Annotated in this window: 53 protein-coding genes and 1 riboswitch (2 of these 54 cut by a window edge); of the genes, 36 read left to right on the top strand and 17 right to left on the bottom strand. The window is 67.8% G+C overall.

Translation table 11 applies throughout. The features are described 5' to 3' along the window. From BLW48_RS14890 to BLW48_RS14875, 4 genes are all read right to left on the bottom strand, one after another. A protein-coding gene (locus BLW48_RS14890; RefSeq protein WP_093056488.1) for a universal stress protein crosses the window boundary here: on the bottom strand, positions 1 to 355 show its 5' portion. The gene continues 71 nt to the left of window position 1, outside the view; only the first 355 of its 426 coding nucleotides appear in the window; its start codon is at positions 353 to 355; the stop codon falls past the left edge of the window. 75 nt (positions 356 to 430) lie between these two features. Next, complete coding sequence (locus BLW48_RS14885) at positions 431 to 1252, bottom strand: sulfite exporter TauE/SafE family protein (protein ID WP_093056586.1); 822 nt, start codon at positions 1250 to 1252, stop codon at positions 431 to 433. A 305-nt stretch (positions 1253 to 1557) separates the two neighbouring features. Continuing rightward, positions 1558 to 1890: a cell division protein ZapA gene (locus BLW48_RS14880; protein WP_093073796.1), complete on the bottom strand. Its 333-nt coding sequence runs from the start codon at positions 1888 to 1890 to the stop codon at positions 1558 to 1560. Next, complete coding sequence (locus BLW48_RS14875; protein WP_019652365.1) at positions 1887 to 2111, bottom strand: hypothetical protein; 225 nt, start codon at positions 2109 to 2111, stop codon at positions 1887 to 1889. Before BLW48_RS14875 ends, BLW48_RS14880 begins: the two co-directional genes overlap by 4 nt. 105 nt (positions 2112 to 2216) lie before the next feature. Here BLW48_RS14875 and BLW48_RS14870 point away from each other — a divergent pair, with 105 nt between their 5' ends. The 3 genes from BLW48_RS14870 (at position 2217) to BLW48_RS14860 (ending at position 4848) form a co-directional block, all read left to right on the top strand. After that, positions 2217 to 3812 (top strand): flavin monoamine oxidase family protein, encoded by a 1596-nt coding sequence (locus tag BLW48_RS14870; RefSeq protein WP_218137506.1) that lies wholly within the window; start codon positions 2217 to 2219, stop codon positions 3810 to 3812. Positions 3813 to 3837: 25 nt separating this feature from the next. Beyond that, positions 3838 to 4260: a c-type cytochrome gene (locus tag BLW48_RS14865; protein ID WP_256216624.1), complete on the top strand. Its 423-nt coding sequence runs from the start codon at positions 3838 to 3840 to the stop codon at positions 4258 to 4260. Between the two features lie 66 nt (positions 4261 to 4326). Next, a complete protein-coding gene (locus BLW48_RS14860; protein WP_177142339.1) occupies positions 4327 to 4848 on the top strand; it encodes a RidA family protein in 522 nt (173 codons plus the stop codon). A gap of 15 nt (positions 4849 to 4863) precedes the next feature. Here the strand turns inward: BLW48_RS14860 and BLW48_RS14855 are convergent, their stop codons facing one another. Further along, a complete protein-coding gene (locus BLW48_RS14855; protein ID WP_093175808.1) occupies positions 4864 to 6582 on the bottom strand; it encodes a ClcB-like voltage-gated chloride channel protein in 1719 nt (572 codons plus the stop codon). A 141-nt stretch (positions 6583 to 6723) separates the two neighbouring features. Next, positions 6724 to 6985, top strand: a riboswitch (cobalamin riboswitch). Between the two features lie 86 nt (positions 6986 to 7071). Between BLW48_RS14855 and BLW48_RS14850 the strand changes: the two genes are divergently transcribed. The 17 genes from BLW48_RS14850 to BLW48_RS14770 all read left to right on the top strand — a co-directional run bounded on the left by BLW48_RS14850 (position 7072) and on the right by BLW48_RS14770 (position 24214). Further along, the gene (locus tag BLW48_RS14850) at positions 7072 to 8988 is read left to right on the top strand and encodes a TonB-dependent receptor domain-containing protein (RefSeq protein ID WP_093175806.1); all 1917 of its coding nucleotides are present in this window, start codon (positions 7072 to 7074) and stop codon (positions 8986 to 8988) included. Next, entirely contained in the window at positions 8973 to 10388 is a 1416-nt protein-coding gene (locus BLW48_RS14845; RefSeq protein WP_093175803.1) for a cobyrinic acid a,c-diamide synthase CobB, read from the top strand. Before BLW48_RS14850 ends, BLW48_RS14845 begins: the two co-directional genes overlap by 16 nt. Next, positions 10372 to 10971, top strand: coding sequence for a bifunctional adenosylcobinamide kinase/adenosylcobinamide-phosphate guanylyltransferase (locus BLW48_RS14840; protein ID WP_093056494.1), 600 nt, complete (start codon positions 10372 to 10374; stop codon positions 10969 to 10971). The genes BLW48_RS14845 and BLW48_RS14840 overlap by 17 nt, the downstream gene beginning before the upstream one ends. After that, complete coding sequence (locus tag BLW48_RS14835) at positions 10968 to 11846, top strand: ABC transporter substrate-binding protein (RefSeq protein WP_093175801.1); 879 nt, start codon at positions 10968 to 10970, stop codon at positions 11844 to 11846. Before BLW48_RS14840 ends, BLW48_RS14835 begins: the two co-directional genes overlap by 4 nt. Then, on the top strand, positions 11843 to 12868 hold the full coding sequence (locus tag BLW48_RS14830; RefSeq protein ID WP_093056496.1) for a FecCD family ABC transporter permease: 1026 nt from the start codon (positions 11843 to 11845) through the stop codon (positions 12866 to 12868). The genes BLW48_RS14835 and BLW48_RS14830 overlap by 4 nt, the downstream gene beginning before the upstream one ends. Further along, the gene (locus tag BLW48_RS14825) at positions 12865 to 13653 is read left to right on the top strand and encodes an ABC transporter ATP-binding protein (RefSeq protein ID WP_093175798.1); all 789 of its coding nucleotides are present in this window, start codon (positions 12865 to 12867) and stop codon (positions 13651 to 13653) included. The genes BLW48_RS14830 and BLW48_RS14825 overlap by 4 nt, the downstream gene beginning before the upstream one ends. Positions 13654 to 13969: 316 nt before the next feature. Further along, on the top strand, positions 13970 to 14539 hold the full coding sequence (gene cobO / locus BLW48_RS14820; protein WP_093056498.1) for a cob(I)yrinic acid a,c-diamide adenosyltransferase: 570 nt from the start codon (positions 13970 to 13972) through the stop codon (positions 14537 to 14539). Between the two features lie 5 nt (positions 14540 to 14544). After that, positions 14545 to 15228: a 5,6-dimethylbenzimidazole synthase gene (gene bluB / locus BLW48_RS14815; RefSeq protein ID WP_093073813.1), complete on the top strand. Its 684-nt coding sequence runs from the start codon at positions 14545 to 14547 to the stop codon at positions 15226 to 15228. Then, complete coding sequence (locus tag BLW48_RS14810) at positions 15228 to 15701, top strand: MotA/TolQ/ExbB proton channel family protein (protein WP_093073815.1); 474 nt, start codon at positions 15228 to 15230, stop codon at positions 15699 to 15701. Before bluB ends, BLW48_RS14810 begins: the two co-directional genes overlap by 1 nt. Continuing rightward, positions 15698 to 16051 (top strand): DUF2149 domain-containing protein, encoded by a 354-nt coding sequence (locus BLW48_RS14805; RefSeq protein WP_093073817.1) that lies wholly within the window; start codon positions 15698 to 15700, stop codon positions 16049 to 16051. The genes BLW48_RS14810 and BLW48_RS14805 overlap by 4 nt, the downstream gene beginning before the upstream one ends. Next, positions 16048 to 20052: a cobaltochelatase subunit CobN gene (gene cobN, locus BLW48_RS14800; RefSeq protein ID WP_093175795.1), complete on the top strand. Its 4005-nt coding sequence runs from the start codon at positions 16048 to 16050 to the stop codon at positions 20050 to 20052. The genes BLW48_RS14805 and cobN overlap by 4 nt, the downstream gene beginning before the upstream one ends. Positions 20053 to 20073: 21 nt before the next feature. Then, positions 20074 to 21045 carry an adenosylcobinamide-phosphate synthase CbiB gene (cbiB, locus tag BLW48_RS14795; protein WP_093175793.1) on the top strand — a complete coding sequence of 324 codons (972 nt, stop codon included), beginning with the start codon at positions 20074 to 20076 and terminating at the stop codon, positions 21043 to 21045. Further along, positions 21042 to 22046 (top strand): aminotransferase class I/II-fold pyridoxal phosphate-dependent enzyme, encoded by a 1005-nt coding sequence (locus tag BLW48_RS14790; RefSeq protein WP_093175790.1) that lies wholly within the window; start codon positions 21042 to 21044, stop codon positions 22044 to 22046. Before cbiB ends, BLW48_RS14790 begins: the two co-directional genes overlap by 4 nt. A gap of 27 nt (positions 22047 to 22073) precedes the next feature. Continuing rightward, entirely contained in the window at positions 22074 to 22427 is a 354-nt protein-coding gene (locus BLW48_RS14785; protein WP_093056505.1) for a CidA/LrgA family protein, read from the top strand. Continuing rightward, positions 22424 to 23152: an LrgB family protein gene (locus tag BLW48_RS14780; RefSeq protein WP_093175787.1), complete on the top strand. Its 729-nt coding sequence runs from the start codon at positions 22424 to 22426 to the stop codon at positions 23150 to 23152. The genes BLW48_RS14785 and BLW48_RS14780 overlap by 4 nt, the downstream gene beginning before the upstream one ends. Further along, a complete protein-coding gene (locus BLW48_RS14775; RefSeq protein WP_256330777.1) occupies positions 23149 to 23736 on the top strand; it encodes a GNAT family N-acetyltransferase in 588 nt (195 codons plus the stop codon). Before BLW48_RS14780 ends, BLW48_RS14775 begins: the two co-directional genes overlap by 4 nt. A 13-nt stretch (positions 23737 to 23749) precedes the next feature. Next, positions 23750 to 24214, top strand: a complete 465-nt coding sequence (locus BLW48_RS14770; protein WP_093056508.1) for an OsmC family protein — start codon at positions 23750 to 23752, stop codon at positions 24212 to 24214. Positions 24215 to 24249: 35 nt separating this feature from the next. Here BLW48_RS14770 and BLW48_RS14765 read toward each other — a convergent pair whose 3' ends face one another. Further along, on the bottom strand, positions 24250 to 25164 hold the full coding sequence (locus tag BLW48_RS14765) for a LysR family transcriptional regulator (RefSeq protein WP_093056509.1): 915 nt from the start codon (positions 25162 to 25164) through the stop codon (positions 24250 to 24252). 182 nt (positions 25165 to 25346) lie between these two features. Here BLW48_RS14765 and BLW48_RS14760 point away from each other — a divergent pair, with 182 nt between their 5' ends. The 4 genes from BLW48_RS14760 (at position 25347) to BLW48_RS14745 (ending at position 32469) form a co-directional block, all read left to right on the top strand. Continuing rightward, a complete protein-coding gene (locus BLW48_RS14760) occupies positions 25347 to 26246 on the top strand; it encodes an alpha/beta hydrolase (protein WP_093056510.1) in 900 nt (299 codons plus the stop codon). Positions 26247 to 26393: 147 nt separating this feature from the next. Then, positions 26394 to 27644 (top strand): efflux RND transporter periplasmic adaptor subunit, encoded by a 1251-nt coding sequence (locus tag BLW48_RS14755; protein WP_093056511.1) that lies wholly within the window; start codon positions 26394 to 26396, stop codon positions 27642 to 27644. 40 nt (positions 27645 to 27684) lie between these two features. After that, positions 27685 to 30954, top strand: coding sequence for an efflux RND transporter permease subunit (locus BLW48_RS14750; RefSeq protein WP_093056512.1), 3270 nt, complete (start codon positions 27685 to 27687; stop codon positions 30952 to 30954). A gap of 24 nt (positions 30955 to 30978) precedes the next feature. Next, on the top strand, positions 30979 to 32469 hold the full coding sequence (locus BLW48_RS14745; RefSeq protein ID WP_093175785.1) for an efflux transporter outer membrane subunit: 1491 nt from the start codon (positions 30979 to 30981) through the stop codon (positions 32467 to 32469). 77 nt (positions 32470 to 32546) lie between these two features. Here the strand turns inward: BLW48_RS14745 and BLW48_RS14740 are convergent, their stop codons facing one another. Beyond that, positions 32547 to 32777, bottom strand: coding sequence for a hypothetical protein (locus BLW48_RS14740; protein WP_093073835.1), 231 nt, complete (start codon positions 32775 to 32777; stop codon positions 32547 to 32549). 175 nt (positions 32778 to 32952) lie between these two features. Here BLW48_RS14740 and BLW48_RS14735 point away from each other — a divergent pair, with 175 nt between their 5' ends. Genes BLW48_RS14735 through BLW48_RS14720 form a run of 4 tightly spaced genes read left to right on the top strand, consistent with a single transcriptional unit; the run spans position 32953 to position 36819 of the window. Beyond that, a complete protein-coding gene (locus BLW48_RS14735) occupies positions 32953 to 34413 on the top strand; it encodes a cobyric acid synthase (protein ID WP_093176356.1) in 1461 nt (486 codons plus the stop codon). Beyond that, on the top strand, positions 34410 to 35450 hold the full coding sequence (cobT, locus tag BLW48_RS14730; RefSeq protein WP_093175782.1) for a nicotinate-nucleotide--dimethylbenzimidazole phosphoribosyltransferase: 1041 nt from the start codon (positions 34410 to 34412) through the stop codon (positions 35448 to 35450). Before BLW48_RS14735 ends, cobT begins: the two co-directional genes overlap by 4 nt. A gap of 5 nt (positions 35451 to 35455) precedes the next feature. Next, positions 35456 to 36250 (top strand): adenosylcobinamide-GDP ribazoletransferase, encoded by a 795-nt coding sequence (locus BLW48_RS14725; protein ID WP_093175779.1) that lies wholly within the window; start codon positions 35456 to 35458, stop codon positions 36248 to 36250. Next, on the top strand, positions 36247 to 36819 hold the full coding sequence (locus BLW48_RS14720) for a histidine phosphatase family protein (protein WP_093175777.1): 573 nt from the start codon (positions 36247 to 36249) through the stop codon (positions 36817 to 36819). The genes BLW48_RS14725 and BLW48_RS14720 overlap by 4 nt, the downstream gene beginning before the upstream one ends. A 21-nt stretch (positions 36820 to 36840) precedes the next feature. Here BLW48_RS14720 and BLW48_RS14715 read toward each other — a convergent pair whose 3' ends face one another. Beyond that, positions 36841 to 37683: an Ivy family c-type lysozyme inhibitor gene (locus tag BLW48_RS14715; RefSeq protein WP_093175774.1), complete on the bottom strand. Its 843-nt coding sequence runs from the start codon at positions 37681 to 37683 to the stop codon at positions 36841 to 36843. Positions 37684 to 37686: 3 nt separating this feature from the next. After that, positions 37687 to 38334: an endonuclease III gene (gene nth, locus BLW48_RS14710; protein ID WP_093175771.1), complete on the bottom strand. Its 648-nt coding sequence runs from the start codon at positions 38332 to 38334 to the stop codon at positions 37687 to 37689. A gap of 109 nt (positions 38335 to 38443) precedes the next feature. On the opposite strand from nth, the gene BLW48_RS14705 reads away from it, so the two are divergent. Continuing rightward, positions 38444 to 39631: an aminotransferase-like domain-containing protein gene (locus BLW48_RS14705; protein WP_093073843.1), complete on the top strand. Its 1188-nt coding sequence runs from the start codon at positions 38444 to 38446 to the stop codon at positions 39629 to 39631. A gap of 13 nt (positions 39632 to 39644) precedes the next feature. On the opposite strand, the gene BLW48_RS14700 is transcribed toward BLW48_RS14705, so the two are convergent. Further along, positions 39645 to 39872: a hypothetical protein gene (locus BLW48_RS14700; RefSeq protein WP_081267286.1), complete on the bottom strand. Its 228-nt coding sequence runs from the start codon at positions 39870 to 39872 to the stop codon at positions 39645 to 39647. Positions 39873 to 39938: 66 nt separating this feature from the next. Next, the gene (locus BLW48_RS14695) at positions 39939 to 40961 is read right to left on the bottom strand and encodes a histone deacetylase family protein (protein WP_093175769.1); all 1023 of its coding nucleotides are present in this window, start codon (positions 40959 to 40961) and stop codon (positions 39939 to 39941) included. A gap of 123 nt (positions 40962 to 41084) precedes the next feature. Between BLW48_RS14695 and BLW48_RS14690 the strand changes: the two genes are divergently transcribed. Continuing rightward, positions 41085 to 41408, top strand: a complete 324-nt coding sequence (locus BLW48_RS14690; RefSeq protein ID WP_093056523.1) for a DUF6172 family protein — start codon at positions 41085 to 41087, stop codon at positions 41406 to 41408. A 7-nt stretch (positions 41409 to 41415) separates the two neighbouring features. Here BLW48_RS14690 and BLW48_RS14685 read toward each other — a convergent pair whose 3' ends face one another. The 3 genes from BLW48_RS14685 to mfd are packed head-to-tail and all read right to left on the bottom strand — an operon-like array spanning position 41416 to position 46666. Continuing rightward, positions 41416 to 42480 (bottom strand): Ldh family oxidoreductase, encoded by a 1065-nt coding sequence (locus BLW48_RS14685; RefSeq protein WP_093175766.1) that lies wholly within the window; start codon positions 42478 to 42480, stop codon positions 41416 to 41418. Beyond that, the gene (gene serB / locus BLW48_RS14680; RefSeq protein ID WP_093175764.1) at positions 42477 to 43187 is read right to left on the bottom strand and encodes a phosphoserine phosphatase SerB; all 711 of its coding nucleotides are present in this window, start codon (positions 43185 to 43187) and stop codon (positions 42477 to 42479) included. Before serB ends, BLW48_RS14685 begins: the two co-directional genes overlap by 4 nt. After that, the gene (mfd, locus tag BLW48_RS14675; protein ID WP_093175761.1) at positions 43184 to 46666 is read right to left on the bottom strand and encodes a transcription-repair coupling factor; all 3483 of its coding nucleotides are present in this window, start codon (positions 46664 to 46666) and stop codon (positions 43184 to 43186) included. The genes serB and mfd overlap by 4 nt, the downstream gene beginning before the upstream one ends. 123 nt (positions 46667 to 46789) lie before the next feature. On the opposite strand from mfd, the gene ispD reads away from it, so the two are divergent. Then, positions 46790 to 47512, top strand: a complete 723-nt coding sequence (gene ispD / locus BLW48_RS14670; protein WP_093176353.1) for a 2-C-methyl-D-erythritol 4-phosphate cytidylyltransferase — start codon at positions 46790 to 46792, stop codon at positions 47510 to 47512. Next, positions 47509 to 47997 carry a 2-C-methyl-D-erythritol 2,4-cyclodiphosphate synthase gene (ispF, locus tag BLW48_RS14665; RefSeq protein WP_093175759.1) on the top strand — a complete coding sequence of 163 codons (489 nt, stop codon included), beginning with the start codon at positions 47509 to 47511 and terminating at the stop codon, positions 47995 to 47997. The genes ispD and ispF overlap by 4 nt, the downstream gene beginning before the upstream one ends. Before the next feature lie 12 nt (positions 47998 to 48009). On the opposite strand, the gene BLW48_RS14660 is transcribed toward ispF, so the two are convergent. Next, positions 48010 to 49434 (bottom strand): sensor histidine kinase, encoded by a 1425-nt coding sequence (locus BLW48_RS14660; protein ID WP_093056528.1) that lies wholly within the window; start codon positions 49432 to 49434, stop codon positions 48010 to 48012. A gap of 74 nt (positions 49435 to 49508) precedes the next feature. Then, entirely contained in the window at positions 49509 to 50240 is a 732-nt protein-coding gene (gene ompR, locus BLW48_RS14655; RefSeq protein ID WP_007837017.1) for an osmolarity response regulator transcription factor OmpR, read from the bottom strand. 172 nt (positions 50241 to 50412) lie between these two features. Here ompR and BLW48_RS14650 point away from each other — a divergent pair, with 172 nt between their 5' ends. Both BLW48_RS14650 and BLW48_RS14645 read left to right on the top strand, forming a co-directional pair. Continuing rightward, positions 50413 to 50772 (top strand): hypothetical protein, encoded by a 360-nt coding sequence (locus tag BLW48_RS14650; protein ID WP_093175756.1) that lies wholly within the window; start codon positions 50413 to 50415, stop codon positions 50770 to 50772. 65 nt (positions 50773 to 50837) lie between these two features. After that, positions 50838 to 51545, top strand: a complete 708-nt coding sequence (locus tag BLW48_RS14645; RefSeq protein ID WP_093073855.1) for an SIMPL domain-containing protein — start codon at positions 50838 to 50840, stop codon at positions 51543 to 51545. A gap of 27 nt (positions 51546 to 51572) precedes the next feature. Here the strand turns inward: BLW48_RS14645 and BLW48_RS14640 are convergent, their stop codons facing one another. After that, the gene (locus BLW48_RS14640) at positions 51573 to 52343 is read right to left on the bottom strand and encodes a 3-hydroxybutyrate dehydrogenase (RefSeq protein ID WP_093075152.1); all 771 of its coding nucleotides are present in this window, start codon (positions 52341 to 52343) and stop codon (positions 51573 to 51575) included. A 26-nt stretch (positions 52344 to 52369) separates the two neighbouring features. On the opposite strand from BLW48_RS14640, the gene BLW48_RS14635 reads away from it, so the two are divergent. Both BLW48_RS14635 and BLW48_RS14630 read left to right on the top strand, forming a co-directional pair. Further along, on the top strand, positions 52370 to 53362 hold the full coding sequence (locus BLW48_RS14635; RefSeq protein WP_093056531.1) for an alpha/beta fold hydrolase: 993 nt from the start codon (positions 52370 to 52372) through the stop codon (positions 53360 to 53362). Between the two features lie 55 nt (positions 53363 to 53417). Next, on the top strand, positions 53418 to 55113 hold the 5' portion of the coding sequence (locus tag BLW48_RS14630; protein ID WP_371127378.1) for a RelA/SpoT family protein. 509 nt of this gene lie beyond the right edge of the window; 1696 of the gene's 2205 nt are visible here — the first part of the coding sequence; the start codon lies at positions 53418 to 53420; its stop codon lies beyond the right edge, outside the window.

The following is a 55113-nucleotide window of genomic DNA, read 5'->3' as shown; positions in this document are numbered from 1 at the left end:
GGCCGAAGATGCCGTGGCCATGGGTGCCGAGCACGATCAGCCCGGCTTGTGCCGCCGCGGCCGACTTGAGGATTTCCTCGGCCACATGGCCGTGGCGCGAGTCGATCGTGTAGTTGCTCACGCCGCTCTCGGCGAACAGCGCCTTCACCGGGTCGAGCACCTTGGCGTTTTCCTCGGCGTAGTAGTCCGTCACCAATTCTTTGCTCAGGTGGCGCGCGACATGGCCCGAGATGCCGGTGCACACGTGCACCACCACCAGTTGGTGCCCGTCCACGAACATTGCGCGATTGGCAAGCAGGTAGTCGAGCGCCTTGCGGGTGTAGGCGCTGCCATCGACGGCGATGAGGATTTTCATGAAACCCTTATACGGCGCGGCTTCGCGCACCGCAACGGGGCGTACCTCAGGCCCGAAGGGCTTTGTCCGGCCAGATCAGCCGTGCAGGCCCTTCCAGAGCATGTAGGCCGCGAGCAGGTACAGGATGCTCGCGAACACGCGCTTGAGCTTCTTCACCGGCAGGCTGTGCGCCGCCTTCGCGCCCAGCGGTGCGGTGAACACGCTGCACAGCGCGATCACGGCCAGCGCGGGCAGCCAGATGTAGCCGAAGGAGCCGGCCGGCAGGCCTTGCACCGACTGGCCGCTGACCGCATAGCCGAGCACGTTCGCCACCGCAATCGGAAAGCCCAGCGCCGCGCTGGTGGCCACCGCGTTGTGGATGGACACGTTGCACCACGTCATGAACGGCACGCTGATGAAGCCACCGCCCGCGCCCACGAGGCCCGAGATGAAGCCGATCGCGCCGCCTGCCGCGAGCTGGCCGCCCGTGCCCGGCATCTGCCGTGTGGGCGCGGGCTTCTTGTCGAGGAACATCTGCGTGGCCGAGAAGCCCACGAACAGCGCGAAGAAGATGGCCAGCGCCGTGCCCTTGAGCAGCGAGAACACGCCCAGGCTGCCAGCAAGGCTGCCGATGACGATGCCGGGTGCGAGCCGCCGCACGATGTCCCAGCGCACAGCGCCGCGCCGGTGGTGCGCGCGCACGCTGGACACCGAGGTGAAGATGATCGTCGCCATCGAGGTGGCGATTGCCATCTTCACCGCGAGGTCGGCCGGCACGCCGCGATGGCCCATGATGATCGTGATGAACGGCACCATCAGCATGCCGCCGCCGATGCCCAGCAGGCCCGCGAGAAAACCGGTGCCGAGGCCGAGAGCGGCGAGTTCGGCGATCAGGAGGGGGTCGAGCAGGGCAGCGATATTCACGGGAAAGTCACGCAAGAGAAGTGAGGGGTTGGAAAAAGCAACGGCCCCGAGCAGTGGATGCAGGGGGCCGTGGCAGGAAAAGGTGTCTGCAGGTGATGTGCCGGACCCGCATCCTGAACCAGGGTTCAGGTGGGCGAGGGCAGCAGGACTTCGGGTTCATCTGACGCGAGATGATCACGCCCGTCGAGCGATGTACCAAGCCCGGCTCCGGAGAGCATTGGAACAAGGAAATATTAAGCCCGACACAGTCTGCAGACGGACTGGATTTTACGCCTCGTCCGTCTTCGTGCCAGCCTTATTCAGAGTAAATGTCCATCGCCAGCCAGGGCCTGATCGAGTTTCTGGATGAGCTGCGTGGCCTTCGCGTCGGTTTCGACGCTGTCTGCAGCCGAAGTGGCAACTGGTGCCGCGGGCGCTGCGACAACGGCGGCCTGCTGCGCGGCGAGGTCGAACGCCAGGTTCAGCGAAGCCAGCACCGCGATGCGGTCACGGGCCTTGACTTTTCCGGCATCGCGGATCTTGCACATGGCTGCGTCCACGCGTTCGACGGCTTCGCGCAGTTGCGCCTCGCCACCATCGGGACAGCCGAGCAGATAGCTCTGGCCCATGATCTGTACTTCAATCTGCTTCATGCGGGGGAATCTTCGGAGGGTGGTTCAGCCGGCAACCGTTCGAGCAGGGCATCGAGGCGCGTGCGTGCCGCAACGAGCCGCGACTTCAGGGCGTCGCGTTCGCGCGTGAGCGCATCGACCTGCTCCTGCAGCAGCGCATTGGTGCGTTGCACCTCTTCGTGACGCACAAGCAGTCGTTCAACACGCTCGGCGATCTGATCGATAGGGCTGGAGGCGGGCATGGTTGGCGATTGTAGTTTCCCAAGGAAGCGGCCCCCAGGCGGTGCCTGGGCGTGGCATGGATTCTGCTGCCTTCCAGTTGCCTTTCAAACTCCAATAGCCAGTCAATGACCACGAAGAACAACACTTTATTCAGTCGGCGCGACCTGCTTACGCTCATCGGCAAGACCGCAGGGGGCGGCGCGATGTACCAGGCGATGACCTCGCTGGGCTTTGCCGCCGAATCCAACTACAGCGGACCACCGAAGCTCGATGGCGCAAAGAAGGGTGCGTCGGTGCTGGTTCTTGGCGCAGGCCTGGCCGGCATGGCCGCCGCGCTCGAACTGCGCAACGCAGGCTACTCGGTCAAGGTCCTCGAGTTCAGCAATCGCGCGGGCGGCCGGTGCTGGACGCTGCGCGGCGGCGACACCTTCACCGAGCTGGGTGGCGCCGTGCAGCAATGCGGCTTCGCCAAGGGCGAGTACTTCAATCCGGGGCCGTGGCGCATTCCCTATCACCACCATGCAGTGCTGGGCTACTGCAAGCGGCTGGGCGTGGCGCTGGAGCCCTTCGTCCAGGTCAACTACAACGCGCTGGTGCATTCGAGCAAGGCCTACGGCGGCAAGCCGCAGCGCTACCGCCATGTGCAGGCCGACTACCAGGGCTACGTCGCCGAGCTGCTCGGCAAGGCCACGACGCAGGGCAACCTCGACGCGGCGCTGACGAAGGAAGACAAGGAGAAACTGCTCGAAGGCCTGCGCCGCTGGGGTGCGCTCGACACGCAGTTCCGCTATCTCGAAGGCACCGTCAGCAGCGACCGCCGCGGCTATGACGTCGATGCGGGCGGCGGCCTCATGCCGTTGGCCAAACCGTCGAAGCCGCTCGACATGAGCGAGCTGCTGCAATCGAATCTTTGGCGTTACATCGCCAGCGGGCAAGACTACGAATTCCAGAGCGCGATCTTCCAGCCCGTGGGCGGCATGGACATGATCGCCAAGGCCTTCCAGAAAGAAGTGGGCAGTCTGATCCGCTACGGCGCCAAGGTCACGAAGATCGAGCAGAACGACCGCGGCGTAACGGTCACCTACACCGATGCATCAAAGGGCGGCGCGGTCACGCAGGCCAAGGCCGACTGGTGCCTGTGCACCATTCCGCTGTCGGTGCTCAGCCAGATCGACATCCAGGTGGGCTCGGCAATGCAGGAGGCCATCAACGCCGTGCCTTATGGCGCATCAGTAAAGGTGGGCCTGCAGTTCAAGCGCCGCTTCTGGGAAGAAGACGAGCACATCTACGGCGGCATCAGCTACACAGACCTGCCGATCTCGCGCATTTCGTATCCCTCGACGCGCTATGGCGCCAAGGGCAAGTCGGTGGTGCTGGGCGCCTACGTGTTCGACGGCCCGAACTCCTACGAATTCACCGCCATGGCGCCCGAGGAGCGCGTGCGCCGCGCGGTCGAGTTCGGCACGCAGCTGCATCCGCAGTACGCGAGCGAATTCGACAACGGCATCTCCGTGGGCTGGCACCGCGTGCCCGGCACGCACGGCTGCTACGGCATGTGGACCGACGAGACGCGCCAGAAGCACTACAAGAACCTGTGCCAGGTCGACGGCCGCATCGCGCTGGCTGGCGAGCACGCTTCCTACATTCCTGCCTGGCAGGAGGGCGCACTGCTCTCGTCGCTCGACGCCATCCAGCGGCTGCATGCCCGCGCCGTTGCGTGAAAGCCGAGTGAAGGACACACCCACCATGAACAACAACATCACGACCTTCAAGCGCGCGTTGCTCGGCCTTTCGCTGGGCGCGCTGGCCTCGGTGGCCGGCCAGGCTGCTTTCGCGCAGTCGCCGGAGCCCGTCTTTTCCGTCGGCCCCCGATTCCAGGAGAGCTCGGGCGAGGCGATCTACCGCGCGACCTGCCAGGGCTGCCACATGGCGCAGGGGCAAGGGGCGAAGGGCGCAGGCGCCTATCCGGCGCTCGCCTCGAACCCGCGGCTCGCAAGCGCGGAGTACCCGCTCTACGTGGTGATCAATGGGCAGAAAGGCATGCCCGCCTTTGGCAAGATGCTGAGCGACGAGCAGATCGCTTCCGTGGTCGGCTACGCGCGTACCCATTTCGGCAACCAGTATCCTGACGCCATTGCGGCGGAGAGCGTCAAGAAGCTGCGGCCTTGATCGGCCTTCTTCTTTCGATACCTGGCAGATCCTTTCTTCATCCAACCCTGCAGAGAGACAACACGCATGACCATGACCTCCATCACGAAGAAGCTGGCGCTCGCCGCCGCACTGCTCGCAGCCGGCACCGGCGCCGCCCATGCGGCCGATGAAATCATTCGCCACCGCATTCCGAACTCCACCTTCCCGATCTCGGCAGCGGTGGAGGTGCCGTCTTCGTTCACCAACGTCTACCTCTCGGGCCAGGTGCCGCCGCTGCAGGACGCGACCGCGCCCAAGAACAGCGCGGCGGCCTATGGCGGCGACACCAAGGGCCAGACCGTCGGCGTGCTCAAGGCCATCGAGAAGAGCCTCACAGGCCTGGGCCTGACGATGGGCGACGTGGTGAAGATGCAGGTGTTTCTCGTCGGCGATCCGGCCAAGGACAACAAGATGGATTTCGCCGGCTTCATGGAGGGCTACACCCAGTTCTTCGGCACCACCGCCCAGCCCCGGCTGCCGGTGCGCTCGGCGATGCAGGTAGCGGCGCTCGCCAACCCGGCCTACCTGGTCGAGATCGAGGTGATGGCGGTGCGTCCCGCCAAGTGAAAAAGCAGTGCTGCGCTACTCGCTCAGCCGCACGTAGGTGGCGAGCAGCGCGCTCTTGGCGGCCACGCCCAGCAGCACCGGGTTGCCGGTGCTTTCGATCACCGGCAGTCGCTCGCCCAGGTGATCGAGAAAGCGCTGCAGCGCCTCGCCCAGCCCGGTGTCGGCGGTGAGCGGCTGGATGGCCTGCGAGAGCAGGGCGCCCGCGGTCGTTTCCGCTGGCGCCGTGCCGAGCGACGAAAGCGGCACCACGCCGAGGTAGTGGTTGCCTGCATCCACCACGTACAGGTACTTCACCGGGTGCTGCAGGAAGAGCTTGCTCATGGCCTCGCGGTCCGCCTCCGGGCCCACCACCGTTTCGGCCGGCTGCACCAGGTCGCGCATGTGCAGCCCGCGCAGGCGCATCTGCGTGTCGCGCTGCTCGTTGCGGTGCAGGGTGATCTCGTACATCGAGCCGGCATTGGCCGAGCGCGCGACGAAATACGCGATGACGCTCGCCGCCATCAGCGGCAGCATGACCTGGTAGCTGAGCGTCATCTCGAAGATCATCAGGATGGCCATCAGCGGCGCCTGCGTGGCGCCCGCCAGGAATGCGCCCATGCCGACGATGGCATAGGCGAACGGCGCCGAGGTGGCCGCTGGCCACAGCGCCTGCGCGCCAAGGCCGAACAGCGCACCGACCATGCAGCCGAAGAACAGCGCCGGCGTGAACACACCGCCCACCGCGCCCGAGCCGGCCGTGGCCATCGTGGCGGCCGCCTTGGCGACCAGCACCATCGCGATCAGCGTCCACGGCCAGGGCGTGTGCAGCACCGAATTGACCACGCTGTAGCCGTTGCCCCAGACCTCGGGCATGGGCACCGACACCGCACCCATCACCAGCCCGCCCAACGCCAGCCGCCACGGCAACGCAACCGGCAAGCGCGAGAACAGCGCACGGCTGCCCTGCAGCGCGCGCAGGAAGCCGACCGCCGCAAAGCCCAGCAGCACGCCGAGCACGCAGAACAGCACGGCCTCGGTGCCGTGGATTTCCGGGAACGCCGGCATCTTGTAAGGAGGCTGGTAGCCGGGCAGGGCACGCATCGCGACGTTGGCGACCACCGAGGCAATGATGATCGGCCCCACGCTTTCCATCGCGATAGAGCCCAGCACGATCTCGGCGACGAAGAAGGCGCCGGCAATGGGTGCGTTGTAGGCGGCGGTCAGGCCGGCCGCCGCGCCGCAGGCCACCAGCAACCGCAGCCGCTCGACCGGAAAGCGGAACACCCGCCCCAGCAGAGACGACGCCAGCGCCGCCAGCTGCACCATCGAGCCCTCGCGCCCGATGGAACCACCGGTGCCGATGCTCACCAGCGACGAGGCGCTGCGCACCAGCGTCTGCGCCACCGGAATGCGCCCATTGCCGAGCACGATGGCTTCCATGTAGTCGGAGGCAGCGCTGCGCAAGGCGACGCGTTTCGCCAGCACCAGCAGGCTGCCGGCCACCAGTCCACCCAGCGTGGGGCAGGCGATGCGCGCCCACCAGGGCAGGTGCTTCGCCATTGCCACCAGCCCTTCGCCCGGACCGAGCACCAGGTGCTCGAAGTGATAGAGCGCCGCGCGAAAAAGTTCGGTCGCCAGCGTGCCGAGCAAACCGGCCACGATGGCCCACAGCAGCATCGACTGCCAGCCCGAGACACCGAAGACACGCTGCAGCGCCGAACGAAGATTGAGAACTACCGAGGCGGGCCGCATCATGGGCTGGGATGTTAGCTGCGAGCGCCGCCCAGGCGGGAACACCGAGGAACCGGCTTTGCCGGGCCTCAGGTGTTGCCCCCGGTAGGGGGAAGGAGAAGCGACACGAAGTGCGCGCAGCCTGGGGGCGAGCCAAGTCACTGGCATAAAATCCCGCCCGTTGGTGCTCGCGGCGTGGTTCGCACGGCGCAGTTCAACGGGAAGCAGGAGTGGAAGCCCCCGACCTCATCAGGACGGAACAAGGCCGAAGCCGCCTGCGCTGCCCCCGCAACGGTCAAGCAGACGGCGCCGCAAGGCGCCAACCCCTTTCCATCGAAGCCACTGGGTGCCCTGAAACAGGCGCCTGGGAAGGCGGTGAGGGGCCGTTCTGCCAGCCCGGATACCGGCCAACAAGGCGGCTGCCGCATGCGTGATCTGTGCATGTGGCGGCCATGGCGCCCAGGCGCCGGCGGGGAGGCCGGCGAGGGGTATTGACGTTCGTTCGGCTCATTCATGATTTCCCACGTTTGCTTTTCTCGCGGCCGCGCTCCTGCGCGCCGTCTCCGCCATGCCTGCCTGCCGCTGGCGCTGGCTTCCGCCTTCGGTGGCCTGGCCCATGCACAAGACGCCCCCACGCTGGGCGAAACGGTGGTCACTGCCAACCGCACGCCGCAGGCGCTGTCGGACCTGGTGGGCGACGTGTCCATCATCGACCGCAAGACCATCGAGCGCAGCGGCGCGACCGGCGTGGCCGACGTGCTGGCGCGCCTGCCCGGCATCGAGATCTCGCGCAGCGGCGGCGTGGGCAACACCACCAGCCTGTTCATCCGCGGCGCTGAAACGCGCTTCACGGCCGTGTACCTCGACGGCGTGCGCATCGACTCGCAATCGACCGGCGGCGCCGGCTGGGAAGGCATTCCGCTCTCGCAGATCGACCGCATCGAAGTGCTGCGCGGCCCGGCCGCCGCGGTGTACGGCTCCGACGCCGTGGGCGGCGTGATCCAGCTCTTCACCAAGCGCGGCGATGAGGGCGTGTCGCCTTACGCGGGCATCGGCTTCGGCAGCAAGGGCCTGCGCAAGATCGAAGGCGGCGTGAGCGGCAAGTCGGGCCTGTTCGACTATTCGTTCGGCGTGGCGCACGAGGAAAGCAAGGGCTACAACGTGCAGCCCGCAAGCAAGCGCAACGTGGTGAAAGACGGCTACACCAGCCCCGACCGCGACGGCTACAACAGCACTTCGGGCAACGTGAAGCTGGGCTTCCAGATCACGCCCGACCAGCGCCTGGAGGCCACGCTGCTCACCAGCGACATCAAGGCCGGCTACGACACCACCGTCTCCTACAGGACCAAGCCGCCGATCCTGTTCCGCGACGACGTGTCGAACAACACGCTGCGTACCGCCGGCCTGACCTGGTCGGCCAAGTGGAACGACATCTACAGCACCCGCGTGCAGGTGACCGATTCGCAGTCGGTCTATAAGACGCAGCCTTCGTTCTACCGGACCGAAACCAACCTGCGCGGCTACCTGTTCCAGAACGAATTCCGCTTCGGCCCGCACCTGGTGACGGCCACCCTCGAGCGCCGCGAAGACGCGCTCGAAAACGCGCCCACCACCTCGTCGAAGCTGCTGTCGCGCGACCGCTCGCAGGATGCGATTTCGCTCGGCTACGGCTTCGTGCAGGGCCCGCATTCGCTGCAGCTGCATGTACGCCACGACAGGGACAGCGAGTTCGGCGGCAAGACGACTGGCAGCGCGGCTTATGGCTACGCCATCACCCCGTCGCTGCGCTTCACGGCCTCGGCCGGCACCGCCTTCCGCGTGCCCACGCTGTACCAGCGCTTCAGCGAATACGGCGTGTCCACGCTGCGGCCCGAAAGCAGCCAGAACGTCGAGCTGGGCATGAACTACGCCCAGGACGGCACCACCGCCGGCATCGTGGTGTATCGCAACCGCGTGCGCAACCTGATCAACTTCGTCGGCACCGCCACGGGCTGTGCCTCGACGTTCGGCTGCTACACCAACGTGAACCGTGCCACCCTGCAGGGCGCCACGCTGTCGGCCAGCCAGCGCCTGGGCGACGTCACGCTGCGCGCCTCGCTCGACGTGCAGGACCCGAAGGACGCCGACACCGGCAACCTGCTCGCACGCCGCTCCAAGCGCCATGGCACCCTGGGCGCCGACTGGCGCGTCGCCGGCTGGACGCTGGGCGCCGAGGTGCAGTCCTCGAGCAAGCGCTACGACGACGCGGCCAACACCATCAAGCTCGGTGGCTACACCGTGCTGAACCTGTCGGCCAGCACGCAGATCACGCGAGACCTCAACCTCGTGGCCCGCGTCGACAATGTGGGCAACAAGGACTACCAGTTCGCGCGGCTGTACGCCAATGCCGGCCGCACCGCGTACGTCGGTCTCAAGTGGACGCCTCACTAAGCCAAGCTACCCAACCAGGCGACACCGCCGGTGCCGCGGCAGTCTCGTGCGCCGCGGTGCTGGTGGCTGCCCCGGCTTCGGGGCAGGGCAAGACCACCGTCGCCGCGGCGCTCGCGCGGCTGCATGCGCGCCAGGGGCGGCGCGTGCGCGCCTTCAAGTGCGGGCCCGACTTTCTCGACCCGCACTGGCTGGCGCTGGCCACCGGCGCGCCGGTGCATTCGCTCGACCTCTGGATGACCGGCGAGGCCGATTGCCGCTCGCGCCTGCGCGCCGCGGCGGCCGAGTGCGACCTTGTGATTGTCGAAGGCGTGATGGGCCTGTTCGACGGCACGCCCAGCGCGGCCGACCTGGCTGAGCGCTTCGGCCTGCCGGTGCTGGCGGTGATCGATGCGCACGCCATGGCGGGCACCTTCGGCGCGCTGGCCTACGGGCTGCAGAACTTCCGGCCTGGGTTGCCATGGGCCGGCGTGCTGGCGAACCGCGTGGCCAGCGAGAGGCACGCGGGCATGTTGAAAGACGCGCTGCGCGAACCCTCGCAGTGGCTTGGCGCCTTGCCGCGCGACGCGGGGTTCACGCTGCCCGAGCGGCACCTGGGCCTCGTGGCCGCTACCGAACTCGGCGATGCGATGGCGCGTCTCGACGCGGCGGCCGATGTGCTGGGCGCCACGCCGCTCGGGCAGATGCAGACCAGTCAACTGCCGCAGGTGCGTTTCGAGGCACCCGCTTCCGGCGAGGCAGAAGCCGTGCCGCCGCTGCTGGCTGGCCGCGCCATCGCCATTGCGCGCGATGCGGCCTTTTCATTCATCTACCCCGCGAACCTCGACGTGCTCACGGCGCTGGGGGCGCGGCTGTCCTTTTTCTCGCCGCTCGCAGGCGATGCCTTGCCAGCATGCGACGCGGTCTGGCTGCCCGGCGGCTACCCCGAACTGCACGCCGAAGCGCTGGCCGCCTGCGCGCCGATGCGCGAATCGCTCGCCGCGCATGCCGCTGCGGGCAAGCCGGTCTGGGCCGAGTGCGGCGGCATGATGGCGCTGTTCGACGAACTGGCCACGCAAGACGACGCGCAGGTCCACCGCCTCTGGGGCCTGCTGCCGGGCCGCGTGACCATGCAGAAGCGGCTCGCCGGCCTTGGTCCGCAACAGCTCACCCTCGGCAGCCATACCCTGCGCGGACACACCTTCCACTATTCGCGCTGCGAAACGCCACTGGCGCCCGCCGCGCTCACTGCTAGGCCCGGCGCGACGCAGCCCGTGGGCGCACGCGGCGGCGAGGCGCTGTACGTGCACGGCCCGGTGCGCGCGAGTTACTTCCACGCGTGGTTTGCCTCCAGTCCGCAAGCCACGGCCCGCCTTTTCGGCGCCATGCCCATCGAGTTGGAGATCCATGCCGCAATCGAATAAGCCGAAGACCGTCGAGCACGAGTTCATCCTGGGCGGCCAGAAGAGCGGCAAGTCGCGCCGCGCCGAGCAGCGCGCGATCGACTGGTTCGCGGCCGATTCCCGCACGCACCGCGCCGTGCTGATCGCCACCGCGCAGGCCTACGACGACGAGATGCTGGAGCGCATCGTGCGCCACCAGGCCGACCGTGCCGAGCGCGTGCCCGGCATGCGCACCATCGAGGAGCCGATCGAACTCGCGCGCGCCGTCGTCACGCAGAGCACGCCTGAGACGCTGGTGGTGGTCGACTGCCTCACGCTGTGGCTCACCAACCTGCTGATGCCCTTGCACTCCGAAGACGCCCGCCCCGTGACGCGCACTCCGGCGACACACATCGCCATGCTGCTGGTCGCGCTGCGCGAGGCGCGCGGGCCGGTGGTGCTGGTCGGCAACGAGATCGGCCTGGGCGTGATTCCGCTGGGGCGCGAGACGCGCGCCTTCGTCGACGCGCTCGGCCGCCTGAACCAGGACGTGGCCGCCGCCTGCGACCGCGTCACCCTGATGGCCGCAGGCCTGCCGTTGAGCCTGAAAGCGCCTGCTGCATGAAGAAGAAAAAGACGATCCGCACTTCGCTGGCCGCACTCGGCCTGGCCCTGTTCGCGCTGGCCGCGCACGCCTTCGACGTGGTCGACGAGCGCGGCGTGTCCGTGAGCCTGCCGCAGCCGCCGCAGCGCATCGTCTCGCTGCTGCCGTCGCTTACCGAATCGATTTGTGCGCTCGGTGCCTGCAACCGGCTGGTGGGTGTCGACCGCTATTCCAACTCGCCCGAACAGGTGAAGGCGCTGCCGCAGCTCGGCGGCGGGATCGACCCGAACGTCGAGGCCATCGTCGCGCTCAAGCCCGACGCGGTGCTGCTCGCCAAGTCGTCGCGCGTCACGCAGCGGCTCGAGGCGCTGGGCCTGAAGGTGCTGGTGCTCGAACCCAAGAGCCATGCCGACGTGCAGCGCGTGCTCGACAAGCTCGACCAGGTGCTCGGCACGCACGAAGCGCCGAAGGTCTGGCGCGTGATCGATGCCAGCGTGTCGGCTGCCGCGCAGTCGGTGCCCGCGAGCGCCAGGGGCATGCGCGTGTACTTCGAAGTGAACAGCGCGCCGTACGCGGCGGGCGAGTCGTCGTTCATCGGCGAAACGCTCACACGGCTCGGCGTGAGGAACATCGTGCCGGCTTCGCTCGGCCCGTTCCCCAAGCTCAACCCCGAGTACGTGGTGCGCGCGAACCCCGACCTCATCATGGTCAGCGTGCGCAGCGCGCAAGGGCTGGAGCAGCGCCCCGGCTGGGCCGGCATCCGTGCGGTGCGCGAGGGCCGCATCTGCCGCTTCAGCGCGGAACAGTCCGACGTGCTCGTGCGCCCCGGCCCGCGCATGGACGAGGCCGCGCGCCTGATGGCGCAGTGCCTGAGTGACAAAGGCGGCAAACGGTGAACGCAGCGCGAAGGCACACGGTCCATCTGCGCCGCGTCTTGCTGCTTGGCGCAGGCCTGCTGGTGGCGGGCGCTGCGCTGATGGTGCTGGGCCTGGGCATCGGCAGCACTGGTTTCGAGAGCCTGCTCGCGGCGCGGCACGACCCGGTGGCGCTGCAGATCGTGTGGGACATCCGCCTGCCGCGCACGCTTGGCGCATGGCTCGCGGGCGCGCTGCTGGGGCTGGCGGGCGCGGTGGCGCAGGGGCTGTTCCGCAATCCGCTGGCCGATCCGTACCTGCTGGGCAGCGCCTCGGGCGCCTCGCTGGGCGTGGCGCTGGCGCTGCTGATGTTCGGCGGCTCCGCCGCCAGCGCGCAGTGGGTGATGCGGCTCGGGCTCACGGGCGCGGCCTTTCTCGGTGCGGTACTGGCGGTAATGCTCACGCTGATGCTGGCGCGGGGCGTGCAGCAGACGCTGCGCCTGCTGCTTGCCGGCGTGATCGTCGGCGTGGTGCTCGGCGCGGCGAAAGACCTCATCACCATCGCTTCGGCAGACATCCTGCAGGCCATCCAGGGCTTCATCCTCGGCAGCACCGGCCTCGTCGGCTGGAGCGCCTGCGCGGTGATGGCGATGGTCGGCGCGGTCTGCCTGCTGCTGGCCTGGGCGCTGGCGCCGGTGCTCGACGGGCTCGCGCTCGGCGAGGCCACCGCGCGCAGCCTCGGCCTGCCGCTGGGCGCGATGCGCGCGGCGCTGGTCGTGGTGCTGGCACTGGCCACCGGCGCAGCCGTGGCACAGACCGGGTTGATCGCCTTCGTCGGCCTGGCGGCGCCGCACCTCGTGCGCTCGGCCATCAAGACCACGCACGCGCGGCTGATCCTGCTGTCGGCGCTGATGGGCGGGCTGCTGCTGATGGCGGCCGACCTGCTGGCGCGCTGGCTGATCGCGCCGCAGGAACTGCCGGTGGGCGTGCTCACGGCCGTGCTGGGCGGCAGCTACCTGCTGTGGCTGATGCACCGCCGCGGCGCGCGGAGTGGCGTGGCATGAGCAGCCGACACAACAACACCCCGGCTCTCGAAGCGCGCCGCGTGAGCGCCACGCTCGGCGCAACCGAGGTGCTGCACGACATCGATCTGGCGTTGTCGTCCGCCCGCTGGACCAGCATCGTCGGCCCGAACGGCGCGGGCAAGTCGACGCTACTCAAGGCACTCGCGGGACTGCTGGCGCACCGGGGCGAGGTGCGGCTCTTCGGCGACGCGCAGAACAAGGTACCGGCGCGCATCCGCGCCCAGCGCCTCTCGTGGCTCGGCCAGAGCGGCACGGGCGAGGGCAGCGCCGACGACCTGATGGTCTATGACGTCGCCATGCTTGGCCGCCTGCCGCACCAGCGCTGGCTGGCCGCCCCCAGCGAGGCTGACCGCGAGGCGGTGGAGCGTGCGTTGCGCAGCACCCAGGCCTGGGAATGGCGAGACCGTCCACTGGGTCAGCTTTCCGGTGGCGAACGTCAGCGTGTGCTGCTGGCGCGCGCGCTCGCTGTCGAGGCCGAACTGCTGTTGATGGACGAGCCGCTCGCCAACCTCGATCCGCCGCACCAGGCCGACTGGATGCAGACCGCCCGCGCGCTGGTTGCCGAAGGCAAGACCGTGATCAGTGTGCTGCACGAGCTGCCGATGGCGCTGGCTGCCGACGAACTTGTCGTGATGGATCGCGGCCGGGTGGTGCACCACGGCGGCTGCAGCGACCCTGCCACGCACGCGGCGCTGGAGCAGGTGTTCGACCATCGCATCCGGGTGCATCGGGTGGCTGAGCAATGGATTGCGTTGCCGTTATGAGATGCGCTGTGTTTTCGGTGCGCTGTTGGGGGCGCGATCACGCCGACGGGGTGCCTTGCTCCGCGAATGTCCCCCGGCCTGCGGCCTCCTCCTTTATTTCGCTGCGCAAGGTACCCCATCGACGTGATCGTCCAGCGCAGCGGTTGATCGGCCGGCACAACAGCCGCGTCCATGTGCGAATGGCACCGGGTGCTCCCCGCAGCGAAATAAAGGAGGAGGCCGCAGGCCGGGGGACATTCGCGGAGGGGAGTACCCGGTGTCATTCGCACGCACCCCGAACAACAGAACAGCCCCCGAAAACTGAATTGGAACTCCCATGCAAATAGAGACACCCCCAAGCGAAAAGCCATACGAGAAACCAGAAGGCGAACGCCGAGGCCTCGTCATCGTCAACACAGGCGACGGCAAGGGCAAGAGCACCGCCGCCTTCGGCCTCGCGCTACGCGCCCATGGCCGCGGCAAGGCCGTGAAGATCTACCAGTTCATGAAAGTGCCGACCGCGCGCTTCGGCGAACACCGGATGTTCGAGCAGATCGGCATTCCGATCGAAGGGCTTGGTGACGGCTTCAGCTGGAAGAGCCAGGACCTCGAACGCTCCGGGCAACTGGCGCGCGACGGCTGGGAGAAGGCCAAGGCCGCGATCCTGTCGGGCGAGTTCTTCCTGGTGGTGCTCGACGAGATCACTTATCCGCTGATCTACGGTTGGCTGCCTCTGGAAGGCGTGCTCGAAACGCTGCGCGCGCGGCCAAAGCATGTACACGTGGTGCTCACCGGCCGGCGCTGCCCGCCCGAGATCATCGAACTGGCCGACACCGTGACCGAGATGACGCTCGTCAAGCACGCCTTCAAGGCCGGCATTCCTGCGCAACGCGGCATCGAAGATTGAGCGTGATGGCACATGCGTTCGCGGTCGACGAGGTGAGGGCGGTCTACCGCGCCATCCACGAGCGGCGCGATATGCGTCACTTCGCGGGCGGGCAGGTCGCGCCCGAGGTGCTGCGCCGGCTGCTCGATGCGGCGCACCACGCGCCCAGCGTCGGTTTCATGCAGCCGTGGCGCTTCATCCGCATTCGCGGTGAGGCGCTGCGCCAGCAACTGCACCGTGTCGTCGAGCACGAGCGCGTGCTGACCGCCCGCGCACTCGGCGAGCGCGAGGACGAGTTCATGCGCCTGAAGGTGCAGGGCCTGCTCGACGCGGCTGAGCTGCTGGTGGTGACGCTGGCCGAGGGCCGCGAGAAGCACGTGTTCGGCCGCCGCACGTTGCCGCAGATGGACCTGGCCTCGGCCTCCTGTGCCATCCAGAACCTCTGGCTCGCGGCGCGCGCCGAGGGGCTGGGCATGGGGTGGGTGTCGCTGTTCGATCCGGCCGAGGTGTCGGTGCTGCTCGGCCTGCCTGAAGGCGCGGAGCCCATCGCCTTGCTGTGCCTGGGGCCCGTGCACAGCTTTTACGAAGAGCCGATGCTGCAGCGCGAACGCTGGGCGAAGCGCGAGCCGCTCGCGTCGCTGGTGTTCGACGAGGGCTGGGGTCGGCCTTCGGACCTTTTCGACCATCCGTCTCCCGTGGAGCCCACCTGATGCTGGCTTTCGACACCGTTCTCTTCGAGCTTGCGCGCCTGTTCCTCTGGCCGGTGACGCTGGGTGTGTTGCTGTCCTTCGTCTATGCCGTGTACTGCCTTGGCGCGTTCGGCATCGAGTACCTGCAGCGCCGCCGCGATCCTTCGCGTGCGCTGGTGCTGCAGGGCCACGCGCAGGCCAGCCAGGAGCAGATGGAGCTGGTCGTGCTCAAGCAGCTCGAAGGCGTGCGCTTGTGCAGTCGCGTGGCGCCGATGCTGGGGCTGATCGCCACCATGATCCCGATGGGCCCCGCGCTCGTGGCCGTGGCCTCGGGCGAATCGCAGGGCGTGGCGCAGAGCCTGGCGCCCGCATTCGCGAGCGTGATCGTGGCGCTGGCCTCGGCCTCGATCACCTTCGTGGTCTACACCGTGCGGCGCCGCTGGCTGATGCGCGAGCTGGTGTCGGTGCTCGATGCGCGGGATCGCCTTTCATGAGCCGACGCCAGTTCTCGATCTTGAGCAGTCTGGACAGCGATGACGACGACCCGGTGCTCTCGACCATCAACCTGATCGACGTGTTCATGGTGGTGATCGGCATGCTGATGATCGCGGTCATCAACAACCCGATGAACCCGTTCGCGCAGGACAAGGTGACGATCATCCGCAACGAGGGCCAGCCGAACATGGAGATCGTCACGCGCGAGGGCCGCAAGATCACGCGCTTCAAGGCCAGCGGCGCGACGGGGCAGGGCGACGGCGAGAAGGCCGGCACTGCCTGGCGGCTGAAGGACGGCACGATGGTCTATGTGCCGGCGGATGCCGTTCCAGCGCAGGGCGGGAAGTGACGCGGGTTTTCTTCTTCTGGCTTTTGGTGGCGGTGCTGGGGTTTCTTGCGCCGGCACAGGCCCAGCCTGCGGGTGGAGGTGTCGTTGTTTTGAGCACCTCGCTGGTTTCGCCGGCGCGGGTGGTTCGATTGGAGGCTGCGGCGCGTGAAGCCGGGTTGCCGTTGCAGGTGGTGTCGGCGTCGCAGGACTCGCCCGAGACGCTGACTGCTGCGCTCGAAGGGGCGCGTCTGCTCGTCATCGATGCACCGCACATCAGCGTCGCGCAAGCTGCTGCTGCGCGCTTCGGCGACACGATCTCGCGCAGCACGGCACCATATGTGCTGATTGGTGAGTTCGCGCTGGTGGCCAAGGGGCAAGCCTCCACTGCCGCGCCGCTGGTGACCGAGCGCGGCGTCGATGCCGCATGGGCGCAGCGCCTGCGCGAGTACTGGCGCTTCTCGGGTGCGGCCAATCTCGACGCGGCGATGAAGGCCCTGGCGCAGCCCGGCAAGCTCGACGGCCTGCCCGACCCGGTGCCGCTGCCGCTGGCCGGCCTCTATCACCCAGGCTGGCCCCGCATCGAAACCGACATCGCCGCCATCGAACGGTTGCCCGGCAGCAGCGGCACGGTCGCCATTGCCATCAACAGCGCCACCGTGACGGGCGACGACACCGGCTGGCTCGATGCGCTGATCGCCTCGCTCGAACGGCGCGGCTTGCGCGCCTATGCCTTCTACGGCCCGCGCCAGCAGAAAGACCTGTTCTTTCGCATGACGCACGCCGGCGAGCAGCGCGTGGCCGATGCGATCGTCAATGCCTCGCTGGTCTTCAGCCCGAACGAGCGCAAGGCCGAGCTTGAGCGCATCGGCGTGCCGGTGCTGCAGACGCTGCCCTCGCTGGCCATGGACGCCACCCAATGGACGCAGAGCAAAGATGGCCTGTCGCAAACCGACATTGCTGCCTACTACAGCCCGAGCGAGCTGGCCGGCATGACAGACCCGATGCTGGTGAGCGCGCGCGATGCGGCGGCTGGCACGCTGCAGCCGTTGCCCGCGCAGATCGATGCTGTGGCAGACAAGGCGGCTGCGCTGTTGCGGCTTCAACGCACGCCGGCCGCGGACCGCCGTGTGGCGATGCTGGTCTACAACTACCCACCGGGCGAAGCCAACTTCGGCGCGTCCTTCCTCAATGTGCCGCGCAGCGTGAGCAACATGCTCGCGGCAATGAAGTCCGCCGGCTACCGCACCGAACTGCCGGGCGCCGACGCGCTCATCGCGCAAGTGCAGGCGACGATGAGGGCCTACTACCCGACGGGGCAGGGCGACGAGCTGCAGCCGCTGCTCGACAAGAACCTGGCCGACGTGATGCCGCTGTCACGGTACCTTGCATGGTTCCGGTCGCTGCCGGTGGAAACGCAGCGCCGCATCGAGAGCTACTGGGGCCAGCCCGAGAAGTCGACCATGCTGCGCCCCGTCGCGGGTGAGCAGGCTTTCGTGATCCCGCGCGTGCAGTTCGGCAACGTCGTCGTGCTGCGCCAGCCGCCGCGCTTCGAGCCCGGCACACAGGTGGCGGACAAGGCCGAACAGGTCTATCACCGCTCGGCCATTCCGCTGAGCCACGGCTACCTCTCCACCTACCTCTGGCTGCGCACGCAGTTCGGTGCGAGCGCGGTGGTGCACGTGGGCACGCATGGCACGGTCGAATGGTCGGCGGGCAAGGAGCGCGGGCTGTCGGTGCAAGACGATCCGCTGCTAGCGCTGGGCGATCTGCCGAATGTCTACCCGTACATCATGGACAACCTAGGCGAGGCCACGACAGCAAAGCGCCGCGGTCGCGCGACCATGGTGAGCCATTCGACGCCGATGTTCGCGCCCGCCGGTTTTCGGCCCGGCGTGCAGGCCATGCACGAGCGCATGCACGACTGGGAGACGCTGTCGCCCGGCCCGGTGAAGACGGCGATGGAAAAGCAGCTGACGGCCGAGTTCGTGGAGCAGCACTACGACCGCGACCTGAACTGGACGCCCGCTCGGATTCGCGCGAACTTCGCCGGCTTCATCGCGGTGCTGCATCCGTACCTCGACGAACTCGCGCAGACCGCGCAGCCGCTGGGTCTGGCGACCTTCGGGCAGGCGCCCGATGTGCAGCGCCGCCGCATGACGATCCTGCAGATCCTTGGCAAGCCTCTGGTCGAGGCGCTGGGTGAAGACATCGACGAGGTTTTTCTGATCGATGCGAAGAGCGTTGCCGGCTCGCGGCCCGCGCGCTGGGTCGAACTCGCGCTTACCGATGCGCAGGCAGCGAGTGCCATGGGCAAGACCTCGGCCGAACAGCGGAGTCTGCTGTCGCTGGCCGAACGCGCGCAGAAGCTCGATGCCGTGCTTGCCCACAACGAGGAAATCGAAGGACTGCTCACGGCGCTCGACGGCCGCTACCTGAAGTCGAGTTACGGCGGCGACCCGGTGCGCAACCCCGACAGCCTGCCGACCGGTCGCAATCTCTACGGCTTCGACCCGAGCCGTGTGCCTACGCGCGCGGCCTGGGACGCAGGCGTTACCGCGATGGACGCCTGGATCGCCGAACATGCAAAGACCCATGCCGGCAAGGCGCCGGAAAAGATCGCCTTCACGCTGTGGGCTGGCGAGGCCTCGCGCCACCAGGGCGTGCTGGAAAGCCAGGCCTTCTACGCCATGGGCGCGAAGCCGCGCTGGGACGAGGGCGGGCGCATGACGGGCATCGAGGTGATTCCCGCGTCGGTGCTGAAGCGGCCGCGCATGGACGTGCTGATCAGCGTCACCGGCTCCTACCGCGACCAGTTTCCCAACGTGATGCGCTGGCTCGACGAGGCGGTGCAGCAGGTGGCTGCCTTGCGAGAGCCCGGCAACGCCGTCGCGCAGCACAGCGAGGCGATGGCGCGCAGGCTGCGTTCGGAAGGCGCGTCGGTGCAGGAGGCGCAGCGCTGGTCCACAGCGCGCGTTTTCTCGAACGAGCAGGGCAGCTATGGCGCCGGGCTCGAGGAAGCCGCGCTTGCGAGCGACGTATGGAAGAACCAGCAGCGCGGCGGCGGCGATGCGCAGATGGCGCAGCTCTACATGGATCGCATGGGCCACGCCTACGGCAAGGGCCTTGACGGCGCCGCGCGGCCGGGGGCCTATGCGGGCAATCTCATGCAGGTCGATGCGGCGCTGATGGCGCGCAGCTCCAACCTGTATGGCGTGCTGACCAACGACGATCCGTTCCAGTACCTTGGCGGCATCGCGCAGGCCGTGCGCCAGCTCACTGGCAAGGACCCGGCGCTGTACGTGCAGAACCTGCGCGACGGCAGTGCGGTGCGCACCGACACGGCCGCAGGCGCCATCGCACGCGAGATGCAGACGCGCTACCTGCACCCGCAATGGATCGAGGCGCAGAAGGCCGAAGGCTACAGCGGCACGTTGCAGGTGCTCAAGACTGCGCAGTTTCTCTGGGGCTGGCAGGTCACGGCGCCGCAGGCGGTGCGTCAGGACCAGTGGCAGTCGCTGCACGAGGTGTACGTGCGCGACAAGTACAAGCTGGGCACGCGCGAGTGGCTGGAAGGCGATAACCGGGCGGCCTTCGCGCAGACGCTGGAGCGCATGCTCGATGCGGTGCGGCTGAACTACTGGAAGCCGGATGGCGCCACGCGACGCGAGCTGGCACGGGCCTATGCGGAGGCGGTGCGCGCGACCGGGCTGCGCGAGCGGAATGCGGGCGTGCAGCGGTTCGCGCAGGCGGAGTTGTCGCAGCCTGCGCCTTCACACCAGCCACGCCCGTCGGTCGAGCCCGTGGTCGCGGCAGCGCCCGTGCCAGCTCCTACCCCGGCAGCCGAGCCAGCGCCGGACAGCCCCCAGCCCGTCAGCGGCCTCAAGCTCGAACCCACGCCCGCTGACGCCCCATCGCCCAAGGCCGAGACCATCGTCCTTCGGCTCTGGGTGGCGTTGGGGACCGCGCTGCTTGTCGCACTCGGTGCACTGATGCAGTGGCGCCGGGGCAGGGCGACTGCCTGATTCGCGAGAATGGCGGCTCCCATGCTCCTCCAGAATCTCGAATACGCCATCGCTGTAGCCGCCGCGCTGTGGATCGCACTGGCCATCGACCGCTGGCTGGGTGAGCCGCCTGCGGCGTTGCATCCCGTCGTGTGGATGGGACGCTACCTCGGGCTCGGTTCGCGCATCGCGCCGCCTGCGTACCCCGCGAAGCCGGTGGATCTGCCGATGTTCTTCATTGGCGCGTTGGTGTGGTGCGTGGGGGGCGCGTGCGTCTGGGGCGTCGCCATGGTCTTGCAGACGCTCATGGTGCTGTCGCTGCCCGCCTGGGCCGTTGCACTGCTACTGGGCCTGCTGCTGAAGCCACTCTTTGCCTGGCGCATGCTGCGCGATGAAGTACTTGCGGTCGAGGCCGCGCTGGCCGTTTCGCTCGATGCCGGTCGAAAGCAGTTGGCGCGCTTGGTGAGCCGCGACGTTTCCCGGCTTGGCGAGCGCGAAGTGCGCGAAAGCGCCATCGAATCGCTCGCGGAAAACCTCAACGACTCGCTCGTGGCCCCGGTGTTCTGGTTCGTGCTGCTCGGCCTGCCGGGTGCGGCGCTCTACCGTTTTGCCAACACCGCCGACGCGATGTGGGGCTACCGCGGCGAGCGCAATGGCCGTGATTGGACCTGGCTCGGCAAATGGGCCGCGCGCGCGGACGACGTGCTCTCGTGGGTGCCGGCGCGCATCACCGTGGGGCTGCTGGCGCTGGCGGCGTGCCGCTGGCCCACGGGGCTGTCAGAAGAGGCGCGTCGCACGCCGTCGCCCAACAGCGGCTGGCCGATGGCGGCGATGGCGCTACTCCTTGGTGTGCGGTTGGCGAAGCCGGGCGTGTATGCGCTGAATGCCGAGGGGCGTGCGCCTTCCGCGTTGGACATGCAACGCACCGCGCAACTGGGTGGCCGGGCCGCGTTGGCGGCGGGCGTGTTCGCGTCGCTGGTCATCGTGGCGACAGCCGGCTGGAGGTGGGTATGAGCACGGTGGTGCATGGCGGTCCTGATGCGGCTGGCGCCGCGCCGCACGACTTCTCGACCAATGCCAATGCCTGTGGCCCATGCCCCGAGGCTCTGGAGCGGGTCAGCGCTGCCGACGTCTCGCGGTATCCCGATCCGGCCTACACGGCGTTGCGTGAGCAACTTGCGGTCATGCACGGCGTGGAAGCCTGGCGCATCGTGCTTGCAGCCGGGGCCAGCGAGTTCATCCGGCGCATCACCACCTGGGCGGCCCTGGAAGATCGCGGCGGCCATGGCGAGGTCGCGCTGCCGCCCATGTCTTACGGCGACTATGCGGCGGCCGCGCGAGCCCATGGGTTGCAGGTGGTGCGCGCGCCGCATCCGGCGCGCCAACTGCGGCTCGCCTGGTGCTGCGATCCCTCCACGCCGCTGGGTCAGGCGCAGCAGGGCATTCTCGAGACAGTGGATGCCCTGCCCGAGGGCGTGCCCTGCGTGCTCGACCGCGCCTACGAGCCCTTGCGCCTGGAGGGCCGCCTTGCGCTGAGCCAGAGCCGCCTGGATCGCCTCTGGCAGATGTGGTCTCCCAACAAGGCGCTGGGGATGACAGGAGTACGTGCGGCCTATGTGATCGCTCCGTCAAACGCGCAGGATGCGGTGCGTGCCTTGCTGCGCCTGAGCGCCTCGTGGCCGGTGGGTTCGCACGGCGTGGCAATGCTTTCGGCCTGGACGCAGCCTGACGTGCAGGCCTGGCTTCGTGAAAGCCTCGGGACCTTGCGTGACTGGAAGGCGTCGCAGATGGCCATGTGCAGTGAGATCGGTTGGCACGTCTGGCCCAGCGACGCGAACTTTCATGTCGCCCAGCCCATGGGGGACGACTTCGCCGGTCTGCTGACGCACCTGCGCGCCGAAGGCATCAAGCTGCGCGACTGCGCCTCCTTCGGCCTGCCGGGCCATGTGCGCCTCGGCGTGCTGCCGCCCGCCAGCCAGCAGGCATTGAAAGAGGCCTGGACAAACGCGTCCTGAACACATACACCCGCACCCACAAGAAAAATGCTCTACGCCATCACCACGCTCTTTCTCTGCCAACTGGCCGGCGAACTGCTCGTGCAGTGGCTCGGCCTGCCCATTCCCGGTCCGCTGATCGGCATGGTGCTGCTGTTCATCGGCCTGCTGGTGCGAGGCGGCGTGCCTCAGGTTCTGACCGACACTTCGGGCCATCTGCTGCGCAACCTGATGCTGCTGTTCATTCCGGCCGTGACCGGCGTCATGCTGCATTTCGAGCGGGTGGGGCGCGAGTGGCTGCCGTTTCTTGCGGCGGGCATCGTCGGCGCGGCCTTCACCATGACGGTCACGGCGCTCACGTTCCGCTGGATGATCCGCCTCACCGGCAAGGACGCGCAATGACCGCGCCGGCCAAGCTTTCTGAAATCTGGGTCTTCCTCGCGCAGTCGCCGCTGCTGTGGCTGTCGCTCACGCTGCTGGCCTACCTCGGCGCGTTGTGGCTGCACACACGCAGCGGGCGCAACCCGGTGGTCAACCCGGTGCTGATTTCGGTGATCGTCATCGTCGGCGTGCTGCTGCTCACGCGCACGCCCTACGACACGTATTTCGAAGGCGCGAAATTCGTGCATTTCCTGATCGGCCCCGCCACGGTGGCCCTTGCCGTGCCGCTGTACAGCCAGGTTGGCCGGCTGCGGCGGCTGTGGCTGCCCATCGGTGTGGCGCTGCTGGTGGGCTCGGTCGCGGCCATCGTGTCGGCCATCGGCATCGCGTGGGTGCTGGGCGGCTCGCACGAGTTGATGATGTCGCTTGCGCCCAAGTCAGCCACCATGCCCATCGCGATGGGCGTGGCCGAGAAGATCGGCGGGCTGCCTTCGCTGGCGGCGGTGGCCGCGGCCGTTGCCGGCATCTCGGGCGCGATCATGGCGACCGGGCTGCTGAACCTGCTGCGCATCAGGGAGCCCGCGGTGCGCGGCTTTGCGGTCGGCATGGCGGCGCACGGCATCGGCACGGCGCGGGCCATTCAGGTGAATGAAACGGCGGGCGCGTTCTCCGCGCTGGCCATGGGGCTGAACGGCATCGCTACGGCGCTGCTGGTGCCGCTGATCGTCAGGCTGATGGGGGCATGAAACCATCCATGTCCAAGGCCGAGACCCGTCCGATGGAACTGGTCTGGCCAGCCAAGGCCTACCTGCCAAGCTATGTGTCGGCCCTGAACCGGGGCTGGGCGCGCGACGAGACGCGACCCGAATCGGGCTCCGAGGAACGGGCCGCCATCAAGGCCAATGCCGACCGCTTTCTTGCCAGCCTGGTGGACCGCGAGGCCAAAGGCGGGCGCATCGTCATGCCCGACGGCTCCAGGGTGCGACGCCTGCCTGGCTACAAGTGCTGGATGTGGGACGGCGAGTTCTGCGGCAGCATCGACCTGCGCTGGCAGCCCGGCACCGACGCCTTGCCTCTCTACTGCCTGGGTCACATCGGCTACAACGTCGTGCCGTGGAAGCAGCGCAAGGGCTATGCGACGCGTGCGCTCGGCGCCATGCTGACGCTTGCTGCGGGCGAGGGGCTGAGCCGCGTCGAGATCACGACCAGCCCGGACAACTTCGCGTCGCAGAAAGTGATCGCGGCCAATGGCGGCGTGCTGATCGAAACCTTCATCACCCTGCCGAGCCAGGGCAGCCTCACCAAGTTTCGCTACCGCATCGATCTCTGAAGGAAAATTGCGCATGGCTCACTACACCGCTGAAATCCTCTGGCTGCGCGGCGAGCAGGACTTTCTCGGCAACACCTACAGCAGAAGGCATTCGCTGCGCTTCGACGGCGGCGCGGAAGTGGCGGGCTCGTCGTCGCCGCACGTGGTGCCGCTGCCGATGTCCGATGCGTCAGCGGTCGATCCCGAAGAGATGTTCGTCGCCTCGCTGTCGAACTGCCACATGCTGTGGTTCCTCACGATGGCCGTGAAGCGCAAGTTCGTCGTCGACCGGTATTTCGATGCAGCCACTGGCGTGATGGAGAAGAACGCCGAGGGAAAGATGGCGATGACGGTGGTCACGCTGCGGCCGGAAGTGACCTTTTCCGGCGAGAACGTGCCGACGCGCGAGCAGATCGAGCAGATGCACCACCGGGCGCATGAAGAATGCTTCATCGCTAATTCGGTGAAGACCGAGGTGCGCTGCGAGCCGGTGTACTGACGCGCTCCCTGCCTTGGCTGCCCGCGCGGGCCGATTCAGCGGCGCTGCAGCCGCGGGTTCTTGGCAAACAGCTCCGCTGCCCAGTCAACGAACGCCCGCACCTTCGCGCTCAGGTGCCGGTTGGGCGGGTACACCACGTGAATGGGCAGCGGATCGCGACTCCAGTCCGGCAGCACCTCGACCAGTTCGCCGCTTTCCAGCAGCGGCTCGGCCATGAAGGTGATGCACTGCGAAATGCCGAAGCCGCCGAGCACCGCCGTGATGTGCGCGTTGCTCTCGTTGACCGACACGCGGTAGTGCCCGTTGAGCTCGATGTGCTCGTCGCCCTTCTTGAACTCGTGGGGGTACACGCGTCGCGTGGTGCCCGAGAAATAGCTCACCACCACGTGGCGCTTCTCGATGTCGTTCGGGTGCTGCGGCACGCCGTAGCGCTTGATGTACGCTGGTGACGCCACGGTGACGAAGTGCAGGGTGCCGATGCGCCGCGCCACCAGCGACTGGTCGCTGAGGTCGCCCGCGCGGATCACGCAGTCGACGTTGTCGCTGATCAGGTCGACGGTGCGGTCGCTCACGCCCAGGTCGACCTGGATGTCGGGGTAGCGGTCGCAGAAGGTGGCCAGCGCGGGCAGGATGATCTGCCTCGCCACCGAGGTGCCTATGTCGATGCGCAGCCGCCCCGTGGGGTTGGCCTGCGCATTCGTCATGCTGGCTTCCATGTCGTCGAAGTCGTTGAGCAGGCGCGCGGCGCGCTCGTAGTAGGCCGCGCCGTCGGGCGTGACGGTGACGCGGCGCGTGGTGCGGTTGAGCAGCTTCACGCGCAGGCGCGATTCGAGCGCCTGAATCTGCTTGGTGACCGTGCCCTTGGGCAGGGCGAGCGAGTCTGCCGCCCGGGTGAAGGTGCCGGCTTCCACGACGCGGACAAAGATCCGCATGGCCTGGATTTGATCCATCGAATGCCTGTTGTTGGTGCCCGGCCCACACCGGGGGGAGCGGATTCTCACACAAGGCGCCAAACCCTTGCGAAGCGCCGCGATTGTTGTCGGTTTGGAAACAGAGTAGGGGCGGCTTGCCTGTTTAACGTCACACTGGGCGACTTATATTTCAACCATCGCCCAATTCCCTGAGGTCGCCCATGTCACCCGTTCCATCGTCCCGTTCTGCCGAAGCCGCCGCCCGCGCTGCGGCGCAAGGCGTGGAAGCCGATCTGTCGATCGAGCTGCCCGGTCGCGAACCGGTCGGTGCCCGTGTGTACGGCCAGCGCGCCAAGGGTGACGTTGCACCGCTGGTGCTCCATTTCCACGGTGGCACCTTCGTCTGCGGCGACCTCGACAACGGCCGAAATGTGGCCCGGCTGCTGGCCGGCGCGGGTGCGGTGGTGGTGTCGGTGGCTTACCCGCTGGCGCCCCAGTCGCCGTTCCCGGAGCCGATCGAGGTGGGCTATGCCGCCCTCGAATGGCTCTACAAGCAGCGCACCAAGCTCGGCGGCAAGGGTGCGCAGGTGTACCTGGCCGGCGAAGAAGCCGGTGGCAACCTGGCGGCCGCGGTGGCACTCATCGCTCGCGACCGGGCACATCCGCCGGTGGCAGGCCAGATCCTGCTGTCGCCCATGCTCGACCCGTGCGCCGGTACCGCCTCGCTGCGCAACGCCACCAGCGACGAGCCCGAGTGCCGCTGGGCCAGCGGCTGGGAAAAGTACCTGAGCTGCCCCTCGAACGCCACGCACCCCTATGCGGTGCCTAGCGGTTCGCTGCGGCTGTCGTCACTGGCGCCCGCGCTGGTGCTGGTGGGTGCGGACGACGCCATGCGCGACGAGGCACTGACCTTCGCGGGCCGCCTGCGTGCCGCCGGCATCGAGGTCACGAGCAGCGTGCTGCCCAGCGCCTCGAACTGGCCCAAGGCGCTGTATGACACCGAGAACACGGGTTGCGTGGCCTGTGAGGCCACGGTGCAGCAGCACTTCCGCGAGTTCTTCAGCGCGACCACACCGCCGACCACCGTGCCCACGGGTGCGGCGCCCAACCACCCCAGCTAGCTCCCGGCCAGCCACGGCTGCCTGATCGACACGCTGCCAGCGCGGCAGCGTGCGAGGGCCCTCTTTTTCCTGAATTCCGCCTCCTGGTGCCAAAAGCGCCGGGGTGGCCTGTTGCATCCCCAAAGTCATCGAGAAGGACGAACCATCATGTCGAACAACGAGAAAAAGCTGTCTTCCGTAGCCCGCAAGGGCCTGTGGCCCGCCGTGACCGGCATTACCGCACTGCTGGCGGTGGCCGCCGCGGTGGTTGGCATGTACAGCTTCAAGGCCGAAGCCAACAACGCCCCGGCCGCGCCGCAAGCCACGCCGGTTTCCGTCGCCACCGTGGCGTCGAGCGAGATCAACGCCTGGGACGAGTTCTCGGGCCGGCTCGAAGCCGTCGAGCGCGTCGACGTGCGCTCCCGCGTCGCGGGGGCCGTGCAGTCGCTGCACTTCCGCGAAGGCGCGCTGGTGAAGCAGGGTGAGTTGCTGGTCACCATCGACCCCGCACCGTACGCGGCCGAGGTCGAGCGCGCCGAAGCGCAGGTGGCATCCGCACAGGCCCGCCAGTCGTTCAGCCGCAGCGAGCAGGAGCGTGCCAAGCGCCTGTGGGACGACAAGGCCATTGCCCAGCGTGAATACGACGAGCGTGTGAACGCCGGCCGCGAAGCCGACGCCAACCTGCGTGCGGCGCAAGCCTCGCTGCAGTCGGCGCGCCTGAACCTGGGCTACACCCAGGTGCGGGCTCCGGTGTCGGGCCGCATCGGCAGGATCGAGGTGACGGTGGGCAACCTGGTGGCGGCCGGTCCGGGCGCTCCGGTGCTGACCACGCTGGTCTCGGTGAGCCCGATCTACGCGAGCTTCGATGCTGACGAACAGGTCATCACCCGTGCGCTGAAAGACCTGCCGAGCGGCTCCAGCGCCCGCGGCCAGATCGAGTCGATTCCCGTGCAGATGGGCACCGCCGGCCTCGACGGCACGCCCTTCACCGGCAAGCTGCAGCTGATCGACAACCAGGTCGACGCCCGCAGTGGCACGGTGCGTGTGCGTGCCTCGTTCGACAACAAGGACGGCGCGCTCATCCCCGGCCAGTTCGCCCGCATCCGCATGGGCCAGGCTCGCAACGACACCGCACTGCTGGTGAGCGAGCGTGCCATCGGTACCGACCAGAACAAGAAGTTCGTGATGGTCGTGGGTGAAGACAGCAAGGCCACCTACCGCGAAGTGACCCTGGGCACTTCCATCAACGGCCTGCGTGTCGTGAGCAAGGGCCTGAAGGCGGGCGATCGCGTCATCGTCAACGGCCTGCAGCACATCCGCCCGGGTGCGCTGGTGGCGCCGCAGCAAGTGACCATGGACGCCAAGGCGGACCCCAAGCAACAACAACCGGAACGCGTCGCGGAAGCGGCCAAGTCCTGATTTCGGAGGAGGGCGCACCCGCGCCCACCGGAGAACCATCATGAATCTCTCAAAATTCTTCATCGACCGGCCGATCTTTGCCGGCGTGCTGTCGCTATTGATGCTGATAGCCGGCCTGATCGCGCTGCGCGGGTTGCCGATCTCGGAGTACCCGGAAGTCGCGCCGCCCTCGGTGGTGGTGCGCGCCACGTACCCCGGCGCCAACCCCAAGGTGATCGCCGAAACCGTCGCCACACCGATCGAAGAGCAGATCAACGGCGTCGAGGGCATGCTCTACATGGGCAGCCAGGCAACCACCGACGGCGTGCTGACGCTCACCGTCACGTTCCGCCTCGGCACCGATCCCGACAAGGCACAGCAGCTCGTGCAGAACCGCGTCTCGCAAGCCGAGCCGCGCCTGCCCGAGGAAGTGCGCCGGCTCGGCATCACGACCGTCAAGAGCGCACCTGACCTGACGATGGTGGTCCACCTCGTCTCGCCGAACAACCGCTACGACATCAACTACCTGCGCAACTACGCGGTGCTGAACGTGAAGGATCCGCTGGCGCGCATCGAAGGCGTGGGCCAGGTCCAGATCTTCGGCGGCGGCGACTACTCGATGCGCGTGTGGCTCGACCCGCAGAAGGTCGCGCAGCGCGGCCTCTCGGCCAGCGACGTGGTGGCTGCCATCCGTGGCCAGAACGTGCAGGCCGCGGCCGGCGTGGTCGGCGCTTCGCCGGGCCTGTCGGGCGTGGACATGCAGCTGTCGATCAATGCGCAAGGGCGCCTGCAGAGCGAAGAAGAATTCGGCGACATCATCGTCAAGAGCGGCACCGATGGCGCCGTGACCCGCCTGCGCGACATCGGCCGCCTCGAAATGGGCGCCGCCGATTACTCGCTGCGTTCGCTGCTGAACAACGACCCGGCCGTCGGCATGGGTGTGTTCCAGGCACCGGGCTCCAACGCGCTCGACATCTCGTCGAACGTGCGCAAGACGATGGCCGAGCTCAACAAGAACATGCCCGAGGGCCTGGAATACCGCATCGCTTATGACCCGACGCAGTTCGTGCGCGCATCGATCGAATCGGTGATCCACACGCTGCTCGAAGCCATCATGCTGGTGGTGCTGGTCGTGATCCTGTTCCTGCAGACGTGGCGCGCTTCCATCATTCCGCTGCTGGCCGTGCCGGTGTCGGTGATCGGTACCTTCGCGGTGCTGCACATCCTCGGTTTCTCGATCAACGCGCTGAGCCTGTTCGGGCTGGTGCTGGCCATCGGCATCGTGGTGGACGACGCCATCGTGGTGGTGGAGAACGTCGAGCGCAACATCGAGGCGGGGCTCACGCCGCGTGAAGCAACCTACCGTGCGATGCGCGAAGTGTCGGGGCCCATCATCGCGATCGCGCTGGTGCTGGTGGCCGTGTTCGTGCCGCTGGCCTTCATCAGCGGTCTCACGGGCCAGTTCTACCGCCAGTTCGCGGTGACGATTGCGATCTCGACGGTGATCTCGGCGATCAACTCGCTCACGCTGTCGCCCGCACTCGCTGCCTTGCTGCTGCGCGGCCACGATGCTCCCAAGGACGCGCTGACGCGCGGCATGGACAAGGCTTTCGGCTGGCTGTTCCGCGGCTTCAACAAGCTGTTCCATCGCGGCTCCGAGGCCTACAGCGGCGGCGTGAAGCGCGTGATCTCGCGCAAGGCGCTGATGCTGGCGATCTACGTCGCGCTCGTCGCCGTGACCTTCGGCCTCTTCAAGGCGGTGCCCGGCGGCTTCGTGCCGGCGCAGGACAAGCAGTACCTGATCGGTTTTGCCCAACTGCCCGACGGCGCCACGCTCGACCGCACGGAAGAGGTGATCACCCGCATGGGCGACATCATGAAGAAGAACCCGAACGTGGAAGACGCCATCGCCTTCCCGGGCCTGTCGATCAACGGCTTCACCAACAGTTCGAACTCGGGCATCGTGTTCGCAACGCTCAAGCCCTTCGACCAGCGCAAGCGCCCCGACCAGAGCGGCGGTGCGGTGGCCGGCCAGCTCAACGGTGCCTTCGCGGGCATCCAGGACGCCTTCATCGTGATGTTCCCGCCGCCGCCGGTGGCGGGCCTGGGCACCACGGGCGGCTTCAAGCTGCAGCTGGAAGACCGTGCCTCGGTGGGCTACGACCAGATGGACGCGGCAGTGAAGGCCTTCATGGCCAAGGCACAGCAGGCGCCCGAACTGGCCGGCATGTTCACGAGCTGGCAGGTCAACGTGCCGCAGCTGTATGCCGACATCGACCGCACCAAGGCGCGCCAGCTCGGCGTGCCGGTGACGGACATCTTCGACACCATGCAGATCTACCTCGGCAGCCTGTATGCGAACGACTTCAACAAGTTCGGCCGCACGTACAGCGTGCGAGTGCAGGCCGATGCGCCTTACCGCGCCCGTGCCGAAGACGTGGGCCTGCTGAAGGTGCGCTCGACCACGGGCGAGATGGTGCCGCTGGCCGCGCTGATGAAGGTGAATTCGACCTTCGGCCCTGAACGCGCCATGCGCTACAACGGCTACCTGGCCGCCGACATCAACGGCGGCCCGGCACCGGGCTATTCGTCGGGCCAGGCGCAGGACGCGATCACCAAGATTGCGGCCGAGACGCTGCCCAAGGGCGTGAGCTTCGAGTGGACCGAGCTGACGTACCAGGAAATCCTGGCCGGCAACTCCGCCTTCCTGGTGTTCCCGCTGGCCATCTTGCTGGTGTTCCTGGTGCTGGCCGCTCAGTACGAAAGCCTGACGCTGCCGATCGCGATCATCCTGATCGTGCCCATGGGCATCATGGCCGCGATGGCGGGCGTATGGATATCGGGGGGTGACAACAACGTCTTCACGCAGATCGGGCTGATCGTGCTGGTGGGGCTGAGTGCGAAGAACGCGATTCTTATCGTGGAGTTCGCACGGGAGCTCGAATTCGCCGGCCGCACACCGATACAAGCCGCCATCGAAGCCAGCCGCCTGCGCCTGCGCCCGATTCTGATGACCTCGCTGGCCTTCGTGATGGGCGTGCTGCCCCTCGTGCTGTCGACCGGCGCGGGCTCGGAGATGCGCAAGGCCATGGGCGTGGCGGTGTTCGCCGGGATGATCGGCGTGACGGCCTTCGGCCTGTTCCTGACGCCGGTGTTCTACGTGCTGCTGCGCCGCCTCGCGGGCAACCGGCCGCTCAAGCTGCATGGCGAAGTGCCGCATGGCGACGACTTCGTGTCGGCCGAGCATCCGGCTGCGCCGTCGCACGGTGGCTCGGGCGGTGGTGGGCTGCACCCTGTGCCTGCATCGCCGCGTCCCTCGCATGACGACTGATCAATAACAAAGAGAAAGCTCATCATGAAATTCTCAGTTCAACCGCTGGTGAAGCCTCTTCGTACCGCCTTGCTGCCGCTGATGGCCGCCCTGGTGCTGGCCGGCTGTGCCACCGTGCCTTCGGGCCTGCCCGAGATCACGACCACGGCGCAGTTCAAGGAGCAGGGCAAGGACGGCATGTCACCGCCGGCCGGCTTCACGCGCGCCGTGCCTTCCGAGGCACAGGCACGCGGCGCCTGGTGGCTGGCGTTCAATGACCCGACGCTGAATGCGCTGGTCGAGAAGGCCGACGTCAGCAACAACAACATCCAGGCCGCAGCCGCGCGGCTGGCCGAGGCTCGCGCGCTGGCGCGCAGCGCCAACGCCGACCGCCTGCCGCAGATCGGCCTGAGCGCCGGCGCCAACCGCGGCGCCGGCCTGGACAAGGCCACGGCCAGCACCACGCCGGCCACGATGACCAACATCGGTGCCACGTTCTCGTACGAAGTCGACCTGTTCGGCCGCCTCTCGGGCGCCAGCAATGCTGCCAAGCTCGACGCGACCGGCCGCGAGGCGCTGCTGCAAAGCACCCGGCTCGCGGTACAGGCCGAAGTGGCGCAGACCTACCTGCAGCTGCGCGCGCTCGATGCCGAACGCGCGCTGGTGCGCGAGCAGGTCGAGGCTTATCGCGACACGCTGCGCCTGTCGCAGCGCCGCGAACAGGCCGGCGACATCGCCGAGCTCGATGTGGCGCGCGTGCAGACCGAGGTGTCGTCGACCGAGTCGGACGCGCTCGCACTCGACCGCCAGCGTGCCCAGGTGGAGCACGCGCTCGCAGTGCTGGTGGGCGACTCGGCTTCGAGCTTCGGCCTGCGCAGCGACGAGTGGTCGACCGCCTTGCCGTCGATCCCGCCGGGCGTGCCGGCCACGGTGCTCACGCGCCGGCCTGACGTGTCGGCGGCGCAGAACGCTGTGCTCGCCGCGCAGGCCCGTGTCGGCGTGGCGCAGGCCGCGTGGTTCCCGGACATCTCGCTGACCGGCGCCGCCGGCTATGCCTCGCCCGAGGTCGGCGACCTCTTCAAGTGGTCGGCGCGCTCGTGGGGCGTGGGCGCGCTGCTGTCGCTGCCGATCTTCGACGGCGGCCGCCGCGAGGCCGGCGTGCAGGGCGCCAATGCCCAGCTCGACGGTGCGCTCGCGAGCTATCGCACGCAAGTGTTGGTGGCGTTCCAGGAGGTCGAAGACCAGCTGGCTGCCATCCGCATCCTGCAGGAGCAATCGGTGGTGCAGGCGCAGGCCGTGACCTCGGCCCAGCGCGCTACCAGCCTGTCGGACACGCGCTATCGCAACGGCTACATCAGCCAGCTCGACCTGCTGGACGCACGCCGAAGCGAACTGCGCAACCGGCGGCAGGCGCTGCAGGTGAAGTCGGCCCAGTACCAGGCGGCCGTGGGGCTGATTCGCGCCATTGGCGGCGGATGGGAAGCGCCGGCGCCCGTTGCTGCGGCCGGCGCACAGACCAAGATAGCCACGCGCTGAAAAGTGACGACCCAGACGACCCAGGATTGAAATTGACAGCCTGAACGCCGCAAGGCGGTCTTTGCGCCGTCGTGGGCTTAGCCGGCTTTGCCGGCGAGGTTCGCGGCGGCGCTTATTTTTTGCAGCTCCGCCGCGCCCATGGCCAGGGCGCTGGAATAGCTGGCCTGCGGCCTGGCCGCCGTCCGGTAGACCCGGTAATCGAGGGTCTCGGAGGCTTCGTCGCCATGGCGGGCTTCGAGCAGGGTCCAGAAGAACTGGCCCGGTTCGCGTTCCTCGACGGTGAGCGCCAAATCGTTCAAGGCTGGCATGGGTCCCTGGAGTGCAGTGCGGTGTGTGATGTCGGGTGTACGCAAGAAAGGGACTGTTGGATTCACCGGATGCGTTTGCAACGCCTTGGGTGTGAAAAATGTCTCATTTCGTCGGCTTGGTTCTGTCTCGCTCGGTCTTTTTCGGGCCGGCGCGGTGCTCAACGACAATCCGCCGATGAGTTCAAAGGCGAAAAGCGGGCCGGCGCGGTGCGTCATGGTTCTGGGCACCACCAGCGGAGCCGGCAAGAGCTGGCTGGCCACGGCGCTGTGCCGCTGGTATGCGCGGCAAGGCCTGAAAGTGGCGCCCTTCAAGGCGCAGAACATGAGCAACAACGCCCGCGTGGTCGATGGCGGCGAGATCGGCAGCGCCCAGTATTTCCAGGCCCTGGCCGCGAATGCGCTACCCGACGTGCGCATGAACCCGCTGCTGCTCAAGCCCGAGCGCGATACCCATAGCCAGGTGGTGCTGATGGGGCAGGTGAGCGAAGAACTCTCGGCCTTGCCCTGGCGTGGCCGCAGCGAGCGCGTCTGGCCGCAGATTGCGCAGGCGCTAGACGAACTGCGCGGCGACAACGACGTGGTCGTGATCGAAGGCGCCGGCTCGCCGGCCGAGATCAACCTGATGGCCAGCGACATCGTCAACATGCGCATCGCCCGGCATGCTGGCGCGCGCTGCCTCCTGGCGACCGACATCGACCGCGGCGGCGCTTTCGCCCACCTGTACGGCACCTGGGCGCTGCTGCCCGAGGCCGACCGGGCGCTGCTGCGCGGCTTCGTGCTCAACAAGTTCCGCGGCGATGCCTCGCTGCTCGCGCCCGCGCCGCAGCAACTGCAGGAACTGACTGGCGTGCCCACCGTGGCCACGCTGCCGATGTGGTGGCAGCACGGCCTGCCCGAGGAAGACGGCGTGTTCGACGACCGCAGCCGCGCCAGCGGCACTGTCACCCGCACCGTGGCGGTGGTGGCGTACCCGCGCATCAGCAACCTCGACGAATTCCAGGCGCTGAAGAACGTACCGGGCGTGCGGCTGGTCTGGGCCCGCACGCCGGCCGACGTGGCTGGCGCCGACTGGATCGTGCTGCCCGGCTCCAAGCACACCAGCGGCGACCTGGCCTGGCTGCGCGCGCAGGGGCTGGACCGCGCCGTGGCCGCCCACGCCGAACGCGGCGGCGCGGTGCTGGGCATCTGCGGCGGGCTGCAGATGCTGGGCGAGGCGCTGGTCGATCCGCACGGCATCGACGGCAACGCGCCGGGGCTCGGCCTGCTGCCGCTGGTGACGGTGTTCGCGCGCGAGAAGACGGTGCGGCATCGCACCGCGACCTTCGGCGAGCTGACCGGCACTTGGGGCCCGCTGTCGGGCGTGCCCGTTGTCGGCTACGAAATTCATCACGGCCAGACCGCCGCACACCCGCAGATGGCGCAGGACGGCCACGCCGTGATGCCTGACGGCCTGGCCTGGCAGAACGCGCGCGGCAACGTGCTCGGCATTTACCTTCACGGCCTGTTCGAAGACCCCGGCACGCTGCATGCATTGTTCGGTGCCTCCGTGCCCACGCTGGACGCCACCTTCGACGGCCTGGCCGACTTCATCGACACCCACTTCGACGCCGGCGTGCTCGCCGGACTGATTGCATGACCGAGACCATCCCCACCATTTCCGACATCACCGACGCCCCGCTTGCCGCCCGCCTGCACAGCGCGATCGACAACAAGACCAAGCCGCTCGGTGCTTTGGGCCGGCTCGAAGCGCTGGCCTTGCGCATCGGCAGCATCCTGGGCACTGAGAACCCAGAGCTCGAAGCGCCGCAGATGCTGGTCTGCGCGGGCGACCACGGGCTGGCGGCGCGCGGCGTCTCGGCGTTTCCTAGCGACGTGACCTGGCAGATGGTCGAGAACTTCCTCGCCGGCGGCGCCGCCGTGAGCGTGCTCGCGCGCCAGCACGGGTTGGCGCTGACGGTGGTCGATTGCGGCGTGCGGCGCGACTTCCAGCCCCGCCCGGGACTGGTGTCGCGCCGGATCGCCGAGGGCACGGCCGACGCCTCCACGGGCCCGGCCATGACGGCAGCCCAGTGTGCACAGGCCATCGTCAACGGGCGCGAAGTGGTGCGTGCGCTGCCGGGCAATGCGCTGCTGCTTGGTGAGATGGGCATCGGCAACAGCTCTTCTGCCGCGCTGCTGCTGTCGCGGCTGGGCGGGCTGGGCATCGACGTCTGCATCGGCGTCGGCACGGGCCTGGACGCGGCTGGGCTGGCGCGCAAGCGCGAGGTGCTGCGGCAGGTGCTTGCGTTGCACGCGAGTGCGACGGCGCCGCTGGACGCACTGGCGGCCTTCGGCGGTTTCGAGATCGCCACGCTGGTCGGCGCGGTGCTGCAGGCGGCCGAAGAGCGGCGCGTGATCGTGGTCGACGGCTTCATTGCCAGCGCGGCGGTGCTGGTGGCACAGGCGCTGCAGCCCTGTGTGGTGCAGCGCTGCGTGGCCGCGCACTGCTCGGCCGAGCCCGGGCATCTGCTGCTGCTGGAGCGGCTGGGGCTGGACCCACTGCTGAACCTCGAACTGCGCCTGGGCGAAGGCTCGGGCGGTGCGCTGGCCTGGCCGCTGCTCGAATCGGCCTGCCGCATCCTGCGCGAGATGGCGAGCTTCGAGTCGGCCGGCGTGTCGCGCAAGGACGCCTGAAGCGGATGAACGGCGTTCGCCACTTCCTGCTCGCGCTGCAGTTCTTCACGCGTGTGCCGGTGACGGGGCCACTGGCCGCATGGGTCGGCTTCAGCCCCGAGATGCTGCGAGCGAGCGCGGCCCATCTGCCCGGCATCGGATGGCTGGTGGGTGGGGTGGCGGCGCTGGTATTCACGGGTGTCGGCATGGGGCTGCCCGGCGTCGCGGGCGCGCTGGCAGCGGCTTTGCTGAGCACCGTCGCCACCGTGATACTGACTGGCGCCTTCCATGAAGACGGACTGGCCGACGTGGCCGATGGCTTGGGCGGTTCGGCCGACCGGGACCGGGCTCTGGAAATCATGAAGGACTCGCGCATCGGCGCCTTCGGTGCGATTGCGCTGGTGCTGGCGCTGGCCCTGAAGTGCGCGCTGCTCGCCGTGCTGGCCGGGCGTGGCCTGCAGACCGTGGCCGTTGCCATCGTCGGCGCGCACGTGCTGTCGCGGCTGATGCCGCTGTTCCTGATCCGCTGGCTGCCTTATGTGGGCGACAGCGGGGCGAGCAAGGCCAAGCCGCTGGCGGATGCGATCAGCGGCGGAGCGCTGGTGATTGCGCTGGTGTGGACGGTTCCGGCGGTGGCGCTGCTGCTGTGTGCGCACGACGCCGTGCAGGTCGGGGCGGCCGTGCTTGCGACCGTTCTGGTCGCGGGCTGGATGGCGAGGCTGTTTCTTCGGCGGCTGCAAGGCTTCACCGGCGATGGCCTGGGCGCGACGCAGCAGGTCTGCGAGCTGGCGATCTACCTCGCGCTGGCGTGGCGCGCATGAGCTCGAGCCGAAACCTCTGGCTCCAGCGTCATGCGCCCGTGGTGGCCGAGCCCGGCCTTTGCTACGGCGCCACGGACCTCGAAGCCCATGAGGACGCGACGCTCGAAGCCGCGCAGCGCATCGCGCCCTTGCTGCCTGCGGACATCACCTTGATCAGCTCGCCGCTGCGGCGCTGCGCCGGGCTGGCCGATGCCATCGTCACGCTGCGGCCCGATCTCCGGGTACAGCACGACGCCCGGCTCGCCGAAATGAACTTCGGCGGCTGGGAAGGGCGGCCGTGGTCCGCCATTCCGCGCGAAGATTTCGAAGCCTGGACCGGCAACTTCGCCGACGCGCCCGCGGGCGGCCACGGCGAAAGCGTGCGTGCCTTCATGCAGCGCGTGGCGGCCGCGCACGATGAATGGCTGGCGGGCAAGGGCGACGCGCTGTGGGTCACCCACGCTGGCGTGCTGCGCGCGATGACGCTGCTGCACCGGGGTGTGCGCTGTCCTGCAGTTGCTGCCGATTGGCCTGCCGGCGAGATTGCGTTCGGCAGCTGGCTGACTTTCGACAATTCACCCGCCATCTGACAGGCTCCCCGGCCAGTCAGCTCAGTTCTTCTGCCGCCACTGTTCGCGCCAGAGCTTTTCGAGCTGCGGCGCCAGCGCCGCCGGCGGCGAGCCCACGAGGCGGTTGCTGCCGTTGCGCTGCACCAAGCCGTAGATGCGGCCGGAGCCCTGGTCGTAGAGCGCGATCGCGTTGTTGTCGAAGCAGTCGTGCGGCTTGCAGAAGGCGTGCAGCAGGTAGCGCGTGCCCTCGACCGTCACCCATTGCGGCTCGGGTGCCGGGCCTTCGCGGCGCACCAGCCAGCGGTCGTTCTCGCGCGCGCCCAGGGCGGCGCGCCAGGCCTTCTGCATGGCCGGGCCCTGCGCCAGCGCCGCCGGGCTGCCCGTGGGCGGGGGAGGCACCTTGGCCTTGGGCTCGGTGGGCGGGGGCTCGGCCCGCGCGGCGCCTTCGCAGCGCCAGTAGCGTTGCTTCATCAACTCGGGGCCCAGCTGGCCGGCGACCGGCTTGTCGGCGTCCAGCGTGATGTACTGGCCGCGCGTCGTGCGGTAGACGAGGAATGTCATCGAGCCGGCTTTGCCCGCGTCGCTCATCAGCGCCACGTCGAAACCTGCCGGCGGCGGACTGTTGCCGAAGAAGCTGTGGGCTGTCTGCGGCTCGCGGGTGACCACGCGGCGCTTGCCGCTCTCGGCGATCAGCTTGTCCTGGAGCACCTGCAGCGTCGGCGCCGAGGCGTCGGCGCAGTTCGTCGACCAGCGGCCGCCGTAGAGCGTCATGGCGTCGGGCGGCAGGCCCGCGGCCGGCTGCTGCGACCAGGCCGCGGCCGGGAGGAGGGCTGCCAGCAGCGCGGTAGCCAGCAGCGTCCGGGTGTCGTTCTTTGGTGTCGTCATTCTTCAGGCCGTTTTCGGGGAGGGCGTCTTTGGTTTATAGGCGCAGAAGGTGGCCACCGCACATTCCCAGCACCGCGGCTTGCGCGCCACGCAGATGTAGCGGCCATGCAGGATCAGCCAGTGGTGCGCATGCAGCCGATATTCCGGCGGAACGCGCTTCTCGAGCTTGAGCTCCACTTCGAGCGGCGTCTTGCCGGGCGCGAGCCCGGTGCGGTTGCCCACGCGAAAGATATGCGTGTCGACCGCGATCGTCGCCTCGCCGAAGGCCACGTTGAGCACCACGTTCGCGGTCTTGCGTCCGACGCCGGGCAGCGCCTCCAGCTCGGCACGGGTGCGCGGCACCTCGCCGCCGTGCAGCTCCACCAGCATGCGGCAGGCCTCGATCAGGTGCTTGGCCTTGCTGCGGTACAGGCCGATGGTCTTGATGTACTCCTCCAGCCCCTCGACGCCCAGGTCGAGGATGGCCTGCGGCGTGTTCGCGACAGGAAACAGCTTGCGCGTGGCCTTGTTCACGCCCACGTCGGTGGCCTGCGCCGACAGCAGTACGGCTGCCAGCAGCTCGAAGGGGCTGTCGTATTCGAGCTCGGTCTCGGGTGTGGGGTTGGCCGCCTGCAGGGTGGCGAAGAAGAGGGAGATGTTGTCTTTTTTCATTGGGCTTCGTGAGTGCGGCTCGCGCAATATATCGTTGAAAGGCGATAGCCTTACGCAGCTTTATTGCCCGAGCTTTGGTGACAATGTCACCCAGAAAGTGAGACTGACCATGCAATTCGCCTCCCGCCTCGACAACGTCGAGACATCCGCCATCCGCGAACTCTTCAAGCTGCTGGGCAAGCCCGGCATCATCAGCTTCGCGGGCGGCTTCCCCGACAGCGCCATGTTCGACGTCGAGGGCCTCAAGGAGGCGAGCCAGAAGGCACTCACCGAAGAACCCGGCGGCGCGCTGCAATACGGTGCCACCGAAGGCTACGAGCCGCTGCGCACCCAGCTCAGCGCTTTCATGAAGACCAAGGGCGTCGACGTCGACCCGAGCGGCCTGATCGTCACCACCGGCAGCCAGCAGGCGCTGGACCTGCTGGGCAAGACCATGATCTCGCCCGGCGACAAGGTGATCGTCGAGGGCCCGACCTTCCTGGCGACCATCCAGTGCTTTCGCCTTTATGGCGCGCAGCTCATCAGCGCGCCCATCGACGCCAACGGCGTGAAGACCGACGAGCTGGAGAAGCTCATCGCCGAGCACAAGCCCAAGTTCGTCTACCTGATCCCCACCTTCGGCAACCCCAGCGGCGCGATGCTGACGCTGGAGCGCCGCAAGAAGGTGCTCGAACTGGCCGTGAAGTACCAGACGCTGATCGTCGAGGACGACCCCTACGGCGACCTCTACTTCGGCGAAGCCCCGCCGCCGTCGATCCTTGCGCTGAGCAAGGAAGTGCCGGGCAGCCGCGAACTGCTGGCCCACTGCGGCAGCCTGAGCAAGGTGCTGAGCCCCGGCCTGCGCATCGGCTGGATGATTGCTCCGCCCGAGCTGCTGGCCAAGGCAACGATGTGCAAGCAGTTCAGCGACGCGCACACGAGCACCTTCTCGCAGGCCACTGCCGCCCAGTACCTCAAGAGCGGCCGCATGCCCGCCACGCTGGCGCATGTGCGCGAGGTGTACGGCCAGCGCGCGCAAGCCATGGGCGCGGCGCTGAAGCGCGAGCTGGGCGATGCGGTGAGCTTCACGCAGCCCAACGGCGGCCTGTTCTTCTGGGCGCGCCTCACGGGCGCCAACGGCAAGCTTGCGGATGCGAATGAACTGGCGAAGCGCGCGATCGAGAAGCTCGTGGCCTTCGTGCCCGGCGCGCCATTCTTTGCCGAGAAGCCCGATGTGGCGACGCTGCGTCTGAGCTTCGCGACGGCCGATGTGGCGAAGATCGAAGAGGGCGTGAAGCGCCTCGGTCAGGCGCTGTAAAGAGCGTTGCCGATCACGGCGAGCGGTGCAGCCGGGGCGCCGCAAGCAGCTCCAGGTTGTCCGCAATGGCCGCATCCACGTTCGGATAGCGGCCTTTCATTTTCGAGAGCGTCATGATGGTCTGCAGCGCCTTCAGGTCCTTGACCGAGGGCGCGACCTTGATCTGCGCGATGGCGGCGGTGGGATTGCCACCATTGATCAATGCCATCACCTTGCTTGCCCAGTCGTTTGCGCGCGCCATGTCTTTACCTGCTTCCATTCGAAGCGCCGACTGTACACAGCGCAGCGGCCGTCGCCGCCAAGACCATCACGCGATATCCGCGAATCCCCCGAAGAAGGCGCTTGCATTGGCTTCCAGGCTCTCCAGGTGATAGCCGCCTTCCTGGACGATCAATGTCGGCAAGCCCAGCGCGCCAACAGCCTTGCCCAGGCGCCCGAAGCCCTCGGTCGTCACCGCGACCTGCGACTGCGGATCGTCCTTGTAGATGTCGAAGCCGAGGGCCAGCACCAGCGCGTCGGGCGCGAAGCGCCGCAGCGCCTCCGTGGCCTCGTCGAGCCGCTCGAAGAAGACTGCTTCCGGCGCGCCGTGCGGCATAGGGAAGTTGACGTTGAAGCCTTCGCCCTCGTCGGTCCCGCGCTCGTCTTCGTAGCCGGCCACTGCCGGGTAGAAGTTGGTCGGGTCACCGTGGATCGACACGTACATCACGTCGCTGCGGCCATAGAAGATTTCCTGCACGCCCTGGCCGTGGTGCATGTCGGTGTCGAGCACCGCCACACGCCCGAAGCGCCCGCGCAGCGCCTGGGCGGCGATGGCGGCGTTGTTGAGGTAGCAGAAGCCGCCGGCGGCATCGACGCGTGCATGGTGGCCGGGAGGGCGGCACAGCGCATAGGCTGCGCGGGCGCCGTCGGTGATGGCCGTCGCGCCGGCCACCGCGCTCTGGGCCGACCAGTACGCGGAGCGCCAGGTCTCGGCCCCGACCGGGCAACTGCCGTCCGCAAGGTAGCGCGCCGCCTTCGCCAGGATGCCGCGCAGGCGATTGGGCTCGCGCACGTAGACGTTCGACATCACCTCGTCGCCCCAGTCGGGCGGCATCTGCTTCCATTCACCGTGTGCTTCTTCGAGAAAGCGCAGGTAGTCGTCTCTGTGCACGGCGGCCAATGGTGCCATGCCGGCATCGGCCGGTGTCCGCAGGTCGAAGCCGAGCGATTGCACCGCGGCGACGAGCCGCAGCGCGCGCTCGGGAATTTCCTGTGGGGTGCGCATCTGTCCACGCGACAGATAGCTGCGCGGATGGTGCAGCAGCTGTTCCGGATGAAAAAAGGTCAGCATGGGTGATTCGGCGTGGTCGCCGCGGGATTTGCCTGGCAGCCATGGTAGCGAGCAAGATCGATGCCCATCCAGGGCATCGGGCGGTGCCGGATTCGGTGGCTTTCACATTGGTTACGATCACCCATGAGAAAAACCTTTCAGCTTCAGGTCGAGGGCAAGCACCCCGACCGTCTCCTCGAAGCCATCAAGCACGAGATCCGCAAGTACATCAAGCGCGAGCGGCGGCGCGTATTGCCCGAAGGCGCGGACTTCTGGGACTTCGACTGCAAGTTCGGCACCGAGGCCGAGAACGCCGAAGTCGTTCACCTGTCGGCCATCACCGGCCTCATCGACGGTGTGGTGAAAGAGGCCGGCAAGCAGTTCTACGTCGAGATCCTGGCCAAGCCCGGCCAGCGCAAGGCGCGCCCCGCGGGCGAAGCCGCACCGCCCACCGACGCCGAAGACTGACCCTCGCTCAGACCAGCGCCTGCGCCAGCCGCAGGCCGTGGCGCTGCTCCGCATCGTGCAGCGAGCGCGCAATCGACGGGTGCAGCCGCACCCCGTTCTTCGACTGCGCTTCCCGACGCTTCAACCCGCCTTCGCCCGGCAGCCGCACAGGCTTGGCCGGGTCGATGGGCGTGTTGTCGCGGCACTTGGCCGCCACATGGTCCATCTGGTGCAGGAAGGCGTCCTTGCCGCCGAAGGCGTTCAGGTCGTGCAGCGTGATGTGCACCGTCGCGCCCCAGCCCTCGGGCGGATCGGCACGGCCATGGCCCGCGAGGCCGGCCGTGAGCGTCTCGACCAGCAGCGCCATTCCGTAGCCCTTGTGCCCGTGGCTCAGCCCGCCGACCGGCAGCAGCGTGCCGGGCGGCTGGTCGAACAGCACTTGCGGATTGTTCGACGGCTTGCCGGTGGCGTCGATCAGCCATTCCTCGGCGAAGGTCTCGCCGGCCGCGCGCTTGCGGTTGCTCATGCCGTTGGTGGTGATGGAGGCCGAGATGTCGACCATCACGCCGCCCTGCGACAGCGGAAAGCCCATGGCCAGCGGGTTTGGCGTGAACACCGCCTGCGTGCCGCCGAAGGGCGCGACGCTGGCGGCATTGGGGTCGGAGCAGGCCAGCAGCATCAGCATGTCTTCCTGCAGCGCGCGCAGCATGTAGACGGCAAGGCAGGCGATGTGATGGCTGCGGCGGATCACGAGCGAAGCCGTGCCCAGCTCGCGCGCACGCGGCACCAGCAGGTCCATGCCCTGGTCCATGAGCCAGGGGCCGGGCAGGCGCTTGCCGTCCCACAGCACGGCGGCGGGGCGGTCCGACAGCACCTCGGGGGCGCCGTCGCGCGTCATGCCGCCTGACTCGATTTCCTTCACATAGCCGGCCAGCAGTGCGAGGCCGTGCGTGTCGTGGCCCAGCAGGTCGCCTTCGACCAGCGTGCGGGCCACGCTGTCGGCCATCGACGCGGCGAGCCCGGCCTTCTGCAGCAGGGCGCTGGCGTAGTCCCTGAGCGCGTCGGCGCTGTAGAGCGGAGCGGTGTCGGTCATTTCAATACCTCCAGCACGCGGTCGAGGCCGCCTTCGTTGATGGCCACCATGGCCTGCTCGCGCACCTTCGGCTTGGCGTGATACGCAACCGAAAGGCCGGCCTCGCCCATCATCGGCAGGTCGTTGGCGCCGTCGCCCACGGCGATGGTTTCCTGCGGCGAGATGCCCATGAGCGACGCCACTTCGAGCAGCGTGCGGCGCTTTTCGGCGCCGTCGCAGATGTCTCCCCAGCTCTGCGTGACCACCTGGCCGGTGAGCTTGCCGCCGGCTTCGTCGAGCAGGTTGGAGCGCGCGAAGTCGATGCCCAGCCGGTCCTTCACGCGGTTCGCGAAGAAGGTGAAGCCGCCCGAAACCAGCAGCACCTTGAGCCCGGCCGCCTTGCAGGCCGCCACCAGCTCGCTCGCGCCGGGGTTGAGCTTGAGCCGCTCGTCGTACACCTGCTGCAGCGCCTCGACCGGCACGCCCTGCAGCAGTGCCACGCGGCGGCGCAGGCTTTCCTTGAAGTCCTTGATCTCGCCGCGCATCGTGGCTTCGGTGATGGCGGCCACCTCGGCCTTCTTGCCGACCGCATCGGCGATCTCGTCGATGCATTCGATGTTGATCAGCGTCGAGTCCATGTCGAACGCGATCAGCTTGAAGTCGGCGAGCTTGAGCGGCGGCTTCACGCGCTGGATGACGAGGCCGGGGGAGATTTCTGTAGCGCTCATGCGGTGACGGTTTCCTTGACGATGGGTTGGCCCAGGCTGCGCAGCACGTCACGCACCAGTTGGGCCCGGTCTTTGGGCTCTTTCAGTTCGCGCTCGATGCGCAGCTTCTCGTTGCCGGCGAGTTTGATGTGCTTGTTCTTCTGGATCAGCTGGATGATGGCCATGCCATCGACCGGCGCGTCCTTCTTGAAGGTGATGTTGATGATCCCCGGCGCGGCATCGACCTTCACCACGCCGTAGGGCCGTGCCAGCACGCGCAGGCGGTGCGTGTCGATCAGCGTCTGCGCCTGCGGCGGCAGCTTGCCGAAGCGGTCGACGATTTCTTCCAGCAGCGTGTCGATCTGGTCGGGCGTCTTCGCGGTGGCCAGCTTCTTGTAGAACGACAGCCGCAGGTGCACGTCGCCGCAATAGTCGTCGGGCAGCAGGGCGGGTGCGTGCAGGTTGATTTCTGTCGTCACCGACAGCGGCGACAGCAGGTCGGGCTCCTGCCCGGCCTTGAGCGCACGCACGGCTTCGCTCAGCATCTCGTTGTAGAGCTGGAAGCCGATCTCCATCATGTTGCCGCTCTGGTTTTCGCCCAGCACCTCGCCGGTGCCGCGGATCTCCAGGTCGTGCATGGCCAGGTAGAAGCCGGAGCCCAGCTCTTCCATCTGCTGGATGGCGTCGAGCCGCTGCGCCGCATGCTTGGTCAGGCCTTCGGTGTCGGGCACCATGAGGTAGGCATAGGCTTGGTGGTGCGAGCGGCCGACGCGACCGCGCAGCTGGTGCAGCTGCGCCAGGCCGAACTTGTCGGCGCGGCTCATCACGATGGTGTTGGCGGTGGGCACGTCGATGCCGGTCTCGATGATGGTCGAGCACAGCAGCAGGTTGTAGCGCTGCGCCACGAAGTCGCGCATCACGCGCTCCAGCTCGCGCTCGGGCATCTGGCCGTGGGCCACGGCGATGCGGGCCTCGGGCAATATTTCTTCGAGCTTCTGGCGGCGGTTCTCGATGGTCTCGACCTCGTTGTGCAGGAAGTAGACCTGCCCGCCGCGCTTGAGCTCGCGCAGCACGGCTTCGCGGATCACGCCGGTGCCCTCGTTGCGCACGAATGTCTTGATGGCCAGCCGGCGCTGCGGCGCGGTGGCGATCACGCTCAGGTCGCGCAGGCCTTCGAGCGCCATGCCCAGCGTGCGCGGGATCGGCGTGGCCGTCAGCGTGAGCACGTCGACCTCGGCGCGCATGGCCTTCATCGCCTCTTTGTGGCGCACGCCGAAGCGATGCTCCTCGTCGATGATGAGCAGGCCCAGGTTCTTGAACTTGACCGACTGCGAGAGCAGCTTGTGCGTGCCGACCACGATGTCGACCTGGCCCTCGGCCAGCCCCTTGGCGGCTGCGGTGATTTCCTTGGCCGAGCGGAAGCGGCTCATCTCGGCCACCTTCACGGGCCATTTGGCGAAGCGGTCGACCAGCGTCTGGTAGTGCTGCTCGGCCAGCAGCGTGGTGGGCGCGAGAAACGCCACCTGCTTGCCACCAGTCACAGCGATGAAGGCGGCGCGCAACGCAACTTCGGTCTTGCCGAAGCCCACGTCGCCGCACACGAGGCGGTCCATTGGCTGGGGCGAGATCATGTCCTGCACCACGGCGTGGATCGCGGCCTTCTGGTCCGCCGTTTCCTGGAAGCCGAAGTCGTTGGAAAACACTTCGTAGTCGGCCGGCGAGTAACGGAAGGCGTGGCCCTCGCGCGCGGCGCGGCGGGCGTAGATGTTGAGCAGCTCGGCGGCCGAGTCGCGCACCTGTTCGGCTGCCTTGCGCTTGGCCTTTTCCCACTGGCCGGAGCCCAGCTTGTGCAGTGGGGCTTCGTCGGCGCTGACGCCGGTGTAGCGGCTGATCTGGTGCAACTGCGACACGGGCACGTAGAGCGTGGCCTTGTCGGCGTACTCCAGGTGCAGCATTTCCTGCAGCAGCGGCTTGCCCTCGGCGTCGGTGCCCTGGCCCAGGTCCATGTGGATCAGGCCGCGGTAACGGCCGATGCCGTGCGCGGTGTGGACCACCGGGTCGCCCACGTTGAGCTCCGACAGGTCCTTGATGAGCGCTTCGACGTCGCTGACCTGTTCCTGCTTCTTGTTGCGCCGGCGCGTGGTGGGCGCGGTGGCGAACAGCTCGGTTTCGGTGACGAGGTCGATGCCCTGTTCGCGCCAGGCGAAACCCGAGGCCAGCGCGGCGGTGGCGATGCCGATCTTTTCGTCGGCGGAGGCTTCGAACTCGGCCAGCGAGTCGAAGGCCGGCGGGCTCACGCCGCTGGCGCGCAGGAAGTCGAGCAGGCTTTCGCGGCGGCCGTCGCTCTCGGCGATCAGCAGCACGCGATGTGGCGTGGCGCGGATGTGGGCCTTCAGGCCGACCAGCGGGTCTTCGGCACCGCGCACCACGGCGAAGGGCGGCAGTTTGTCGAACTCGGCGTAGGGTGCGTCCGTAGGCACATCGCCGCGAATTGCGAGCTGCGCATGGGGCTTGGCGCGCTGGTAGAACTGCTCGGCGTTTAGGAACAGCGCCTCGGGCGGCAGGGCTGGGCGCTCGGGGTCGCCGCGCACCAACCGGTAGCGTTCGTTCGTGTCATGCCAGAAATGCTGGAAGGCCGGTTCGAGATCGCCGTGCAGCACCACGGTGGCATCCGGCCCGAGGTAGTCGAACACCGTGGCCGTCTCGTCGAAGAACAGCGGCAGGTAGTACTCGATGCCGGCGGTGGCCACGCCGTTGCCCATGTCCTTGTAGATGCGGCTCTTGGTCGGGTCGCCTTCGAGCAGTTCGCGCCAGCGGCTGCGAAAGCGCCCGCGCGCGTCGTCGTCCATCGGGAACTCGCGGCCCGGCAGCAGCCGCACTTCGGGCACCGGGTACAGGCTGCGCTGTGTGTCGGGGTCGAAGGTGCGGATGGAGTCGATCTCGTCGTCGAACAGGTCGACGCGGAAAGGCACCGGCGAGCCCATGGGGAACAGGTCGATCAGGCCGCCGCGCACCGCGTATTCGCCGGGGCTCACCACCTGCGTCACATGGGTGTAGCCGGCCAGCGTGAGCTGGGCCTTGAGCTTCGACTCTTCCAGCTTCTGCTTGGCCTTGAACTGGAAGGTGTAGCCGGCCAGGAAGGCCGGCGGCGCCAGCCGGTAGAGCGCGGTGGTGGCGGGCACCAGCACCACGTCGGCCTCTTTCTGGCTGATGCGCCAGAGGGTGGCAAGGCGCTCGCTGATCAGGTCCTGGTGGGGCGAGAAGCTGTCGTAGGGCAGCGTTTCCCAGTCGGGGAAGAGGGCGCAGCGCAGGTCGGGCGCGAAGAAGGCGATCTCGTCGATCAGGCGCTGGGCGTCGTTGGCATCGGCCGTGAACATCGCCGTGGCGCGCCCCGCGGCTTTCTCGCGCATGGCCAGCTGCGCCAGCAGCAAGGCATCGGCCGACAACGGGGGGCGCGGCAGCGTGAAACGCTTGCCCGCCGTGAGGTGGGGGAGGTCCATGGAACGCTTGGTGGAAATGCACAACACCCCGCGCCGGCTGGCGAGGGGTGTGCACAGCGGGCAATTCTAGAATGGCGGCCCCTTATTCGCTTGTCGGCCACCGCCGACGCCGGGCCCTCCCTCATGTCCTCTTCCCGACTCTTCGTGCTGATCCCGTGTGCCGGCTCCGGCTATCGCGCGGGGCATGCGCAGTCCACCCAGCCCAAGCAGTACCGGCGGCTGGCCGGCCTGCCGATGGTGGCCCACACGCTGGAGGCCTTCCGCGCGCTGGCGGGGCGCTTCGCCGGGCTGGCGCTGGTGGTGTCGCCGGACGACCGCGATGTGGATGCGGTGCTGCCGCGCTTTCCCGCCGAGAACGAATACCTGCTGCGCGTGGGCGGCGTGACCCGCGCGGCCACGGTGCGCAACGGCCTCGTGGCGCTGCGGCAGAAGGGCGCTGGCGCACACGACTGGGTGCTGGTGCACGACGCGGCGCGCTGCCTCGTCACTTCGAGTCAGATCGAGGCGCTGATCGCGGCCTGCGAGCACGACGCCGTCGGTGGCCTGCTGGCGCAGCGGCTGGCGGACACGCTGAAGTCGTCGACCACCGAAAGCCGCGTGGCCCAGACCCTGCCACGTGCCGACAAGTGGCTGGCGCAGACGCCGCAGATGTTCCGCATCGGCATGCTGCTCGACGCGCTGGAGCGCACGGGCGACACGGTGACCGACGAGGCCGGCGCCATCGAGGCCGTTGGCCTGTCGCCGCTGCTGGTGCCGGGCAGCGCGCAGAACTTCAAGGTGACCTTTCCCGAAGACTTTGCGCTGGCCGAAGCAGTTCTGCTTGGCCGCAAGAAGGGCCTGGCATGACGAGCGCTTTCAATATCCGCGTGGGCGAGGGCTGGGACGTTCACCAGCTGGTGGCAGGGCGCAAGCTGATCCTGGGCGGCATCGAGGTGCCGCACACCACCGGCCTGCTGGGCCATTCGGATGCCGACGTGCTGCTGCACGCCATTACCGATGCGCTGCTGGGCGGCGCGGGGCTGGGTGACATCGGCCGGCATTTTCCGGATACCGACCCGCAGTTTCGCGGCGCCGATTCGTCGGTGCTGCTGGCCGAGGCGGCGCGCCGGGTGCGCGCGGCGGGCTGGGAGATCGGCAACGTCGACAGCACCGTGATCGCGCAGGCGCCCAAGCTCGCGCCGCACATTCCGCTCATGTGCCAGCGCATCGCCGACACGCTGGGCATTGCGCTCGGGCAAGTGAACGTGAAGGCGAAGACGGCCGAGAAGCTCGGCCCGGTGGGCGAGGGCCGCGCGATGGAAGCCCGCGCGGCCGTGCTGCTGCACGGCTGACGCGGCCCCGGATCAGGCCGGCTTCTTGCCGCCGCCCTGCGGCTCGCCGGGCTTGGCGCTGCCGGGTGGCATCGCGCGCGGCATCCGGATATGCGCCGCCAGGCCGCGGCCCGGCGTGCTGGTCAGCGCAAAGGTGCCGCCCATGCGCTCGATGTTCTTCGCCACGATCGACAGGCCCAGGCCTGCACCGGCGGCTGACGTGCGCGCGGCATCGCCACGGAAGAAGGGCTTGGTCAGCTGCGAGAGCAGGGCGGGCTCGACGCCCGCGCCGTGATCGCGCACCTTGATGAGCACCGCGTCGTTGTTGGCCTGCGCCTGGATCGTCACGTCGGCCACGCCCGTGGAGGGCGACTTGCCATAGCGCCGCGCGTTCTCGACCAGGTTGGAGATCACGCGGGTGAGCTCGACCTCGTCGCCCAGCACCCGCAGGTCGGGGGGCACCTCGACCTTGATGTTCATTTCCTCGTAGTCCTGTACGGCGTAGGTACAGGCGTCGACCACATCGCGCAGCAGCACCGGGCGCGGATCGACATGGTCGGGCCGCGCGTAGTCGAGGAACTTGTCGATGATCGCGTCGAGTTGGGCGATGTCGGCGGCCATGTGGTCGCGCGCGTCTTCGTCGGCCACGCTCATTTCGGTTTCGAGCCGCAGCCGGGCCAGCGGCGTGCGCAAGTCGTGCGAGATGCCGGCCAGCATGATGGCGCGGTCCTGCTCGATCTTGGCGAGCTGGTCTGCCATCCGATTGAAGCCGATATTGACCGCGCGAATCTCGTTGGTACGGGCGCGCTCGTCGAGCCGGTGCGCCTCGTACTCGCCCTCGCGCACCTGCATGGTCGCGCGCGACAGCTGCTTGAGCGGCAGGTTGATGAGCCGGGTGATCAGCGCCGCGCCAGCCAGCGACAGCGCCATGGCAGTGCTGAGCCACACCAGCCAGGTGCGCCCGCCTACGCGGCTGAAGCGCGTCGGGTCGAGCAGCAGCCAGTAGGTGTCGCTCTCGATGGTGAAGCCGATCCACAGGCCCGCCTCGTCGTTCACGCGGCTGGCCACCGTGGTGCCTTCGCCCAATTGGTCGATCAGCTCCTCGGTCACGCGCAGGTCGAGCGCGCCGCTGGTGTAGGGCTGGAACCGGTCGTTGGGTTCGCGCGGCAGGATGCGCACGCCCTCCTGGTCGGCCAGCGTCTTGATCAGCGACACCCGGGTGATGGCGTCCGAATACACCAGCGCCGCGCGGGTGAGGTTCACGAGCGAGGCGATCTGGTGGGCGGTTTGAATGGCGCGCGGCTCGTATTCGAGCGAGCGGAAGGTCTGCAGCCAGGCGACGGTACAGCCGATCAGCAGCAGCGCCAGCAGGAAGAAAGTGCGCCAGAAAAGGCTGAAGCCCAGCTTGAGGCCGGGGCGTCGGTCACGTTGCGCGCTCGCTTCGAGCGGGCTCGGCATCGTGACCTGTGCGCCGTCCTCCTGAGCGGGGCCTGGTCTGGTGGATTGGCCGATGGCCACCTCTCAACGTGGCGTCAGGCCGTGCCGTCCGGCACGAACACGTAGCCCACGCCCCAGACGGTCTGGATGTAGCGCGGCGCTGCGGCGTCGGACTCGACCAGCTTGCGCAGGCGCGAGATCTGCACGTCCAGGCTGCGGTCGAAGGGCTCGAACTCGCGCCCGCGCGCCAGCTGGGCCAGCTTTTCGCGCGACAGCGGTTGACGCGGATGGCGCACCAGCGCCTTCAGCATCGCGAACTCGCCGGTGGTCAGCGAGAGCTCTTCGCCATCCTTTTTCAAGGTGCGCGAGCCGAGATCGAAGGCGAACGGGCCGAAAGTGACGGTCTCGTTCTCCGTGGAGGGGGCGCCCGGCGCTTCGAGCGGCGGACGGCGGCGCAGCACTGCGTGCACACGGGCCAGCAGTTCGCGCGGGTTGAAAGGCTTGCCGAGGTAGTCGTCTGCGCCGACTTCGAGACCGACGATGCGGTCCACGTCTTCGCCCTTGGCGGTGAGCATGATGATCGGCGTGCGGTCGTTGGCGGCGCGCAGGCGTCGGCAGACCGAGAGGCCGTCTTCGCCGGGCATCATCAGGTCGAGCACGATCAGGTCGACCGTGTCGCGCAACAGGATGCGGTTGAGCGCCTTGCCGTCCTCGGCCACGATCACTTCAAAACCTTCCTGGGTCAGATAGCGGCGCAGGAGGTCGCGGATGCGGGCGTCGTCGTCGACGATCACGATCTTGTCGGTGCGAGCGGGAACTTGAGTCATTTCTACAACGATGAATTTGTAACAGGGCCGATTCTGAAGGCGTTGAGTGGTCGTTGAGCCGGATTTACTTATGGTTTGACACTAAGTTACAAAACTTGCGGACGCTCGCCGTCTGGTCATCTGACGTTAGCGCGGAGGTGGCAAAGTCGCTTTTCCTGATGACTTCCACTCAATGAGACGTCCTTTTTCAGCCCTCCCGTTCATCCTCGTTTTCGCCTGCGGCCCGTCGCTGGCGGTGTCTGGCGACTTTTTCAGGGTGGGCGAGGTGCGTCGCAGCGAGGTCCGTGACGCGGTGGCGACCCATCGGGCCGCGCAGCGCGAGGAGGTCCGCCGCGAACAGGCGATCGCCGGCCGGCGTCTTACCGCCGCCGAACTGTTCGAGCTGCGGCAGCAGGTCCGTGGCCAATGGACCCCGCCCGCGGCGGGTGCTTTGATCAATTCGGCAGAATCGCAGCCGGCCGAGCGGATCGTGCCGGTGCCTCCGGCCGCGGATCGCCAGTCGCTTACCGCGCCGCGCAGCCAGCGCCGCTGACGCGCCGGCTGGCCTGCCTGCGAACGCGGGCCTGTTTTTCACACCAACAAAGGGAGTACTTCGCCTTGAAGAAAAAAATCAAACTGCTCGCGGCCTGCGCCGCCCTGGCCGCTGCCGGCAACGCACTGGCCCAGAACGTCGTCACACCCGCGCCACAGAACGTGTTGCAGCTGACGGCTTCCGGCACGATCGAAGTCCAGCAGGACATGCTGAGCATGACGCTCGTGACCACCCGCGACGCAACCGACGCAGCCACCGTGCAGACGCAGTTGAAGGCCGCGCTCGACGCCGCACTGGCCGAAGCGAAGAAGAACGCGCAGGCGGGCCAGCTTGACGTGCGCACCGGCAACTTCAGCCTGTCGCCGCGCTACACGAAGGACGGCAAGATCAACGGCTGGCAGGGCTCGACCGAGCTGGTGCTCGAAGGCCGCGACTTCCCGCGTATCACCCAGACGGCCGGGCGCATCACCACGCTCAGCGTGGGCAACGTGGGCTTCGGCCTGAGCCGCGAGCAGCGCGCCAAGACCGAGACCGAGGCGCAGAACATCGCCATCGAGAACTTCAAGCAGAAGGCCGGCGAGCTGGCCAAGGGCTTCGGCTTCGGTGGCTACACGCTGCGCGAGGTGTCGGTGAACGCGAGCGACAACGGCCCGATCCGTCCGCGCATGATGGCGGTGCAGGCCAAGTCGTTCTCGGCCGATTCGGCTGTGCCGGTCGAGGCCGGCAAGACCAGCGTGGTGGTGAGCGTGTCGGGCTCGGTGCAGCTCAAATAAGAGAAACCCGTACCGGCGGGCTACCCTTTACTGGGCAGTCCATCCGCCGTCCATGGCCCAGGCAACGCCCCGTACCTGGTCGGCCGCCGGCGAGCACAGGAAGACGGCGAGGCCGCCTAGTTGCTCGACCGTGGTGAACTGCAGCGAAGGCTGCTTTTCGCCCAGCAGGTCGTTTTGCGCCTGCGCGGCCGTGATGCCTTCTCGCGCTGCGCGGTCGTCGATCTGCTTCTGCACCAGCTGGGTGAGCACCCAGCCCGGGCAGATCGCATTGGCGGTGACGCCGGTGGTCGCGGTTTCGAGCGCGACCGACTTGGTCAGGCCGACGATGCCGTGCTTGGCCGCCACATAGGCCGACTTCTGCGCCGACGCCACGAGGCCATGGGCCGACGCGATGTTGATGACGCGGCCCCAGTTGGCCTCGCGCATCGCTGGAATTGCCAGGCGCGTCGTATGAAAGGCGCTGGTGAGGTTGATTGCGATGATGGCGTCCCAACGTTCGGTGGGAAAGTCTTCGACCTTGGCCACGTGCTGGATGCCGGCGTTGTTCACGAGGACGTCGACGCGGCCGAATTTCGAAGCGGCGAAGCTCATCATGTCTTCGATCTGGTCGGGCTTGCTCATGTCGGCGCCGTGGTACTCGGCGCGCACGCCGAGCGCTTCGATCTCGGCCTTGGGGGCTTGGGCATCGCCGAAGCCGTTGAGCACGATGTTTGCTCCTTGTTGAGCGAGAGCCTTGGCGATGGCGAGGCCAATGCCGCTGGTGGACCCCGTGACAAGCGCGGTTTTGCCTTTGAGCATGAAGATCAATCTCCGGATGAATTAGGATGCGACGAGACAATTATCCGCACCAGGACGACTTCGTTTTCATGACCGAACCGACGCTTCATTACGTGGCGTGCGACGACGCCCAGGGCGGCCATCGCATGGCCTATTGGCAATGGGGCGACGCGCGCAGTACGCATGTCGTGATCTGCGTGCACGGGCTGACCCGGCAGGGTCGCGATTTCGACCGGCTGGCGCAGGCCATCGTGGCGCGCGCCGGAGGCAATGTGCGTGTGGTCTGCCCTGACGTGGTGGGCCGAGGGCGCAGCGACTGGTTGCGTGACCCGGCCTTTTATCAAGTGCCGGTGTATGCGGCCGACATGGTCGCGCTGATTGCGCAACTGCATCGCGAGCAGGCAATCGACACGCTCGACTACCTGGGCACCAGCATGGGCGGGCTGATCGGCTTCGTGCTTGCAGGCCACAAGGAACTGCCGCTGGCGCGGCCCATTCGCCGCTTCATTGCGAACGATGTCGGCCCGACGATCGAGCCAGCCGCGGTGCAACGCATCGGTGCCTATGTGGGGAAGAACGGCAGTTACGAGAGCGTGCAGGCGGCGGCCGATGCCATGTGGGTGCTGTCGACCACCTTCGGCCCGCACACTCCGGCCCAGTGGCTGGCACTGTCGCAACACATGGTGGTGCCTGCCTCGCAGCGCACGGCCGACGGTTCGGCCAAGGTCGAAGCGGGCAGTGATGATGAAGGCTCCTGGCTGCTTCACTACGATCCGGCCATCGGCGTGGCGCTGCGCGCCATCACCCCCGAGGCTGCGGCACAGGGTGGCGCGATCATGTGGAGCCTGTACGACGCGATCGAGGCGCGCACGCTCATCACTCGCGGCGCCGTGTCGGATCTGCTCTCGCGCGAAACGGCCCTGGCCATGACGCAGCGCGGCCCGCATGCCAAGCTGGTCGAGTTCGAAGGCGTGGGCCATGCGCCGACCTTTGTCGACCCCGCACAGATCGCTGCCGTCACCGACTTCCTTTTCGACTGAGTGATTGAGTGAACGAAGCGTGAAGCGCGATTCTTCGAGCCTCCAGACGGCACCCATGTCCGACGCGGCCATGGTCGACTACCCGTTGTCCGCCGCAACGGCCGACCGCACGCCGGTGATGGAGAACATGCTGGCGCGCGCGCGTGCGTTCGCCGAGCCGCTGATCGCCGATGAAAAGCTCGACACGGGCGAGAACACACTCGCACACGCCGACGCGGTGGCCACCATCGTCGCGAAGATGGGCGGCTCCGAGGCCATGCAGGCGGCGAGCTACCTGGTCTATTCGTGCCAGCACCTGAACCGCCCGCAGGAAGTGATCGCCAAGGTGTTCGGCGACAACTTCGCGGCGCTCGCGGTCGAGACGACCAAGTTGGTGCGTGTGCAGGAGCAGGCCCGCTCGGCTTCGCAGGGGCATCACGTCGAAGGCGCCGGTGCGCAGACCGAGAACGTGCGCAAGATGCTGCTGGCGTTCTCGCGCGACCTGCGCGTGGTGATGCTGCGGCTGGCCTCGCGCCTGCAGACGCTGCGGCATGCAGCTGCGAGCAAGCGGCCCGCACCCGAGGGCGTTGCGCGCGAGTCGCTGCAGGTGTTTGCGCCACTGGCCAACCGGCTGGGTATCTGGCAGGTGAAGTGGGAGATCGAAGATCTCTCGTTTCGCTTCCTCGAGCCTGAAACCTACAAGCTGATCGCGCGCCTGCTCGACGAAAAGCGCATCGAGCGCGAAGGGCACGTCGAGCAATTGCGCTCGCAGCTGGAGAGCGAGCTGCAGGCCGAAGGCGTCAAGGCCGCGGTGCAGGGGCGGCCCAAGAACATCTACAGCATCGTCAAGAAGATGCGCGGCAAGTCGCTCGACTTCGAGCAGGTCTTCGACATCCTCGCGCTGCGCGTGGTGGTGCCTGACGTCAAGGACTGCTATGCGGCCCTGGCGTGGGTGCACTCGCATTTCCAGCCGATCGACGAAGAGTTCGACGACTACATCGCGCGGCCCAAGCCCAATGGCTACCAGTCGCTGCACACGGTGGTGCGCGAGCTGGTGGATGGCAAGGCGGGCAAGCCGATCGAGATCCAGATTCGCACCGAAGAGATGCACGACCACGCCGAGCATGGCGTGGCGGCGCACTGGGCCTACAAGGAAGCGGGCCACAAGGGCTATGCGGGCGTGTGGGCCAGCGGCGAGTACGACGCGAAGATCGCGGTGCTGCGGCAACTGCTGGCGTGGGAGCGCGATCTGTCGGGTGGCCTGCAGGGGCAGGGGCTGTTCGATGACCGCATCTATGTGCTGACGCCCGATGCCGCCATCGTCGAACTGCCGCAGGGTGCGACGCCAGTCGACTTTGCCTACACCGTGCACACCACGCTGGGCCATCGCTGCCGCGGGGCGCGTGTCGATGGCGCGATGGTGCCGTTGAACACGCCGCTGTCGAACGGGCAGACGGTCGAGATCATCGCGGCCAAGGAGGGCGGGCCTTCACGCGACTGGCTCAATGCCGAACTGGGCTACCTGGCCAGTCATCGTGCACGTGCGAAGGTGCGTGCATGGTTCAACGCACAGATCACGCACGAGACCGTGGCGCGCGGACGCGAAGCGGTCGAGAAGCTGCTGCAGCGCGAAGGCAAGACGGCCGTGCGGCTCGAAGACCTGGCGTCGCAGCTGGGCTTCAAGTCGGCGGACCATCTGTTCGAAGTGGTGGGCAAGGACGAATTCTCGCTGCGCAACATCGAGACGCTGCTGCGCCCGCCGGAGCCCGCGC

It is taken from the genome of Variovorax sp. YR266 (assembly GCF_900107295.1).
Classification (GTDB): domain Bacteria; phylum Pseudomonadota; class Gammaproteobacteria; order Burkholderiales; family Burkholderiaceae_C; genus Variovorax.
Note: the sequence above shows the minus strand (reverse complement) of the source record. Positions and strands in the feature narration are given on the sequence as shown.

Coding starts and splice junctions, on each gene's coding strand:
- BLW48_RS14880 (WP_093073796.1), bottom strand. CDS start 1,890: ATGAAGCAGATTGAAGTACAGATCATGGGCCAGAGCTATCTGCTCGGC.
- BLW48_RS14875 (WP_019652365.1), bottom strand. CDS start 2,111: ATGCCCGCCTCCAGCCCTATCGATCAGATCGCCGAGCGTGTTGAACGA.
- BLW48_RS14870 (WP_218137506.1), top strand. CDS start 2,217: ATGACCACGAAGAACAACACTTTATTCAGTCGGCGCGACCTGCTTACG.
- BLW48_RS14865 (WP_256216624.1), top strand. CDS start 3,838: ATGAACAACAACATCACGACCTTCAAGCGCGCGTTGCTCGGCCTTTCG.
- BLW48_RS14860 (WP_177142339.1), top strand. CDS start 4,327: ATGACCATGACCTCCATCACGAAGAAGCTGGCGCTCGCCGCCGCACTG.
- BLW48_RS14855 (WP_093175808.1), bottom strand. CDS start 6,582: ATGATGCGGCCCGCCTCGGTAGTTCTCAATCTTCGTTCGGCGCTGCAG.
- BLW48_RS14850 (WP_093175806.1), top strand. CDS start 7,072: ATGATTTCCCACGTTTGCTTTTCTCGCGGCCGCGCTCCTGCGCGCCGT.
- BLW48_RS14840 (WP_093056494.1), top strand. CDS start 10,372: ATGCCGCAATCGAATAAGCCGAAGACCGTCGAGCACGAGTTCATCCTG.
- BLW48_RS14835 (WP_093175801.1), top strand. CDS start 10,968: ATGAAGAAGAAAAAGACGATCCGCACTTCGCTGGCCGCACTCGGCCTG.
- BLW48_RS14825 (WP_093175798.1), top strand. CDS start 12,865: ATGAGCAGCCGACACAACAACACCCCGGCTCTCGAAGCGCGCCGCGTG.
- cobO (WP_093056498.1), top strand. CDS start 13,970: ATGCAAATAGAGACACCCCCAAGCGAAAAGCCATACGAGAAACCAGAA.
- bluB (WP_093073813.1), top strand. CDS start 14,545: ATGGCACATGCGTTCGCGGTCGACGAGGTGAGGGCGGTCTACCGCGCC.
- BLW48_RS14810 (WP_093073815.1), top strand. CDS start 15,228: ATGCTGGCTTTCGACACCGTTCTCTTCGAGCTTGCGCGCCTGTTCCTC.
- BLW48_RS14805 (WP_093073817.1), top strand. CDS start 15,698: ATGAGCCGACGCCAGTTCTCGATCTTGAGCAGTCTGGACAGCGATGAC.
- cbiB (WP_093175793.1), top strand. CDS start 20,074: ATGCTCCTCCAGAATCTCGAATACGCCATCGCTGTAGCCGCCGCGCTG.
- BLW48_RS14790 (WP_093175790.1), top strand. CDS start 21,042: ATGAGCACGGTGGTGCATGGCGGTCCTGATGCGGCTGGCGCCGCGCCG.
- BLW48_RS14785 (WP_093056505.1), top strand. CDS start 22,074: ATGCTCTACGCCATCACCACGCTCTTTCTCTGCCAACTGGCCGGCGAA.
- BLW48_RS14780 (WP_093175787.1), top strand. CDS start 22,424: ATGACCGCGCCGGCCAAGCTTTCTGAAATCTGGGTCTTCCTCGCGCAG.
- BLW48_RS14775 (WP_256330777.1), top strand. CDS start 23,149: ATGAAACCATCCATGTCCAAGGCCGAGACCCGTCCGATGGAACTGGTC.
- BLW48_RS14770 (WP_093056508.1), top strand. CDS start 23,750: ATGGCTCACTACACCGCTGAAATCCTCTGGCTGCGCGGCGAGCAGGAC.
- BLW48_RS14765 (WP_093056509.1), bottom strand. CDS start 25,164: ATGGATCAAATCCAGGCCATGCGGATCTTTGTCCGCGTCGTGGAAGCC.
- BLW48_RS14760 (WP_093056510.1), top strand. CDS start 25,347: ATGTCACCCGTTCCATCGTCCCGTTCTGCCGAAGCCGCCGCCCGCGCT.
- BLW48_RS14755 (WP_093056511.1), top strand. CDS start 26,394: ATGTCGAACAACGAGAAAAAGCTGTCTTCCGTAGCCCGCAAGGGCCTG.
- BLW48_RS14750 (WP_093056512.1), top strand. CDS start 27,685: ATGAATCTCTCAAAATTCTTCATCGACCGGCCGATCTTTGCCGGCGTG.
- BLW48_RS14745 (WP_093175785.1), top strand. CDS start 30,979: ATGAAATTCTCAGTTCAACCGCTGGTGAAGCCTCTTCGTACCGCCTTG.
- BLW48_RS14740 (WP_093073835.1), bottom strand. CDS start 32,777: ATGCCAGCCTTGAACGATTTGGCGCTCACCGTCGAGGAACGCGAACCG.
- BLW48_RS14735 (WP_093176356.1), top strand. CDS start 32,953: ATGAGTTCAAAGGCGAAAAGCGGGCCGGCGCGGTGCGTCATGGTTCTG.
- cobT (WP_093175782.1), top strand. CDS start 34,410: ATGACCGAGACCATCCCCACCATTTCCGACATCACCGACGCCCCGCTT.
- BLW48_RS14725 (WP_093175779.1), top strand. CDS start 35,456: ATGAACGGCGTTCGCCACTTCCTGCTCGCGCTGCAGTTCTTCACGCGT.
- BLW48_RS14720 (WP_093175777.1), top strand. CDS start 36,247: ATGAGCTCGAGCCGAAACCTCTGGCTCCAGCGTCATGCGCCCGTGGTG.
- BLW48_RS14715 (WP_093175774.1), bottom strand. CDS start 37,683: ATGACGACACCAAAGAACGACACCCGGACGCTGCTGGCTACCGCGCTG.
- nth (WP_093175771.1), bottom strand. CDS start 38,334: ATGAAAAAAGACAACATCTCCCTCTTCTTCGCCACCCTGCAGGCGGCC.
- BLW48_RS14705 (WP_093073843.1), top strand. CDS start 38,444: ATGCAATTCGCCTCCCGCCTCGACAACGTCGAGACATCCGCCATCCGC.
- BLW48_RS14700 (WP_081267286.1), bottom strand. CDS start 39,872: ATGGCGCGCGCAAACGACTGGGCAAGCAAGGTGATGGCATTGATCAAT.
- BLW48_RS14695 (WP_093175769.1), bottom strand. CDS start 40,961: ATGCTGACCTTTTTTCATCCGGAACAGCTGCTGCACCATCCGCGCAGC.
- BLW48_RS14690 (WP_093056523.1), top strand. CDS start 41,085: ATGAGAAAAACCTTTCAGCTTCAGGTCGAGGGCAAGCACCCCGACCGT.
- BLW48_RS14685 (WP_093175766.1), bottom strand. CDS start 42,480: ATGACCGACACCGCTCCGCTCTACAGCGCCGACGCGCTCAGGGACTAC.
- serB (WP_093175764.1), bottom strand. CDS start 43,187: ATGAGCGCTACAGAAATCTCCCCCGGCCTCGTCATCCAGCGCGTGAAG.
- mfd (WP_093175761.1), bottom strand. CDS start 46,666: ATGGACCTCCCCCACCTCACGGCGGGCAAGCGTTTCACGCTGCCGCGC.
- ispD (WP_093176353.1), top strand. CDS start 46,790: ATGTCCTCTTCCCGACTCTTCGTGCTGATCCCGTGTGCCGGCTCCGGC.
- ispF (WP_093175759.1), top strand. CDS start 47,509: ATGACGAGCGCTTTCAATATCCGCGTGGGCGAGGGCTGGGACGTTCAC.
- BLW48_RS14660 (WP_093056528.1), bottom strand. CDS start 49,434: ATGCCGAGCCCGCTCGAAGCGAGCGCGCAACGTGACCGACGCCCCGGC.
- ompR (WP_007837017.1), bottom strand. CDS start 50,240: ATGACTCAAGTTCCCGCTCGCACCGACAAGATCGTGATCGTCGACGAC.
- BLW48_RS14650 (WP_093175756.1), top strand. CDS start 50,413: ATGAGACGTCCTTTTTCAGCCCTCCCGTTCATCCTCGTTTTCGCCTGC.
- BLW48_RS14640 (WP_093075152.1), bottom strand. CDS start 52,343: ATGCTCAAAGGCAAAACCGCGCTTGTCACGGGGTCCACCAGCGGCATT.
- BLW48_RS14635 (WP_093056531.1), top strand. CDS start 52,370: ATGCGACGAGACAATTATCCGCACCAGGACGACTTCGTTTTCATGACC.